This is a genomic window from Microbacterium schleiferi (genome assembly GCF_038150145.1).
In the GTDB taxonomy this organism is placed as follows: domain Bacteria; phylum Actinomycetota; class Actinomycetes; order Actinomycetales; family Microbacteriaceae; genus Microbacterium; species Microbacterium schleiferi_B.
Genome location: NZ_JBBWSA010000003.1, coordinates 113045 through 170417 on the forward strand (window position 1 = coordinate 113045; position 57373 = coordinate 170417).

At 65.9% G+C, this 57373-nt stretch carries 53 protein-coding genes, 1 tRNA gene and 2 pseudogenes (2 of these 56 cut by a window edge); 26 read left to right on the forward strand and 30 right to left on the reverse strand.

Annotation, left to right across the window (positions count from 1 at the left end):
- On the reverse strand, window positions 1–39 hold the beginning of the coding sequence (locus AADH62_RS04055) for a hypothetical protein (protein ID WP_341578376.1). Its footprint begins 573 nt before the window's first position; 39 of the gene's 612 nt are visible here — the first part of the coding sequence; its start codon is at window positions 37–39; its stop codon lies off the left edge, out of view.
- A gap of 17 nt (window positions 40–56) precedes the next feature.
- A complete protein-coding gene (gene add / locus AADH62_RS04060; protein ID WP_341578377.1) occupies window positions 57–1160 on the reverse strand; it encodes an adenosine deaminase in 1104 nt (367 codons plus the stop codon).
- 181 nt (window positions 1161–1341) lie between these two features.
- Here add and AADH62_RS04065 point away from each other — a divergent pair, with 181 nt between their 5' ends.
- Window positions 1342–1827 carry a nucleoside deaminase gene (locus tag AADH62_RS04065; RefSeq protein ID WP_292713141.1) on the forward strand — a complete coding sequence of 162 codons (486 nt, stop codon included), beginning with the start codon at window positions 1342–1344 and terminating at the stop codon, window positions 1825–1827.
- A 12-nt stretch (window positions 1828–1839) separates the two neighbouring features.
- On the opposite strand, the gene AADH62_RS04070 is transcribed toward AADH62_RS04065, so the two are convergent.
- The 8 genes from AADH62_RS04070 to AADH62_RS04105 form a co-directional block, all read right to left on the reverse strand.
- Window positions 1840–2598 carry a GntR family transcriptional regulator gene (locus AADH62_RS04070; RefSeq protein WP_331790820.1) on the reverse strand — a complete coding sequence of 253 codons (759 nt, stop codon included), beginning with the start codon at window positions 2596–2598 and terminating at the stop codon, window positions 1840–1842.
- A 72-nt stretch (window positions 2599–2670) separates the two neighbouring features.
- Window positions 2671–3414 (reverse strand): creatininase family protein, encoded by a 744-nt coding sequence (locus tag AADH62_RS04075; protein WP_341578378.1) that lies wholly within the window; start codon window positions 3412–3414, stop codon window positions 2671–2673.
- Window positions 3415–3498: 84 nt separating this feature from the next.
- Window positions 3499–4875 carry an amidohydrolase gene (locus tag AADH62_RS04080; protein WP_341578379.1) on the reverse strand — a complete coding sequence of 459 codons (1377 nt, stop codon included), beginning with the start codon at window positions 4873–4875 and terminating at the stop codon, window positions 3499–3501.
- On the reverse strand, window positions 4872–6080 hold the full coding sequence (locus AADH62_RS04085; RefSeq protein ID WP_341578380.1) for an amidohydrolase family protein: 1209 nt from the start codon (window positions 6078–6080) through the stop codon (window positions 4872–4874). The genes AADH62_RS04080 and AADH62_RS04085 overlap by 4 nt, the downstream gene beginning before the upstream one ends.
- A gap of 32 nt (window positions 6081–6112) precedes the next feature.
- A complete protein-coding gene (locus AADH62_RS04090; protein ID WP_341578381.1) occupies window positions 6113–6568 on the reverse strand; it encodes a PPC domain-containing DNA-binding protein in 456 nt (151 codons plus the stop codon).
- A 152-nt stretch (window positions 6569–6720) separates the two neighbouring features.
- On the reverse strand, window positions 6721–7671 hold the full coding sequence (locus AADH62_RS04095; protein WP_341578382.1) for an L-lactate dehydrogenase: 951 nt from the start codon (window positions 7669–7671) through the stop codon (window positions 6721–6723).
- 24 nt (window positions 7672–7695) lie between these two features.
- Entirely contained in the window at window positions 7696–9081 is a 1386-nt protein-coding gene (locus tag AADH62_RS04100; RefSeq protein ID WP_341578383.1) for an MFS transporter, read from the reverse strand.
- A 55-nt stretch (window positions 9082–9136) separates the two neighbouring features.
- Entirely contained in the window at window positions 9137–9661 is a 525-nt protein-coding gene (locus AADH62_RS04105; RefSeq protein ID WP_228177457.1) for a ferritin, read from the reverse strand.
- A 148-nt stretch (window positions 9662–9809) separates the two neighbouring features.
- Between AADH62_RS04105 and AADH62_RS04110 the strand changes: the two genes are divergently transcribed.
- Window positions 9810–9900 (forward strand) — tRNA-Ser (locus AADH62_RS04110).
- A gap of 461 nt (window positions 9901–10361) precedes the next feature.
- Here the strand turns inward: AADH62_RS04110 and AADH62_RS04115 are convergent.
- The 7 genes from AADH62_RS04115 to AADH62_RS04145 all read right to left on the reverse strand — a co-directional run bounded on the left by AADH62_RS04115 (window position 10362) and on the right by AADH62_RS04145 (window position 16868).
- Window positions 10362–10601, reverse strand: coding sequence for a hypothetical protein (locus AADH62_RS04115; protein ID WP_341578384.1), 240 nt, complete (start codon window positions 10599–10601; stop codon window positions 10362–10364).
- A gap of 10 nt (window positions 10602–10611) precedes the next feature.
- Complete coding sequence (locus AADH62_RS04120; RefSeq protein WP_341578385.1) at window positions 10612–12354, reverse strand: thiamine pyrophosphate-binding protein; 1743 nt, start codon at window positions 12352–12354, stop codon at window positions 10612–10614.
- 105 nt (window positions 12355–12459) lie between these two features.
- Window positions 12460–13233, reverse strand: a complete 774-nt coding sequence (locus tag AADH62_RS04125) for an IclR family transcriptional regulator (RefSeq protein ID WP_341578386.1) — start codon at window positions 13231–13233, stop codon at window positions 12460–12462.
- Window positions 13234–13284: 51 nt separating this feature from the next.
- Window positions 13285–13941 (reverse strand): MBL fold metallo-hydrolase, encoded by a 657-nt coding sequence (locus tag AADH62_RS04130; protein ID WP_341578387.1) that lies wholly within the window; start codon window positions 13939–13941, stop codon window positions 13285–13287.
- Window positions 13942–13951: 10 nt separating this feature from the next.
- On the reverse strand, window positions 13952–15271 hold the full coding sequence (locus tag AADH62_RS04135; protein WP_341578388.1) for a TRAP transporter large permease subunit: 1320 nt from the start codon (window positions 15269–15271) through the stop codon (window positions 13952–13954).
- Window positions 15268–15780, reverse strand: a complete 513-nt coding sequence (locus AADH62_RS04140) for a TRAP transporter small permease (protein WP_341578389.1) — start codon at window positions 15778–15780, stop codon at window positions 15268–15270. Before AADH62_RS04140 ends, AADH62_RS04135 begins: the two co-directional genes overlap by 4 nt.
- Window positions 15780–16868, reverse strand: coding sequence for a TRAP transporter substrate-binding protein DctP (locus tag AADH62_RS04145; RefSeq protein ID WP_341578390.1), 1089 nt, complete (start codon window positions 16866–16868; stop codon window positions 15780–15782). Before AADH62_RS04145 ends, AADH62_RS04140 begins: the two co-directional genes overlap by 1 nt.
- Window positions 16869–17177: 309 nt before the next feature.
- On the opposite strand from AADH62_RS04145, the gene AADH62_RS04150 reads away from it, so the two are divergent.
- The 10 genes from AADH62_RS04150 (at window position 17178) to AADH62_RS04195 (ending at window position 31138) form a co-directional block, all read left to right on the forward strand.
- A complete protein-coding gene (locus tag AADH62_RS04150) occupies window positions 17178–18059 on the forward strand; it encodes an alpha/beta fold hydrolase (RefSeq protein WP_341578391.1) in 882 nt (293 codons plus the stop codon).
- 19 nt (window positions 18060–18078) lie between these two features.
- Complete coding sequence (locus AADH62_RS04155) at window positions 18079–18885, forward strand: IclR family transcriptional regulator (protein ID WP_341578392.1); 807 nt, start codon at window positions 18079–18081, stop codon at window positions 18883–18885.
- Between the two features lie 106 nt (window positions 18886–18991).
- Window positions 18992–20512, forward strand: a complete 1521-nt coding sequence (locus AADH62_RS04160; protein WP_341578393.1) for an aldehyde dehydrogenase family protein — start codon at window positions 18992–18994, stop codon at window positions 20510–20512.
- 50 nt (window positions 20513–20562) lie between these two features.
- Window positions 20563–21318, forward strand: coding sequence for an SDR family NAD(P)-dependent oxidoreductase (locus tag AADH62_RS04165; protein ID WP_341578394.1), 756 nt, complete (start codon window positions 20563–20565; stop codon window positions 21316–21318).
- Window positions 21315–22016 carry a class II aldolase/adducin family protein gene (locus AADH62_RS04170; protein ID WP_341578395.1) on the forward strand — a complete coding sequence of 234 codons (702 nt, stop codon included), beginning with the start codon at window positions 21315–21317 and terminating at the stop codon, window positions 22014–22016. Before AADH62_RS04165 ends, AADH62_RS04170 begins: the two co-directional genes overlap by 4 nt.
- Entirely contained in the window at window positions 22013–23002 is a 990-nt protein-coding gene (locus tag AADH62_RS04175) for an NAD(P)-dependent oxidoreductase (protein ID WP_341578396.1), read from the forward strand. Before AADH62_RS04170 ends, AADH62_RS04175 begins: the two co-directional genes overlap by 4 nt.
- The gene (locus tag AADH62_RS04180) at window positions 22999–24489 is read left to right on the forward strand and encodes an NAD(P)/FAD-dependent oxidoreductase (RefSeq protein ID WP_341578397.1); all 1491 of its coding nucleotides are present in this window, start codon (window positions 22999–23001) and stop codon (window positions 24487–24489) included. Before AADH62_RS04175 ends, AADH62_RS04180 begins: the two co-directional genes overlap by 4 nt.
- A gap of 116 nt (window positions 24490–24605) precedes the next feature.
- Window positions 24606–26771 carry a hydantoinase/oxoprolinase family protein gene (locus AADH62_RS04185; RefSeq protein ID WP_341578398.1) on the forward strand — a complete coding sequence of 722 codons (2166 nt, stop codon included), beginning with the start codon at window positions 24606–24608 and terminating at the stop codon, window positions 26769–26771.
- Window positions 26768–29080: a hydantoinase B/oxoprolinase family protein gene (locus AADH62_RS04190; protein ID WP_341578399.1), complete on the forward strand. Its 2313-nt coding sequence runs from the start codon at window positions 26768–26770 to the stop codon at window positions 29078–29080. The genes AADH62_RS04185 and AADH62_RS04190 overlap by 4 nt, the downstream gene beginning before the upstream one ends.
- Before the next feature lie 126 nt (window positions 29081–29206).
- Window positions 29207–31138, forward strand: coding sequence for an FAD-dependent monooxygenase (locus AADH62_RS04195; protein ID WP_341578400.1), 1932 nt, complete (start codon window positions 29207–29209; stop codon window positions 31136–31138).
- 154 nt (window positions 31139–31292) lie between these two features.
- Here the strand turns inward: AADH62_RS04195 and AADH62_RS04200 are convergent, their stop codons facing one another.
- Both AADH62_RS04200 and AADH62_RS14565 read right to left on the reverse strand, forming a co-directional pair.
- Window positions 31293–32459 carry an IS481 family transposase gene (locus AADH62_RS04200; RefSeq protein WP_341578401.1) on the reverse strand — a complete coding sequence of 389 codons (1167 nt, stop codon included), beginning with the start codon at window positions 32457–32459 and terminating at the stop codon, window positions 31293–31295.
- A 154-nt stretch (window positions 32460–32613) separates the two neighbouring features.
- Window positions 32614–32772 (reverse strand): hypothetical protein, encoded by a 159-nt coding sequence (locus AADH62_RS14565; RefSeq protein WP_425355642.1) that lies wholly within the window; start codon window positions 32770–32772, stop codon window positions 32614–32616.
- Between the two features lie 433 nt (window positions 32773–33205).
- Here AADH62_RS14565 and AADH62_RS04210 point away from each other — a divergent pair.
- Window positions 33206–34473 (forward strand): annotated as a pseudogene (locus tag AADH62_RS04210) (IS256 family transposase).
- Window positions 34474–34682: 209 nt separating this feature from the next.
- Here AADH62_RS04210 and AADH62_RS04215 read toward each other — a convergent pair.
- Window positions 34683–34952, reverse strand: a complete 270-nt coding sequence (locus tag AADH62_RS04215; RefSeq protein WP_341578566.1) for a transposase — start codon at window positions 34950–34952, stop codon at window positions 34683–34685.
- A gap of 226 nt (window positions 34953–35178) precedes the next feature.
- Here AADH62_RS04215 and AADH62_RS04220 point away from each other — a divergent pair, with 226 nt between their 5' ends.
- Window positions 35179–36417, forward strand: a complete 1239-nt coding sequence (locus AADH62_RS04220) for an IS110 family transposase (protein ID WP_341578567.1) — start codon at window positions 35179–35181, stop codon at window positions 36415–36417.
- A gap of 1 nt (window position 36418) precedes the next feature.
- Here the strand turns inward: AADH62_RS04220 and AADH62_RS04225 are convergent.
- A pseudogene (locus tag AADH62_RS04225) lies at window positions 36419–37462 on the reverse strand (IS256 family transposase); the annotation flags it as partial.
- 272 nt (window positions 37463–37734) lie between these two features.
- On the opposite strand from AADH62_RS04225, the gene AADH62_RS04230 reads away from it, so the two are divergent.
- Window positions 37735–38040 (forward strand): nucleotidyltransferase family protein, encoded by a 306-nt coding sequence (locus AADH62_RS04230; RefSeq protein WP_341578402.1) that lies wholly within the window; start codon window positions 37735–37737, stop codon window positions 38038–38040.
- Window positions 38030–38368, forward strand: a complete 339-nt coding sequence (locus AADH62_RS04235) for a HepT-like ribonuclease domain-containing protein (RefSeq protein WP_341578403.1) — start codon at window positions 38030–38032, stop codon at window positions 38366–38368. Before AADH62_RS04230 ends, AADH62_RS04235 begins: the two co-directional genes overlap by 11 nt.
- A 361-nt stretch (window positions 38369–38729) precedes the next feature.
- Here the strand turns inward: AADH62_RS04235 and AADH62_RS04240 are convergent, their stop codons facing one another.
- The 3 genes from AADH62_RS04240 to AADH62_RS04250 form a co-directional block, all read right to left on the reverse strand.
- Entirely contained in the window at window positions 38730–39047 is a 318-nt protein-coding gene (locus AADH62_RS04240) for a metalloregulator ArsR/SmtB family transcription factor (protein ID WP_341578404.1), read from the reverse strand.
- Window positions 39044–39532 (reverse strand): SRPBCC domain-containing protein, encoded by a 489-nt coding sequence (locus AADH62_RS04245; protein WP_341578405.1) that lies wholly within the window; start codon window positions 39530–39532, stop codon window positions 39044–39046. Before AADH62_RS04245 ends, AADH62_RS04240 begins: the two co-directional genes overlap by 4 nt.
- Window positions 39533–39769: 237 nt before the next feature.
- Complete coding sequence (locus AADH62_RS04250) at window positions 39770–40267, reverse strand: MarR family winged helix-turn-helix transcriptional regulator (protein WP_341578406.1); 498 nt, start codon at window positions 40265–40267, stop codon at window positions 39770–39772.
- A 101-nt stretch (window positions 40268–40368) separates the two neighbouring features.
- Between AADH62_RS04250 and AADH62_RS04255 the strand changes: the two genes are divergently transcribed.
- Window positions 40369–42504: an MMPL family transporter gene (locus AADH62_RS04255; protein ID WP_341578407.1), complete on the forward strand. Its 2136-nt coding sequence runs from the start codon at window positions 40369–40371 to the stop codon at window positions 42502–42504.
- Here the strand turns inward: AADH62_RS04255 and AADH62_RS04260 are convergent.
- From AADH62_RS04260 to AADH62_RS04270, 3 genes are read right to left on the reverse strand one after another with little or no spacing between them, the layout of a single operon-like run.
- Entirely contained in the window at window positions 42491–43141 is a 651-nt protein-coding gene (locus AADH62_RS04260; RefSeq protein ID WP_341578408.1) for a TetR/AcrR family transcriptional regulator, read from the reverse strand. The two genes, AADH62_RS04255 and AADH62_RS04260, sit on opposite strands and share 14 nt — an antisense overlap.
- A 60-nt stretch (window positions 43142–43201) precedes the next feature.
- Window positions 43202–44686, reverse strand: a complete 1485-nt coding sequence (locus tag AADH62_RS04265) for a GH39 family glycosyl hydrolase (RefSeq protein WP_341578409.1) — start codon at window positions 44684–44686, stop codon at window positions 43202–43204.
- Between the two features lie 39 nt (window positions 44687–44725).
- Window positions 44726–45889 carry an FAD-dependent monooxygenase gene (locus tag AADH62_RS04270; RefSeq protein WP_341578410.1) on the reverse strand — a complete coding sequence of 388 codons (1164 nt, stop codon included), beginning with the start codon at window positions 45887–45889 and terminating at the stop codon, window positions 44726–44728.
- Window positions 45890–46118: 229 nt separating this feature from the next.
- Between AADH62_RS04270 and AADH62_RS04275 the strand changes: the two genes are divergently transcribed.
- Window positions 46119–46853 (forward strand): sulfite exporter TauE/SafE family protein, encoded by a 735-nt coding sequence (locus tag AADH62_RS04275; protein WP_341578411.1) that lies wholly within the window; start codon window positions 46119–46121, stop codon window positions 46851–46853.
- 106 nt (window positions 46854–46959) lie between these two features.
- Window positions 46960–48480, forward strand: a complete 1521-nt coding sequence (locus tag AADH62_RS04280) for a CoA-acylating methylmalonate-semialdehyde dehydrogenase (RefSeq protein WP_341578412.1) — start codon at window positions 46960–46962, stop codon at window positions 48478–48480.
- 14 nt (window positions 48481–48494) lie between these two features.
- Here the strand turns inward: AADH62_RS04280 and AADH62_RS04285 are convergent, their stop codons facing one another.
- Window positions 48495–49955: a PucR family transcriptional regulator ligand-binding domain-containing protein gene (locus AADH62_RS04285; protein WP_341578413.1), complete on the reverse strand. Its 1461-nt coding sequence runs from the start codon at window positions 49953–49955 to the stop codon at window positions 48495–48497.
- A gap of 138 nt (window positions 49956–50093) precedes the next feature.
- On the opposite strand from AADH62_RS04285, the gene AADH62_RS04290 reads away from it, so the two are divergent.
- The 5 genes from AADH62_RS04290 to AADH62_RS04310 all read left to right on the forward strand — a co-directional run bounded on the left by AADH62_RS04290 (window position 50094) and on the right by AADH62_RS04310 (window position 54719).
- Window positions 50094–51407 (forward strand): aspartate aminotransferase family protein, encoded by a 1314-nt coding sequence (locus AADH62_RS04290; protein ID WP_341578414.1) that lies wholly within the window; start codon window positions 50094–50096, stop codon window positions 51405–51407.
- Window positions 51408–51417: 10 nt separating this feature from the next.
- Window positions 51418–51795, forward strand: a complete 378-nt coding sequence (locus AADH62_RS04295; protein WP_341578415.1) for a cupin domain-containing protein — start codon at window positions 51418–51420, stop codon at window positions 51793–51795.
- Window positions 51796–51847: 52 nt separating this feature from the next.
- Window positions 51848–53275 carry an FAD-dependent oxidoreductase gene (locus AADH62_RS04300; RefSeq protein ID WP_341578416.1) on the forward strand — a complete coding sequence of 476 codons (1428 nt, stop codon included), beginning with the start codon at window positions 51848–51850 and terminating at the stop codon, window positions 53273–53275.
- 146 nt (window positions 53276–53421) lie between these two features.
- Window positions 53422–54294, forward strand: coding sequence for a sugar phosphate isomerase/epimerase family protein (locus tag AADH62_RS04305; RefSeq protein WP_341578417.1), 873 nt, complete (start codon window positions 53422–53424; stop codon window positions 54292–54294).
- Window positions 54291–54719 carry a hypothetical protein gene (locus AADH62_RS04310; protein WP_341578418.1) on the forward strand — a complete coding sequence of 143 codons (429 nt, stop codon included), beginning with the start codon at window positions 54291–54293 and terminating at the stop codon, window positions 54717–54719. Before AADH62_RS04305 ends, AADH62_RS04310 begins: the two co-directional genes overlap by 4 nt.
- Here AADH62_RS04310 and AADH62_RS04315 read toward each other — a convergent pair whose 3' ends face one another.
- Window positions 54720–55262, reverse strand: a complete 543-nt coding sequence (locus AADH62_RS04315; RefSeq protein WP_300592916.1) for a MarR family winged helix-turn-helix transcriptional regulator — start codon at window positions 55260–55262, stop codon at window positions 54720–54722.
- 432 nt (window positions 55263–55694) lie between these two features.
- On the opposite strand from AADH62_RS04315, the gene AADH62_RS04320 reads away from it, so the two are divergent.
- A complete protein-coding gene (locus tag AADH62_RS04320; RefSeq protein ID WP_341578419.1) occupies window positions 55695–55982 on the forward strand; it encodes a helix-turn-helix domain-containing protein in 288 nt (95 codons plus the stop codon).
- A gap of 59 nt (window positions 55983–56041) precedes the next feature.
- Window positions 56042–57079, forward strand: a complete 1038-nt coding sequence (locus AADH62_RS04325; protein WP_331790807.1) for an endonuclease/exonuclease/phosphatase family protein — start codon at window positions 56042–56044, stop codon at window positions 57077–57079.
- Here the strand turns inward: AADH62_RS04325 and AADH62_RS04330 are convergent.
- Window positions 57069–57373: the end of an ABC transporter permease gene (locus AADH62_RS04330; RefSeq protein WP_331790806.1), read on the reverse strand. It continues 556 nt past the right edge of the window; only the last 305 of its 861 coding nucleotides appear in the window; its start codon lies beyond the right edge, outside the window; it ends in the stop codon at window positions 57069–57071. The genes AADH62_RS04325 and AADH62_RS04330 overlap by 11 nt on opposite strands.

Here is a 57373-nt window from a genome sequence, read left to right on the forward strand (position 1 = left end):
CGCTGTTGACGCGACAAGGGCCGCGGAAGCGATCGTCACCGGGGGGCGAAGTGGGCTCATGATGTCGGCGCCGCCACGTGCGTATCGAGCTCGAGGAAAAGGTCGCGTTTGAGGTCGTCGGATGCGAAAGATGCCTCGATCGAGCGGCGGGCGAAGCCCGCAAGGTCGGCTTCGGTGAAACCGAACTGCGCGGCAGCCACGGCCCAGTCGGCCTCGAGGGTCGTGCCGAGCGGCACCGGGTCGTCTGTGTTCAGCGTGACACGGACACCGGCATCCAGGAGCCGCGGCAGTGGATGCGAGACCCAATCGGGATAGATGCCCAGCGACACGTTCGAGCGCGGGCACACGCCCAGGCTGATCTCGTCGCGCACCAGTCGCTCGATGAGGGCGGGGTCTTCGATCGAGCGCACCCCGTGGTCGATGCGCTCTGCCTGCAGCAGATCGATCGCATCCCAGACCCCCGCCGGGCCGCTCGACTCTCCGGCATGGACGGTGCGGCGAAGGCCCGCAACGGCGGCGCGGGAGAATGCCGCCTGAAACTTCTCGCCGGTGCGACCCGTGACCTTTTCGTCGCCGTCCACGGAGAGTGCCACCACGCGCTCGGGTCGGCGGTAGGTGAGCGCGGCCACGATGTCCTCGGCTTCACGGGCTGTTTGGCTGCGCAGCAGGGAGTACGCGATGCCGGTTTCGCAGAGGCCGTCCTGGGCTGCCTCGTCGAATCCTTCCGACAGGGCGGCGAGCAGATCGAGCTCGCGCCCGCGCCAGGCGTTCCAGTGAGTCGGATTGACGATGACATCCGAGTAGCGGATTCCCGACGCAGTCTGCCGGGCAGCGAACGCGTACGCCACGCGCGCAGCCTGTTCCGGCGTGCGGACGAGGCCGCACTGCCAGTCGAGGAAGCGCAGGAAGCCGGTCAGACCCGCAGACCCGGCGCCCGTGCCGCCGCCCGTGGTCACGCTCGGCGCGGAGAAGTCGTCGTGGGTGGAGATGTCGAAGATCGTCCGGGCCGGCCCGGGGAGCGTGACGCCGCTCTCTTTCGCCAACACGAGCATGTCGTGCAGCGAGAACGTCCCCTCGAGGTGGATGTGCACCTCAGCTTTCGGGAGCGCGCGAATGGCCTGCTCGTCAATGCGGGGGGCGGCAGGAACGGGGGTCGGCATGAGGGTGCGGTGCCTTTCGGGTCGGCTGTCAGAACGCTATCCGCTGGGTGGTACTTGTTGACAAGTTGACCCGTAACCTTTCGACACCTGTAACAGCGTCGTAATCGACGCGCTAAATTACGGCTTGTTACGACGTAGACTCGGGCCGACCTCATCGACTTGTTCACAAGGGAGCTTCTCCGTGTCTGATCTGACCGACCTCGACCTCGCGCATCTTCGGGCATCCATCGATATCGCCGCCCAGACGCGTGAGGCCGGCGCCCACCCCTTCGGAGCACTCGTGGTCGATGCGTCAGGTGCGGTCGTTGCCACGGCGGGAAACAACTCCCTGCCACCGGCCGGTGACCCGACCCAACACGCTGAGCTGCGGGCCGTCGCCGCGGCTGCCCGGGCGCTCGGCATCGAGGGCATGAAGGGATCGACTCTCTACACCAGTGCGGAACCCTGCGTCATGTGCTCGGGGGCCGCCTATTGGGCAGGGATCGACCGGGTCGTCTATGCACTCTCGGAGTATCGACTTCTCGGTCTCACCGGTGACCACCCCGAGAACCCGACGTTCTCGCTGCCGTGCCGTGAGGTGTTCGCCCGAGGACAGCGCGCGATTGAGGTCTCAGGGCCGCACATCGAAGATGAGGCCTCCGTCGTGCACGAGGGCTTCTGGCTCTAGCGGGCGACGAGCTTACAGCGCGCTCCACGGCGGGCGGACGGTGCGCACGAGCGAGTAGGACACGATCCCGGGGTCGTGGTACTCGACGCTGTGCAGGATGCGGCGCGCGCTCGCGCCGATGCCGATGACCTCCAGCGTCATGACCGGGGTGCCCTCGGGCTTCTCGAACAGCTCGGCGAGTTCGCCCGACAGCGTCGCCACCCCGGGCGTCGTGACTTCCCACACGACAGGCTCTCCCCATACCCGCGCCGCGAAGGTGAACACCGACTCGCTCGGGTCGAACTCCGGGGGTAGCTCACCCGGAATCGGCACCGTGTCGTCGGCGATCATCGCGACGGCGCCATCCGCGCGCCACCGCTTGCGAACGGCGAGTCGAGTCGTGTCTGCGGGCCGCTCCATCACGGCACCGATCTCAGCGCCGAGCGACAGCGTGCGGGACTCGAGGACCTCCACCTCGGCGTGATAGCCCAGGCGGTCGAGAAGCTCGGTGTGTTCGAACTGCTCCTCGAGGCGGACGCTCAGCCGCAGCGCGATGGGATCGACCGTGGTCACGGTCCCCTGTCGACGACGCACGATTCCCTGCGCCTCGAGCTGTGCCATGGCGTTGCGCAGTTGCTGGCGGCTGCACTCCAGCCGCGCCGTCAGTTCCAGTTCGCCGGGCAAGGGTGCCCCGAGCGCGGCAGCCTCGCGCACATAACGCAGCAGCCCGTGCTGGACACGCATCGTGTCCGCGTCGCCACCCGGGCGCGGCAGCGGGAGGTAGGTGGTCACGGGGTCTCCTCACACAGGCGCGGTGGCAGTGGGGCTGACCCACACGCTATCGGTCGGCCATGTCATGGGCGCTCACCGAAGCCCAAGACTTCGCAGAGTGCGCTCGATCGCGGCCAGCGACTGCGTGACGACATGCGCGATGATCTGTTCGCCCTTCGCGGCGGTCGCCGCGCGAGGGTCGCCGAACACTCCTGTCTCACCAAGTGGCGCCAACGCCTGGGGCCGCTGTCCGAAGTCGGGCGGCAGTTCTGGATATTCAGCGACGAACCGCTCGGGGTGCACGGTGGCGGGAGAGATGGCGAGCATCATCGACGTCTCGAGCTCGTCGGCGTGGCACAGGCCCGGGGCTGCCCAGGGGCTCTCTTTGACCTGATCGCCGATGTCGACAAGCCCGGGATAGTCGAGCACCAGGACCGGCATCCGTTCGCCTGCCTCCGCCCGCTTCTCGGCGGCGAGCTGGAGGGGCAGGCGGTTGCCGTAGTCCCCGTTCACCACGACCAAGAGGGCAAAGCCTGCCGCATCCAGCGACGCCGCAATATCGCCGCAGATCGCCGCCACAGTGTCGACCGAGAGTGACACGGTGCCGGGGAAGGCGGCGTTTCCCCACGTGTTTCCGTACTCGATGCTCGGGAGGAGCACGGCATCCAGGCCCGAGGCGATTCCGCGGGCGATCGCCTCTGCTTGGCGGGTATCGGTATCCAGAGGCAGATGCGGGCCGTGCTGCTCCAGAGCTCCGAACGGCAAGACGGCGAGGGGAGGACCCGAAGCCAAGACATCGCGCATGTCGGTCCATGTCGACGAGCTGAGTTCGATCACAGAGTCTCCGCGGGGTCGGGGCGAGCGTGTCGCCGCTGAGTCGGATGCGCGTTCCTGGCCCAACGGTAGCGGGCTGCGTGGCCGTCAGTCATCGAACAGTCCCGGCGGCCTCTCGATCGAATCGAAGTATGCGGTGCGTCGCGCGAAGAGGCCCGGGATGCGGCCGCGCGCATCGTCGATGATGCGAGACAGGTCACCCGAACGCAGGTCACCGTCCTCGACGAGTACGTGACCTGCCACCATCGTCAGCGAGACATCCGACCCGCGCACCGCGTGAACGAGGTTGTGGTGGATGTTGGCGTAGGCGCCGGCAGGAAGCAGGGGCGTCATCCGCGGCGTGTGCGAACGCACGGCGATGAGGTCTGCCTGTTTGCCCGGCTCGAGGGAACCGAGCCGATCCGCCTGCCCGATCGCGCGGGCGCCCTCGATCGTGGCCATCCGCAGCACCTGCCAGGAATCCATGGCCGCGGCATCCATCTTTCGTAGCTTGCCCAGCAGGGACGCGACCTTCATCTCCTCGAACATGTCGAGGTTGTTGTTCTCTTTCTCACCATCGGTGCCGAGGGCAACCGCGACGCCGGCCTCGATGAGCTCAGCGATAGGGGCCATGCCGCTGGCAAGCTTCATATTGCTCACGGGGTTGTGCGAGATGCTCACGCCACGATCTGCCATCAGGGTGATCTCGTCGGCATCCAGCCATACCGCGTGGGCGATCATGGTCCGCGGCGTATCGAAGAATCCCAGCTTCTCCAGTGCGTGCATCGGCCGCATGCCCATGCGCTCGTGGAAGATCTGGACGTCCCATTCGGACTCGCTGCAGTGGGTGTAGATCCCGGTGTCGAAGTCCTTTGCCATCGCGATCGCGCGCTGCTGGCCCGCCTCGTCGGCGTAGAACGGATGCTCTAGTCCGACCCACGGCATGATGCGCCCGCCTGCCGCGCCGGTCCACTCCCGGAGGACCCGTTCGTTGTCGTCGAGCGTGTCGAAGTAGTCGTAGTCGGGGTGCTCGCCCACGTAGTTGACGGTGACGAGCCGGTTGCCGAGTTCGGTGGCAACTGCCGCGGCGCGATCCATGTACCGCCACATGTCGACGACAGTCGTCGTGCCCGACAGCAACCCTTCTGCGTAGCAGAGTCGGGCTGCGGCCTCGGCGTCGTCTGGCTCGAGCACGCGGTGCATCGGGTCGATGTGCAGCCGCAGCCACTCCCAGACGGGGAGGTGTTCGGCGGTGCCGCGCAGGAGGCCGGAGTGGTGGTGGCCGTTGATGAGCCCCGGGAGTAGGACATGGTCGGCCAGGTGTCGCTCGGATGCACCGGGGAATCGCGCGCGCAGGGTCGCGATGTCATCGACCGCGACGATCGTGTCGCCGTCGATCGCGACTCCCGCATCCACGAGGACCTCGGTTTCGCGCGTCATCGGCACGACGATGTCGGCCGTGATGAGCTGGATCCCCGCGCTCATGCCACGACCGCCGGCAGGGCGCCCGCCTGTACGCGCCCCCGCGCGACGACCGCGCGAATCCGCGCCGTGTCGAGCTCGGCGATGTCCTCCCACGGGCGCCCCTCCAGCACGATGAAGTCGGCTGCCATACCTTCGCGGATCGTGCCGACGAGCCCCCCCAGGTTGATCGAGTCTGCAGCATCGCTCGTTGCTGCCTGCAGCGCGCGCTCGGCATCCCAGCCGAACAACTCCGCCATGAGACGAACCTCCTCCATCTGGTCGCCGAAGAGGGTGAACACCCCGTTCGCATCGGTGCCGAGGACGAACCGTACCCCCGCACGCCCGGCGTCACGCAGGCGGGTGCCGCGCACCCGCGCCATCTCGGCCGATTTCTCCCGAGCATCGTCGGGGATCCCCTCGGCGCCCGATTCGAGGCGTTCGTGGATCAGGAGCGTCGGGCCGACCGGGATGTTCCGCTCCGCCAGCACGCGCATCTGGTCGGGCGTCATCCCGGTGCCGTGCTCGATGGAATCGACCCCGGCAGCCAGCGCCCGATCGATGCCCTCCGCGGTGTGGCTGTGCGCTGCGACGAGCATGCCGAGGGCATGCGCTTCGTCGACGGTGGCGGCAAGCTCGGCATCCGTATGGTTGCGCCACGTGACTTTGTCGCCCATCGAGAGGATGCCTCCCGACGTGTAGATCTTGATCGACTCTGCCCCTGCTCGGGCCCAGGTGCGCACGAGCTTGCGGCACTCGTCGGGGCTGTCGGCCGTCGCGGGCCGGTACGGGTAGTTGGGCGGCGTGAACAGGTCGCCGTGCCCCGCGGTCATCCCCACGGGGCCTGCGCCGTAGAGGCGGGGGCCCTCGACAATGCCGGCGTCAAGGGCTCGGGAGACGGCGAAGTGGCAGGACTCCGAGGCGAGGTCGCGGAGGGTCGTGACGCCGCCCTGTACCGCGCGCTGCGCGTGAGCGAGGATGTGGAGCGAGCGCTCCTCGGGCGGGGTGATGAGTGCCCACGAGCGATCGGGCTTGCCCGAGATCGCGTTGGTATCCAGGTGCACGTGGGTGTCGACAAGCCCCGGGATCACACTGAGACCCGATACAGGCGTTCCTGCAGCAGTGGGGGTGACCGCTGTGATGGTGCCGGACTCCCAGGTGAGATCGACGCGCCCGAGGGCACGATGGCCGTCCCAGACGTCGACGCCGAAGATCGTGGTGCCTGTCATGGTGTCTTCCTCTGCGATCGTGTGGCGCGGCGTCAGGGGGTCGTGAAGTGGAGGCTGGTCAGCCCGAACGCTTCAGTATCGTGCCGCAGCACGAAAGTCGGTGATATCACCTCGATCACCGTCACCTCGACGGTGTAGTGCACCTCGCCCCGCAGCAGATGCCCGGCATACGCGGTCGACCCCTGTGACTTCACGCCCGCGGCGACGTGGATGTGGGGTCTGGGCGTTCCTCCGACGCTCGTGATGGTGCCCGAGCCGACGCCCTCGAGATAGGCGATGTCGACGGCGTCGGCCAACGGAGGCTCCTCATCGGCGAGCGGCGCATTGGTGCCGATGAGACGCACCGAGCGGAACGCGCCGAACAGGCTCACTGTCGCCTGCGTGACTCCCGCGCTGACACACCAAGCGGTGATCGTCTCGAGGAGTTCCTCGCCGGGATCGAGCACGAGCATCCACTGACGACCCGTCGTGATCTCTGCACTTCTCACCGCGCACCTGCACGCGGGTCCGAGTCGCCCGCCCATCCAGTGATCTCCTCCGCGGAGGTGGAGGTCGGTCCGGGCGGTGTGCGCGAGAGGTGGGGGCGTCGCCGTGCTATCGGGTGCATGGCTCCACCGTAGGTTGTAGCGCGGTGACCGGCTCAGCGCAGGGAGCCGGCGACCTCGCGCAGCGCGTCGGCCGACCGACGCAACAGTGCGAGTTCGTTCGGGGAGAACGGCGTTTGGCGGATCGGGAACGCGCCGCGTGAGTTCACGATAGAGGGCACCGAGAGGGCCACCCCGTCGATGCCGTGGAAATCCCGCAAGACAGTGCTGACGGGAAGCACGGCGTTCTCGTCGCGCAGGATCGCCTCGATGATGCGGGCTGACGAGAGCCCGATCGCGTAGTTTGTCGCGCCCTTGCCCTGGATGACCTTGTAGGCGGAGTCGCGCACGTCCACCGTGATGGCATCGAGCTCATCAACCGTCATCCGCGGGTGGCCCTCGGACTCCCACTCCAGGAGCGGAACAGTACCGATGCTCGCGTGGGACCACAGCGCGAACTCCGTGTCGCCGTGCTCCCCGATGATGTAGGCGTGCACGCTTGAGGTGGCAACCCCCGCGCGCTGTGCGAGTTGCCACCGCAGGCGCGACGTGTCGAGGACGGTTCCTGACGCGAAGAGTCGCTCCGGGGGAAGGCCGGTTTCCTCCTGCGCGAGCACGGTGAGCACGTCGCACGGGTTCGTGACGATGACGTAGACGGCGTCGGGGGCGACCTCCAGGAGCTGGGGGAGCGTCTTTCGCAGGATGCCCGCGTTCACGCCCGCCAGCTCGATGCGGCTCTGCCCGGGGTTCTGCTTGGCGCCTGCGGTGATCACGACGACGTGGGAGCCTTCGGCCACGGAGATGTCGCTGCCACCGCTGATGTCACTCGACCCGGTGAAGAGGGTGCCGTGGGCGAGATCGAGAATCTCGGCATCCACCTTCGCGGTATTGATGTCGTACAGGGCCACGTGGCGGGCCGACCCGCGGATGAGGGCGGCGTAGGCGACGCTGGATCCGACGCTGCCGGCGCCGACGACGGTGACTTTCGAGTTCTCGATCACACTCATGGGGGACAGTCTTCCAGGTCGGTGTTACGCGCCGGTAGCCGGCTCCGCCCGCTCCTCGGCTGGTGCGACGTCGGAGTTCCGGATGCCGAGGAACGACACGATCCCGCCCGCGACCATGAGTCCGGCCGTGACGATCGCGGCGCGGTGGAATCCGTCAAGATCGAGGCTCCCGGCGACGATCGTCGCGAGCGTCGCGATGATGAGAAGCCCGGCGATTCTCGCGACCGCGTTGTTCACCGCCGACGCGATCCCGGAGCGAGCCGGGTCGACGGCCCCGAGGATCGCGGCAGTGAGCGGCGAAACCGTGATCGCGAGTCCCAGACCGAACAGAATGAGCCCCGGCAGCAGTTGGAGCCAGTAGTTGACGGGGTCGGTGACCGTGAGAAGCAGCAGCGATCCGCCGGCCATCACGAGCGGCCCGACGGTCATGAAGACCCGCGGCCCAAAGCGGTCAGACAGGGACCCCATCGAGGCGCTCAGCAGCACCATCATGACGGTGGTCGGCAGGCTCGCAAGCCCCGCGAGGGTCGCCGAGAACCCAGCCTCCTGCTGCAGGTAGACCGTGACGACGAAGCCGTTGAGCGAGAGCGCTGCATACACGAACAGGGTCGCGATGTTCCCGGTCCAGAAGTTGCGGATGCGGAAGAGGTCAAGCGGCAACATCGGTGCCGTCGCCGATCGCTGACGCCACAGGAAGAGCGCGAACAGCAGGATGCCGGCCGCGAACGTCCCCCAGATCACGGGCGATCCCCATCCGAGGTTCGGTTGTTCGATCAGCGCGAAGACCGCCCCGCCGAGTCCGAAGGTGCACAGGGCGGCGCCGATCCAATCGATGCGAGCGTCGGGGCGGCGCTCGTCGCGCTCGCCGAGCCGGTGCAGCAGCCACAGCGTGATGCCGATCGGTACGACATTGATGACGAACGCGAATCGCCACGACAGGTAGTCGACGAAGAGGCCGCCGATGAGGGGCCCGACGATCATGGCGCCGGTGGTCATGGCCGTCCAGATGCCGATCGCCCGGCCGCGCATCGCGCCGTCGAAGCGGGAGGTGATGAGCGCCAGCGAGCTGGGAACGAGGAACGCGCCTGCCGCACCCTGCACGGCACGGGCGATGATCAGGATGACGGGGTCTGGCGCGATCGCGATCACGACGGATGCCGCGGCGAATCCGTAGAGGCCGATGCGCAGCACGAGCAGCCTACCGAAGGCATCCGAGATCGAACCGGCGAGCAGGATGAGCGATCCGAGGGTGATGAGGTAGGCGTCCACCACCCACTGCTGGGTCGTGAGCCCGCCGCCGAGCTCGGTCTCGATCGCGGGGAGGGCGACGTTGATGAGCGTGCCGTCGAGGAACGCGACGAACGACGCCAGGATCGCGATCGTGAGGATGAGTCGCTGCGATCGACTCATGCGAGGTGCCACATCGTCACGCTACGCGCCCTGCGCGACGGTGGGGTCGCTCAGGTCAGAGTGCGCCGCCGGCAGCGGGCGGGGCGTCGGCTTCGGTCGAGTCGCCGTTTGGCATGTCGCGAGCGACGAAGTTCTCAATGTCGAAGAGGTTCGTCGTGCGCTCGGCGATGTTGAGGAGCGTCGTCATCGACGCGACCTCCTCGACCTGCTCCTTCAGGAACCACAGCATCGCCTGCTCGCCCAGTCCGTCGCTCTCGGCACGAGCCGCGGCGAACAGTGCCTCGATCTGCGACGAGACCCGCTTCTCCTGCTCGAGTGCGAGGCGGATCGGCTCGGCGTGGTCGGCGAAGTCGGTGCGAACAGCCGGAACGCCGGGGATGGTCACACCCATGTCGCGGTCGAGGCGGTACTGGATGAGCATCATCGCGTGGTTGCGCTCTTCGACGGACTGGCGGTAAAAGTGGCGCGCGAGCTGCGGCAGGTCGTGGTCGTCGTACCAGACGGCGATGGCGATGTACTGCTGGCTGGCCGCGAACTCGTGGCCGATCTGCTCGGACAGCAGCTGGTCGAACGTGGTCATGACACTCCGATCGGGTCGCGAAACTCTCCCTCCCATCCTGTCAGACCGTGGTCTGGCGAAGACAGCGGTGAGGGCGTGCGGGCGATCATGGCGAAGCGACCCGGTGCCGGATTTCGGCGCGAGTGCGGCGTGTCGTAAACTGGAGGACGGTGACGTGTCCGAGCGGCCGAAGGTGCAACTCTCGAAAAGTTGTGTAGGGTAACCCCCTACCGTGGGTTCAAATCCCACCGTCACCGCCATTTTTCTCCCAGATCAGCGCCTCTTTTGGGGCGCTGTTCTGTGTGTGGGTAAAGATTCGGGTAAACGCGTCCTCCCTGCGGAATTGTCCACTGACCTGGCGTTTGGTGGTCGACGAGTCACCCGTGCCCGCCCTGGGCAATCTCACCCCACCGTAGGTGGGTCCTTGTCTGGCGAGCGTCTCGTCGGCGGCGCCGCCTTCCGGTTGTCCACACCGGACATCCGCGAGGATCTCGACGAGGCCCTTGCCTCTGACGCAGTGCCGCACAGCGCCGAAGAGACACGTGCCCGTTAGGGGCTCAGGCCGAAGTGAGCTGGGCCGTCCAAGGCGAGTACCGCGTGCTACTCAGGCTCGAGCCGCAGAACCAGATGCTTCGCGTGCTCCGTGTAGGTCATCGCGAGTTCGCTTACACACAGCCCGCGATCCGCTGAACTGTACCGAAACCTCAGCCGGGGGTGACGATCAGCCTCCCTCGCCGATGATGATGATGGGGGCTGCGCCGGCGGATTCGCACTCCATCATTGCGTGCTCGAACTCTTCCGGGAGGACCATCGCTTCGCTGGTGAAGTCGGGGAGCTCGGTGAGTTTCACCGCCGCCGACGCTGCTGCCTGGATCGCGGCAAGTCCGCGAGCATCGACTGTGGTGACGGTCTTACCAGTCTTCAGCGCCCCGCTCCCCCCGTCTGCCCGTGTGGTGGACACCGACAGGTGCTCACCTAGTGGGGCTCCGCGGGAGACCTGGCGATTGGGTGAAGACCCGCGAGAACTCGTCAGCATCTTCGCGTGAGTTCATCACCTCGATCAGCGACGGAGCATCGGCTCTTGCGGCGCGCTCCAACGCCGCGCGGAGCTCGGTCGCCGTGTGCACGCGGCGCGCGTCGAGTCCAAAGCTTGCCGCGAAGTCCGCGTGCGCGATGCTGGGTTCGCTGAACTCCCACCCGAACTCGCGCTCGGCGTCGACAAGCGGTGAGTTTGCGACGCGGGCGAGCGCAGCAATGTCGCGCCACCCGCCGTTATTCAGCACCACGAAGACAACAGGAGTGCGCAACTGGGCCGCAGCGTATACGGCGGTGGAGGAGAACATGAATCCGCCGTCTCCCAGGATGGCGACGACACGCCGACCGGGGTTCGCAAGCTGGACGCCGATGGCTGCAGGCCCGCCCCATCCTTGAGCGCTGGCCTTGCTCGAGATGCCGTAGAAGCCACTGGGGTCGGCGACGGCAACCAGTTCCTCAACGAACGGCTCGCCTGACGCGCAGTGATTCACGATGATGGTGTCGGCGGGCATCGCTTCAACGATCTCGGTGACGATCCGTCCGATGGCCAGCTCCGGTGCGTCAAAGCGGATCCGGCGGATGGCCTCAGCGCGCTCCGCTCTCTCGCGGTGCCGCTCCTCGGCGGCGTGGCGACGGGCGCGCCGCACGGTCTCATCGAGCGGATTCTCACGGAAGCGTGCGGCCAGCGCATCGAGCGTGGGGCCGGCCGCGCCGAGCACCGCGACATCGGCGCGCACTTGCCGCGTGAGCGCGCTCGGATCGGCCGACACGACTGCCGTCGTTGTGCCTGCCAAGTCGATCCGCTCGGTCAGTCCCGATTCGGTCATCTCGACGCCCCAGAGAATCGCCGCATCAGACGCGCGGAGGAAGTCGCGGTTCGACCCCAGCTTTCCAATAAATTGCGGATGCGTCGTCGGGAAGCCGAGGTCGGAGACTTTGTCTTCGCTGGCGGCAGCGACGCCCGTCGCCTCCACCAATTCGACGAGCGCGTCGAACCCGCCGTACCGACCGACTTCGGCACCGGCCACGATGATCGGTCGATCCGCCCACCGCAGCATCGACTCGAGCGCGTCGAGGGCGCGCGTTTCCGCGCAAGCGTTGCCGAACAGTTGCAGAGGACGGATGGCGTCAGAGCGGTCCTCCACCTGCTCCTTCCACACGTCCATCGGAATGGCGACGTGCACGGGGCCGAACGGCGGGGTGTTAGCGATTTGGAACGCACGCGCGAGAATCTCGGGAATGCGCGCCGCGTTCGGTACCTCACAACTCCACTTCACAAACTGCCCGCTCATCTCCGTCGCAGCGCGCGGCACTGCAGCGTACTGGTCGCGGCCCGCGAGTTCGCGGCTCGAGGTGGTCGTCGTATAGACGAGCGGCACTTGCTCCGCCCACGCCGTCGTGACAGCCATCATCCCGAGCGCGGTTCCCGACGCATGGTAGACGTTGACGAACGCGGCCGAGCGCTGCGCCCGCGCGAAACCGTTCGCGATGAGGGCGAGGTTGGTCTCGTTCAGCGCCGACACGTAGCGGATTCGGTTGCGGTGGGCGTACAGCGCCTCGGCGAGCGGGAACAGCCCAAGGCCCACGATGTTGAACGCGTGGTCGACCCCGAGTCGTTCGAGCGTTCGTACCAGGTGCTCCGCCCCCGAGACCGTCGTCTTCTGCTGGTCCAGCGCCATGTGCGACTCCTCCTCACACCGACCTCGTCGTCGGGTTTCCCTCGCGGACGCGGCAAGTCAACCTGACGTCGGGGGCCAGGCGAAACACAATTCTGCGCGTCAGAATTACCCTGCCGACAGTGCTGCCTCTAGCTTGTGGCGGGCGTGGAACAGTGGCGCGAGGGCGGCATCGCCGCCTTCGAGGAAAGCGGACAGCCGCTTCGCCGTCATTAGGAGGACGATGGCCGCCGGCGGCCCCGGTTCCGGTAGTACGGGCACGGCGATTGAGGAGATGTCGTGTTGCACCTCTTCGTGGCACACGGCATAGCCCGCTACGCGGGTGCGCTCGAGTGCCCGACGCAGGATGCCGAGGTCAGGTGGATTGCCGTACAGCACCGCGCGACCGTCGGTCGGGTCGTACAGCCGATCGACGAGAGCGGGTGGCTCGGTCGCCAGCAATACCTTCCCTGCCGAGCTGGAGTGTGCCGGGTAGACGTGCCCTGTCCGGTCCCCTAGTGCGTCCGGCCCGCCGAGGATCGTCTGTAGTACACGGGTGTGGATGCCGATACGTACGGCCAGATTGACGGTCTCGCCGCACGTATCGCGCAGTTCCTCCAGCACCGGACGCGCACGGACCGCTAGGTCTTGATTGCGCTGAGACATGACAACCGGTGCGCACAGCGCTGGCCCTGCGACGTAGCGCCGGGCGTTGTCCTGCACCGCGAACCCCTGATAGACGAGCATCGACAGGATCCGATGGGCCGACGACACGGCCACGCCGAGGCTTGCGGCCAGATCGGTGACGCGCATCGAACCAGAGTCGCGCAGCAGATGAATGGCGCGAAGCGCGCTGTCGACGGAGGCGATCGCGTACGGCGGCGGTCGGTAGTCAGTTGGCACGTCTTCGTCCCATCGGCTCGTGTCCGTCGACGCGCGATCGCGCGCTTGTGCTCAGCCGATCCCCACCGGGTAGCCGATCGGAGGATCGAACGCCGCCATGTCGGTGAGACTGAACTTCTGCAGCCAGCTCCAGAACAGCTCGCGCCCCATCGCGCTCAGGTGCACGTCGTGGATGGGGAAGATGTGGCGCGGAGCCACAGCATCCGCGAAGTCGATCGCTTCGCGCAAGCTTCCCCACGGCCCGAGGAGCGGCAGCGCAAGCGCGGTGATGCCGCTAGGGGCGCTCTCATAGCTGTCGCCCGGGTGGAACAGGCGTGCCCCACCCAAGACGCCGAGCACGTATCCCACGTTCAGGCCCTGCGGAATGCGCTCGTGGATCAGTTGGTGCAACGAGCCGACGACCTCGATGTCCACCGCCCCGACGCGATACGCCTGGCCGTCACTGACCGGGATGGCGCGATCCGCGCCGACGGGCAGAGCGTCGAGAACCTCGGCGGGCGCCAGCACGAGCGCGTCGGGGCTACGAGCGACGAGCCGGGCGACTCCGTCCGGATCGAGGTGGTCGGGATGGTCGTGGGTGAGCAGCAGCGCATCGAGCCGGTCGAGCGCGAACACGTGCTCACCCGAGAGCGAGCCGGGATCGATCAGGATGCGCGTGCCCTGTTCCTCGATGAGCAGCGCCGATTGGCCGTACCGGGTGATATCCATGCCTCACTCCTCAGTTGGTCATCAGGGCCGGCAACCACGTCGAGATAGCGGGAACCAGCACGATGATGACGAGCCCCACGAGCAGCACGCCGACGAAAGGCAGGATGCCCTTGAACAGCTCGCCCATGCTCGCGCCGCCCGGAATCGCGTTCTTCAGGATGAGTAGGTTCATGCCGACCGGTGGTGTGATCATGCCGATCTCCACCGCGATCGTCACGATGACGCCGATCCAGATCGGGTCGAACCCGAGCTGCATCAGGACGGGGAAGAACAGCGGCATCGTGATGACGATGAGCGACACGGGGTCGAGCACGGTGCCCAGCAGCAGCAGCACGATGATCATGAAGATCAGCACGGCCCATGGGCTGATCGCGGCCTCTGTGATCATGGAACCCACGCCCCGCGCGATGCCGACTCTCGCGACCAGGAACGATAGCCCGAAGCCGCCGATCACCAGCAGAAGAACCATCGCGGTGGACTCGGCCGCGTCCCGCAGTGATGCGAACAGCTTCTTGAGTGTGATCGAGCGCGTGGCGAGTGCGATGAGCAGTGCACCGATCGCGCCCACCGAGGCGGCTTCGCTCGGCGTGGCGATGCCCGAGTAGATGCTGCCGATCACCGCAATGAACAGCAGCGCGATCGGCCACAACCCGCCTAAGGCGAGGAAACGCTGGCGCCACGTGAAGCGTGCGTCGGAGCGCGGTGCGAGAGCAGGATTCAGCTTGGCGGCCGTCATCACGTACACGACGAGCAGGACCGCCATCAGGATCCCGGGCAGGATGCCAGCGATGAAGAGCGCTCCGATGGAGGTCTCTGTCGTGAGCCCGAAGATGATCATCGCGACGCTCGGCGGGATGAGGATGCCGAGCGTTCCGCCCGCAGCGACCGCGCCGACCGCGAACGACTTCTTGTAGCCGTGTTTCATCATCTCGGGGATGGCGAAGTACCCGACCGCCGCCGCAGTCGCGGGGCTCGAGCCCGACACGGCGGCGAAGACCGTGGCCGCGCCCTGCGAGCTCACCGCGAGCGCGCCGGGAAGCCGCCCGAACCACGCCATCCCGGCGCCGAAGGCCTTCTCGGTGATCCCCGCGCCCGCCGCGACGACGGCCATCATGACGAAAAGGGGTATCACGCTGAACAGCTGGTCTGAGCCTTTCTCCGCAGCGATCTGCGGCATGATGATCAGTCCCTGCGGGCCGACGAACAAGATGATGCCCACGGAGACCGTGGCGATCATGGCCAGCGCAACCGGCATCCCCGTCGCGATCAGGAACAGGAGCAGCCCGAAGATGATGGTCGCGCTTGCACCCCAGGCAACATCGAGATTCATACGAACTCCTCACCGTGGAGAGGATCCTTCGGCCGCTCGCGGCGCCAGTTGTGAACCCAGATCAGAATGTAGGTGGCGAGCATGAGGGTGAAACCCAGAATCTGCAACCACTGCGTCGCCCACAGCGGGATCCTCAGAACGGAGATGTCGGTTTCGCCCGTCCGCAGCACGTTCGAGAAGTGCTCAACGCTGAGCCAGGCGAGGAGCGCAACCACCAGGATCCCCACAGCATCGCCGAACTGGCGCACGATCAAGCCGACCCGCTTCGGCATCATGTCGGTCACGAAGTCGATGCGCACGTGCCCGTCGAGAAGCAGGGTTCCCGACATCGCCAGGAACACGATTGCAAGCAGGATGTACTCCGACACGGGAAGCACGAAGTCGAGCGGCGAACCCAGCACGTAGCGCCACAGGACTCCGCCGAACACGATCACGGCGAGCAGCAGCACTCCCACGGACGCGACGGTGAGCAGACCGAGGTTCGCTCCTCGGATGATCCGGTCGATCATCAGCAGCGGTCCAGGGGCCCGAACGTCGGTGCCTGGTAGGCGTCCTCGCGGAACTTCTCGGATATCTCCGCGAGGCTCTCGCCCCGTTCGCTGACGGTCTCGCCGATCTCATCGCGCACGTCGTCGACGGTCGCGAGTTTGTCGTCGACCGATCCGTCGGAGGGGACGCACAGTGTCGCCCCCGCTTCGACGAGACGCTCGACCTCCGGCTCGACGGTCTCGGATAGCAGCTCGAATCCGTACTCCTGTGCGGCTGCGCCGGCTGCCAGCACCGCCGTCTGGTCCGCTTCGCTCAGGCTGTCCCACGCCTGCTGGTTCATCGTGATGGCGTTGTAGTTGGCGCCGAAGTCGAGGCGGTACACGTAGGGGGCGACCTCGGCGAGCTTCAACGAGCTGTAGAGGTTGTAGACCATCAGTGTGCAGTCGACCGTGCCGTTCTGGAGCGACGTGTACAGTTCCGCTGTGCCGATCGTCGCGGGCGAGCCGCCCCACCCGGCGAGCGTCGCCGACTGCCACGGACCTGCTGCGCGGATCAACTTGCCGCTGAAGTCGGCGTCCGCCCCCGCGGGCTCGGAGCATGCGATGATCCCCGGCATGATTCCCGGGTTCGAGAAGATGAACTTCTGGTTGTGTTCGGCGAAGATTTCATCGAGCACGGGGTCGACCTCGGCGCTGAACTCGGCATATCCCTCGCTGTCGGCGGGGCGGGCGTACGGCACCTCGAGGATCGCGAGGTCGGGGATCGCTCCTGAAGCGAACGACGTCGTGACGTGCCCCAGATCGACCGTGCCCGACTCCACTGAGTTGAGCACCTGGTCGGGTGACACGAGTGATCCCGAGTAACTGGGGTTGATCACGATGCGCCCGTCGGTGCGTTCTGCCACTTCGTCGGCGAATTTCTGGTCGATCCGCGACATGAGGTCAGACTCGCCGGTGTGAACTGTCAGTTCGAACGATTGCGTTGCTTCGCCGCCAGATGAGTTCTCGCCCGAGGTGTTCGCGCTCGAGCATGAGCTTGCGGTGATGATGACGCCCACGCCTGCGGCAAGAGCGACCAGTGAACGGCGATACTGCGTGATTCTCTTCATTGAGATCCCTCTGATTCGGTGACTTCTCGTGACGGTCACGGATCCGTGTCCCGAGATTCGGGCGCACAAGCCAGGTGGCAAGCTCGACCGTCGAGTCAAAGTTCCCTGAGGCGTTCGGGGAGGTCCACCGTTTTCCCGCTGGCAGAAAACGGTGGGTCATGGGTTGCCGCACGTAGGCGCGGGTCTGTCGTCCGTCAGTCTGTCGCGGCGCCGCGAAGCGGTCGTCGTGAGGTTTCCGGAATGCAGAATGCCGACTGCCGCATCTCAAGCCGCCGGTAGCGTGGGTTGGATCGCAGAGAGGCGGTGTCCATGACGCAGGGCGAGCGACCGATTGATCGAGTTGTGGCGGCGCTCCGGGCCGATCCCGTGGATCTAGCTGATGATCTTGCCCGTGTTCGGGCGCGCTTCGAACAACTGGGTGAACGAGACCCGCTGGCCACCGGCGCGGAGTCATACCGGGCACGGATCGGCGGAGTCTCGGTTCTGGACATCCCGGTCTCGCCGTCGGAAGCCCCGGTGGTTTTTGTCCATTCGGGAGGGTTCATCGCGGGGAGTGCTGCCGGCTCGTTCGCTCTCGCCCGCCGCCTGGCCGACACGGTCGGCCGACGTGTCGTCTCGGTCGACTACCGACTTGCGCCGGAATTTCCGTTTCCCGCAGCGCGTGACGATGTGATCGCCGTCCTCGACACTCTCGGAAGAGGGATAGCTCCGGAGCGGATCGCGGTAGTTGGCGCATCGGCCGGTGCGGCGATCGCATTGCACGCTCTGCGGGAGTTACGGGATCAGGGGCGGGGGCTTCCGGGTGCGGTGTCGCTCCTCTCGCCTTTCACCGACCTCACCCTTAGCGGATCGTCTTTCGCCTGGAACCACGTGCGCGACCCCTCACTCACGAGGAGTGGACTCGCAGCTGGCGCCCGCGCGTACGGTGCCTCCGACTCGGAAGGGCTGCGGCCGACCATGACGAACCTGCGTGGTTTTCCTCCCCTTCAGGTTCAGGTGGGTTCGCGCGAGATCCTGCTGTCTGACTCTCTTGACTTGGTGCGGGAGGCCGCGCGTGCAGACATCCCGGTGAGTCTCGAGATTTGGGCCGAGATGGTGCACGTGTTCCCGACTTTCGCGGCGGTGCTCGACGAGGGGGCGACGGCGCTACGCAGAATCGGGACGTTCCTAGAGCGTTGGATACCCGCGTGAGGCGGGCTAGTCTGTGCGCGTGAGTCACGCGGTCGGCAAGCTACAGCCACCGGCGTACGCGCTGGGGTCGGTGGACAAGGCGCTGCGTGTCCTGCATATGCTCAGAGACGGCGGGCCAGTTCGCATCAGCATCGTTGCCCGCGACCTCGACATCGCAGTATCCACAGCGCACCGCATCATGTCCATGCTCGTCTTCCACGGCTTCGCCGTGCAGGACGAGCAGCGCCGATACACCCCCGGTCCGGCGCTCTCGGCGCCGGTACTGAAGACACAGGATGTCGATCGTCTCTGCGCGATCGCCGAGCCGGTTCTCGCACGACTTGCCGCGGATGTGGGTGAGACTGCCAACCTGACGACGAGAGTAGGCCCCCACATCCGGGTGCTCATGGCCGTGGGAACCCGGGGTAGGTCGGAGATGGATCGCAGCGGAGCCGTGCTCCCAGCTCATTCCACCGCGGCGGGACGAGCATCGCTCGCTCTGCTCAGCTCCGACCAAATCGAGCACCTCTACCGCGGTCCGGCCGCCGAGCGCGCGGCGTCGCTACTCGATGACAGAGCCTTCTCGGACTTGAGTCGAGAGCTCGCGCTCACTCGTTCGCGCAGCTATGCCGTATGCCGTGTCGAGGCCGTCGAGCGCCTCAGTGCGGTAGCCGTGCCCGTGTCCGCGCTCTCGACGCGGGCGGTCTCGATCGCGCTCCTCACGACCGATCAGCGTATCGATCCGCTGCTGCGGGACTCCTGGCGGATGGGTCAGTTGTATGCCGCTGCGGACGAGCTCGCGGCACGCCTCGACGACGCGGGCGACACCCTCGCCGCCACCGATTGACGTCACGCCGAGTTCCTTCCTGCAGAAAGTGCTGCAGCAATGCTTCGGCGCCCCCGTAGCGTGCTCGATAACGCCCGGCGATGTCGCCGCACGAAGGGAGCGCTCGATGACGAGTCACACGGTCGCCAACGGGATCCTTGCGCCACAGCCGAGCCCTGTTGACCCATCAGCGGGACACGGAGGGGTCCGGGATCGTCAGTTTGCGTTCCTCGTTAACGGCGAGCTCCGCGGCGCCGTAGGCGGCGCGACCTACCAACGCGTCAGCCCGTTCACACGGGACATCATCGCGACCGCGCCGCACGGCGATGCGCGGGATGCGAATCTGCTCGCGGACGCTGCCGACCAAGCACGACGGGGCTGGGCCCGGACCCCGATGGCGGAGCGCGCCGCGCTTGTCGCGAAGGCCGCAGACCTCGTCGAGGCCCACGCCGAGGAACTCGCCTACCTCGAGTCGATCGACTCGGGCTCATCTCTGGTCAATTCGCGGATGGATGTCGGGCTCACACTGCAGCACATGCGACTTTTCGCAGGCATCGCTTTGGAGGTCAAGGGGGCCACGATCCCGGCGAGCGCCGGGCTTCATTTCACCGTGCGTGAGCCGGTGGGAGTGGTGCTGCGGATCCCTGCCTTCAATCACCCGCTCATGTTCGCCGGGAAAGCGTTTCCCGCGATCGTGGCCGGCTGCCCCGTCATCGTGAAACCACCCGCGGCGGCGCCCCTGTCGACGCTCAGACTCGGCGAGATCCTTCGCGACGTCTTCCCCCCCGGGGTGCTTCAGATTGCGACAGCCTCGAACCGTGGGCTCGCCGACGCGCTCGTGCGACACAAGCACGTGCGCCGGATCGCCTTCATCGGCTCGACATCCACGGGATTGGCGATTCAGCGTGCCGCGTCCGAGTCGGGGTACGTCAAGGAGGTGTCTCTCGAGCTAGGTGGCAAGAATGCGATGGTCGTCTTCGACGACGCGGATGTCGATGCCGCCGCGCGCGGAGCGATTGCCGGCATGAACTTCGCGTGGTCGGGCCAGTCGTGCGGCTCAAACTCCCGTTTGCTCGTGCAGCGCGGCATCCATGATCGACTCATCGAGCGCATTGCTGAGCTTCTCAAGGGCCACCGGATGGGAGATCCTCTCGACCCGAGTACGCAGCAGGGCACCCTCATCAGCGAGGCCCACTTCGAGACGGTGACCAACTACATCCGGATAGCCCAAGATGAGGGCGCGCGGGTGGTTGCAGGCGGCGAGCGTGGTGACGACCCGGCCCTGGGCGAGGGCCTGTTCGTGCCGCCGACAGTCCTGACCGATGTGCCGCTGAACGGTCGGATCGCGAGGGAGGAGATCTTCGGCCCGGTGCTGGCCGCGATCCCCTTCGACGATGCCGACGAGGCGCTCAGAATCGCGAACGACTCGGAGTACGGACTGACCGCGAGCATTTGGACGCAGGACATCACTCGGGCTCTCCGCTTCGCTCGCGACATCGAGGCGGGCTTCGTGTGGATCAACGACTCCGCCAAGCACTTTCCCAATGTGCCCTACGGCGGCGTGAAGTCTTCCGGCTTTGGTCGTGAGGAAAGCATGGAAGAACTGCTCAGCTACACGGAGCAGAAGTCGATCAACGTCGCCTACTGACGGGCCCAACGAGATCACGAATCAGAACCACAAGCAGAGGACTGCACAGCATGGGATACACCGGACTGGACCGCAAGGTCATCGTCGTGACAGGAGCCGCACAAGGGATCGGTGCAGCCTATGCGCGCCGACTCGTGGCAGAGGGCGCTACCGTCGTTGCCGCCGATCGCAACGGCGACGGTGTCCGTCGCCTTGCCGAAGAGTTGGGCGAACTTGCGATCCCCTCCGAACTGGACGTCGCACGCGCCGACTCCGTCAAGGAGCTGGCCGCGTTCCTGACTGACAGATTCGGCCGCGTCGACGGATTGCTCAACAATGCCGCCATCTTCTCCACGATCCGGATGGCGCCGTTCTGGGAGATCACGGAGGAGGAGTGGGACTCGATCCTGAGGGTGAATGTCACCGGCGTGTGGCTGCTCACCTCCGCACTGGTCGACCTGCTTCGAGCCTCCGGGAGTGCGAGCATCGTGAACATCGGGTCCGACTCCGTTGTCCTGGGTCGACAGAATTACCTGCACTATGTCGCCAGCAAAGGCGCGGTCACCGGCATGACGTACGCGATGTCCAAAGAGCTGGGAGGGTTCGGTATCCGGGTGAATACTCTCTCCCCGGGGCCTGTGTATACCGAGATCGCGCGGGATACTGTCACAGAGGCGCAGAAGCAGGCAATGCTCGCGTCACAGGCGATCAAGCGCACCGCGGGCCCCGAGGACATGACATCGGTCGCGGCATTCCTTCTCTCTGACGACAGTGCCTATGTCACCGGGCAGACCATCAGCGTCAACGGAGGGTTGTGGCACCGATGAGCACGCAGATGCAGAACGAAGTCTCCATCGCCTCGCGCATCCTGGGGGCAGCCGGCTTGGATGACTACATCTGGGGACACGCCTCCATGCGCGACCCTGACGGCCGAGGAGCGTGGCTCAAGCGAGCGGGAATCGGTCTATCGGAGGTCGCTCCTGATGACGTCCACCTCGTCTCACCCGACGGTCGAGTCATCGAGGGAAGTGGCGAACCGCACATTGAGTACCCGATCCACACGGAGCTGCTCGCTGCGCGTGACGACATCGGGGCCGTGGTCCACATCCACCCTCCCTATGCCATTGCGTTGGCCGCGTCCGGTGTGCCCCTTCGTGCCTTTGGGCACGCCGGTTCCCTGTTCACCCCGCCCGATCTCCCACGCTTCGACCTGACGTCGGACCTCATACGCTCAGCCGAACTGGGCGCCTCCCTGGCCGAAGCGCTGGGTGACCGGAACGCTGCGTTCCTTGTCAACCATGGGATCGTGACCGTCGGAGTCGATCTGCCCACGGCGGTCTTCACGGCGATGCTCCTCGAGGAAGCATGCCGACAGCAAGCTCTCACCGCTACCTTCGGCGGTCGCCCGACATGGACGCCGGACGCCGAGGCCGCGGAGAAACGAGACCGCATCTACTCGCCACTCGCGGTGCACAACGTCTGGGGCTACCTGGGTCGCAAGCTCGCATCGGAGGTCGACGCATGACCGCGACAAAGCATGTACTCATCACCGGTGCAGGCATGGTCGGTGCCTACACCGCCAGGCTTCTGCTGGACTCCGGCGTGGCTGTGACCATCCTCGACCGGAGCGTTCCGAGCGCTTACCTCGCATCGGTCCTCGGAGACCGTGAGTACGAGACCGTCGAGGTTGACCTCACTGACGTGTCCGGGGTGGATGCCGCGCTCGAGCGAATGCCGCAGATCGACGGAATCGTCCACACGGCAGCCCTCATCGCCGCTCGGGCCCAGCGCGACCTGCTCGAGACCGTTGATGTCAACATCACCGCGACTCTGCGCCTCGCGCGCTGGGCCTCGGAGCACGGAGTCCGACGGTTTGTGGCGATCAGCAGCTGGAGTGTCTTCGCGGAAGCGCAGCCGTCTCCCATTGTGCGCGACTCTGCAATCGAGACCCAGTTCACCTCCTACTACGTGGCAGCGAAACTAGCGATGGAGCACCTGTTGAGCGCGCTCGCGCACTCCTCCGGGCTCGAGGTCGCTGCGATCCGCCCCACCGTGATCTACGGCTATGGCCCGAACATGGGCGGCGGCGTGGGCAGCGCGATCATCGAGGCACAGGTGCTTAACGGCATCGCAGGTCGCCCCATCGTGCTTCCCAGCAACATCATCTCCCGCACCGAATTGGTCTACGTCGAGGACGTCGCCGCGTTCACCGCAGCAGCGCTCGACGTACCGTTCGAGAACGCTCCGTTCGAGTGGTTCGTCGTCGGATCGCAGCAGACGACGACCCTCGAAGAGCTTGCACACACGCTGCGGGAGCAGTTCCCCTTCGTGTCGGTGACGATTCAGGACGGCGCCGCATCGTCGGTCATCCCCCCGCGTCAGGACCAACCGACCGACGTCACCGCTTCCATTGCCCGACTGGGAGTGCGCCCACCTCTGACGCGCACCGAAGGATTCGCGGAGTTCGTACGCGTCCTGCGATCTGTCGAGCGAGGGGACGTGCAGCCATGATCGAGGTCGAACGGATCGAGACGGTCATCGTTGGTGCAGGCTTCAGCGGTATCTCCGCGGCGCGGGAACTGCTCGTGAGTGGCAGGCAGGATTTCCTGCTTCTCGAACAGGCGAACGCGGTGGGCGGAGTCTGGCGCGACAACGTCTACCCGAACGCGGCGTGCGACGTCCAAGCGCACCTATACAGCCTCTCCTTCGCGCAGAACCCGGACTGGTCGAATAATTTCGCTCATCAGCGGGAGATTTGGGATTACCAGAATCGCGTGGTTGACGAGCTCGGCATCCGTCACCTGATCCGCTTCGGCACCCGTCTGGACTCAGCCGTCTGGAACGCGTCCTGCTCTGAGTGGAACCTGGTTCTCACGGGCGGCCGGCGCATCGACACCCGGTTCCTCATCCTCGCGACGGGGACGCTCAATCAGCCGCTCGTGCCCGATCTGCCGGGTTCGGACCGCTACAGGGGAGTGATCGTGCATACCGCCGAGTGGGACACCACCCTCTCGATGCGGGGCAAGCGCGTGGCGGTGATCGGCGCCGGTGCCAGCGCGATCCAGGTCGTCCCGGCGGCAGTCGACGAGGCGGATGCTGTCTTCGTTTCCGTGCGCACGGCGCCCTATGTGATGCCGAAGCCCGAAGAACGGTACACCGCGTCGGAGAAGCAGTTCTTCCGCGATCATCCGGAAGAACTCCTGCGCCGCCGCCGCGAGCTCTACGACTACTGGAACTACTCCACACATGCACAGGCCGTCATGGACGAGGAGTTCCTCTCCACCGCCGAGGCGACCTGGCGAACCCACATGGAAGCGGCGGTGAGTGACCCAACCCTGCGCTCGATCCTCACACCCGATTACCGCTTCGGCTGCCGCAGACCGGTCGTGTCAAACGACTTCTACCCCGCGCTCGCTGACCCCAAGACCACCGTCAGCGCGAGCGGCGTCGTCGGGTTTACCGAGTCCGGCATTCGCACGGCCGATGGTGAGGAGTGGGACGCCGACATCGTGGTGCTCGCGACAGGCTTCCGCGCGACGGAGATGTTCGAGAATCTCGAGCTCGTTGGCGCCGACGGCCGCTCGCTCGTCGAGACGTGGCGCGACGGCCCCCGGGCCTTTCAAGGAACCCTTGTCGGCGGGTTCCCCAACCTCTTCCTGATCACCGGACCGAACACGCAGGCGTCCGGCTCGATCATTGGCGTGATCGAGGCCCAGACGGCGTACGTCGCTCGACTCCTCAACCTCACCGACCAGACACATGCGGCATCCATCACCGTGAGTGACGCTGCCCAGCTCGAATTCGATGACGCGCTGAATCGAATGATGTCACGCAGCGTCTGGGAGGTGGGCGGGTGCGAGAGCTGGTACAAGATCGGCGGCACAGGACGAGTCGCCGTGAAATGGCCCGGCAACCTTGCCGAGTTCGAGCGGATGTTGGCCGAGATCCGCATCGAGGACTATCTGTTCGACGGCGAGACAGCCCTCGCGCAGGCTTAGCGGCAGCCCGATTTCCGGGGAGAAGAAAACAGGTCCCCCCATGGCAATCGGCTGATTGGCTGGGCCCACCACAGCGTCCGTTGCCTGAGCGGCGGCGAAGTTCAAAGGAGAACCAAGTGAGTTACATCATCGGCGTGGATGTCGGCGGGACGTTCACCGACGGCATCCTGGCGGACGGCGAGGGAAGACTCTACGGAGCGAAGGCGCCCTCCACGCCCCCGGACTACACCGGCGGCTTCTTCGACGTACTCGAGGAGCTTGCGGCCAACGCGGGGTTGTCGTTGCGCGAGATGCTCGAGAACACGCACCACATCGCGCACGGCACGACCTCGTCGCTGAATGCCCTCGTCATGGGAACGGTCCCGGATATTGGCTTCATCACGACCCGCGGCCACCGGGACTCGATCTACATCATGAACGTCGAGGGTCGATACCTCGGCAGCGCACCCGAGCAGCTCCAGAGCACCATCACCCAGACCAAGCAGCACGCGCTCATCCCCCGCTCCCTCGTCCACGAGGTCACTGAGCGCGTGGATCGCGACGGGACAGTGCTCGTCGAGCTGAACGAGGAGGACGTTCGCCAAGCCGCCACCGCGCTGAAGGCCGCGGGGGTACCAGCGATCGCGGTGAGCCTCCTGTGGTCGTTCCGAAACGACGCCCACGAGCGCCGCGTCCGAGAGATCATCCACGAGATCGCCCCCGACATGTTCGTCGCGATCTCCAGCGAGGTGAGTCCGCGCATTCGTGAGTTCTCCCGCTCCGCCACCACGATCATGAGTGCCCAGATCGCGCCGGGCCTGCGCGCGTATCTCGGCAACGTCGAGGACCGCTTGCGCGAGAACGGCTTGGCGGGCCAGTTGCTGATCATGCAGAGCAACGGCGGCGCGACCGTCGCGAAGGATGCCCCCAACCGGGCGATCAGCACGATTGGCTCCGTTCTCACAGGCGGTGTTGTCGGCGCGGTGGAACTGGGAGCTCAACTCGGCCACCGAAACATCGTTGCTACTGACGTCGGCGGAACGACCTTCCTTGCGGGACTGGTCGTCGACGGTGAGCCGGTGCGCTCCACCACAACGGTGCTCAACCACCACCCACTCAACGTGCCGCGCGTCGAAGTTGAGGCGATCGGCTCCGGTGGCGGTGCCATCGCCTGGCTAGACGCAGGAGGCAACCTCCTGGTCGGGCCGCGCAGCGCTCAGGCCGTGCCTGGACCGGCCTGCTATAACCAGGGCGGTGTGGAGCCGACGAACACCGACGCGAACCTCGTGCTCGGCATCCTCTCGGAGAAGGGTCTTCTCGGGGGACGGAAGGGGCTGAACATCGAGATGGCGCGCGAAGCGATCCGCACCCGCATCGCCGAGCCTCTCGGTTTGAGCGTGGAGGACGCAGCAGCTGCCATATACGCGGTGCAGAACAACCAGACCGCAGACCTTCTGCGCAAGACGGTGGTCGAAGCCGGCTACGACCCGCGTGATTTCGTCGTGTACGCCTTTGGCGGCGCGGGTCCAGCCCACAGCGCCGCGTACGCGTCGATCCTCGGTGTGAGTCAGGTCGTCGTTCCTCTCGGTCCGCTCGCATCAGCATTCTCGGCCTATGGGCTTGCCACCTCGGACGTCGTGCTCACGGGCGAGTACTCTGACCCGGCGATGCTGCCCGTCGATGCCGCCAAGGTCGAGAACAACTTCATGCGACTCGAAGCGGATCTGTTGGAGGCGCTTGAGGGACAGGGTCTGCGGTTCGCTGACGTGCACCTCATCCGCGAGCTCGACATGCGCTACGCGATGCAGCTCGCGGAGCTGCCCACTCCGATCGGTAAGCCAGTCACCTCTCACGAGCTGCTCCATGCGATGGACGCGTTCGAGCGCAAGTATGCGGAGTTGTACGGCGAGGGGTCGGGATTCGCAGCTGCTGGCATCCAGGGGATCACCTATCGGGTGCGGGCCGTCGGCGCTCTCAACGCACAACTGGACGTTCCTGAGATCGAGAGGGGCGACGGCGCCGATTCGTCGTCGGCCCGGATCGGATCACGTCCGGTCCGCCTCGGCACCGAGGGCTACCGCGACACAGCGATCTACGACTACACCAAGCTGCGCCGGGGTCACGTGATCCCGGGCCCCGCTGTCGTTGAGGTCCCCACCACCACCGTTGTCGTGCCCGACGACATGACCGGAGTCGTGGATGACTTCGGCAATCTCGTGATCTCCACGACGGTGAGCGGGTCGGATGACCGTGCCAATGACTTCGTCGCAGAGTCCGTTTCGGCTAAGGAAGTGCTTGCATGAACGCGTTGATTCCCGGTTCCGAGAAGTTCGCGAGCCGCCCCGTCAGCCCCGAGGAAGTCGTGGCCGCGCTGCCGGCCGGGTTCCCGATCCACACCGTGACGCAGGAGCAGATCGATGCCCTCGATCCGCTCACCTACGAGGTCATCCGCCACCGCATCTGGTCGGTGACTGAGGAGATGGGGGAGTCTCTTAAGCGGATGTCGGGCTCGCCGATCGTGACTGACGCGAACGACTTCGACTTCGCCGTCAGTGATGAGGTCGGACAGGAGGTGCTGGTCGGTCTCTACAACACCACCCTCGTGGGTGCGGTGGACCTCGCGATCTATTGGACGCTGCAGAACCGGTCGCACAATCCCGGCATCGCCGAGGGGGACATGTTCCTCAACAACGACCCCTGGGTTGGTGGCGGGTTGCATCAGAACGACGCGATCGTGTTCCAGCCGATCTTCTACGAAGGCAAGCTCTTCGCGTGGACGAGCGGTATCTGTCACGAACCTGATCTCGGCGGAGTGGGTCTGGGCTCATTCTCCCCGGCAGCCCAGGACGTCTTCTCTGAGTCTGTGCCGATGCCGCCGGTCAAAGTGGTGCGTGACGGCGTCCTTCAGCAGGACATCGCTGACATGTGGGTTCGCCGCTCCCGAGTTCCCCAGCTCGTGGAGCTCGACTTGCACGCTCAGGTCGGAGCCAACAACGTCGGGCGTGCGCGCATTCTCGAGATCATCGATCGCTACGGCGCTGACACGGTCAAGGCGGTGATGAAGCGCATGATGAACGATGCCGAAGGTCGCCTGCGGCAGAAGCTGAGCGCGCTTCCCGACGGGAGCTGGCGAGCGAGCGGATACCAGGATCAATCGCACGAGGGTGATCGCGGCCTGCACAAGATCACAGTCGAGATGACGAAGTCGGGCGACAGGCTGAGCTTCGACTTCACTGGCACCGACCCGCAGGCTGGCGTGATCAACTGCACCTACGCGGGCCTCCGCGGCGGGATCATGGTTGCGCTCCTGCCGATCCTCGCCCACGACATCCCGTGGTCGGCGGGGGGCTTGATGCGCGTGTTCGACGTCGTTAGCGAGGAGGGCACACTCAACAACGCGATGTTCCCAGCTGCCGTCAGTCGTGGCCCGATCGGTCCCGCCTGGCAGACGGGCACACTCGTTGCCGAATGCCTCTCTCAGATGCTCGATCAGACCGTCGACATCGGCACCAGCGTGCAGGCGGCCTGCTGCGGCACGTGGGACACGGCGGTCATCGCCGGGCTCGATCAGCGCGGTGAGCACCCGGCCCCCTTCCTCAACATCTTGATGGAACCGATGGCGGGAGGCTACGGCGCACGGCCGGACACCGACGGGATGGATACAGGCGGCCTCTTCTGCATCCCGCAGGGTCGCGTGCCCGACACGGAGATGTCAGAGTTCCTCTACCCGATGCTGTTCCTCTGGCGTCGTGAGGAGGCCGACTCTGGCGGTCCTGGCCGCCACCGCGGCGGGTTGAGCGCCTCGATCGCCTTCACGCCCTACGGCACCGAAGTGCCGATCGGTCTCGTACTCGCCTCCGCGGGGAAGGCCGTTTCGCAGAACACTGGTCTGGCCGGCGGGTACCCGGGCAACACCGGACTCGACCTTCTCGCGCGCGGCGCCGACGCGCTCGGCACGCTGAGGTCGGGCCGCATACCGTCGACGCTCGAGGAGGTCGGGGGGGAGCTCGAGATCGGGCAGAACTATGCCACCACGGCGATCTTCCCGGGCGATGTGATGTTCATGCATTGGCAGGGTGGCGGCGGGTACGGCGATCCACTTCTCAGAGAGTTCGACGCGGTCCAGCGCGATCTGGACGCGGAGAAGATCACCGCTGAGGGGGCCGAGGCTGCCTACGGGGTCGTCGTCGTGGGCGGCAAAGTCGACGAGGCGGCGTCCTTGGTGCGGCGTGAGCAGGCGCGGTCGGCCCGGGCTGCGTTGGCGCCCGGTTCATCCAGCAACGGTCACAGGGTGGACATCGGATCCGGACGGAGGATCAACGACAGTTTGATCCACGCCGCGGTGGATGGTTCGGATGTCGTCGCCTGTGCGCACTGTGGTGAAACTCTGGCCCGGGTCGGAGTCGATGACCGACTTGGCCTTGTCCGCATCGATGCTGAGCCAGCGGCGGCCGGCCCCCAGATCACCGCCGTCGCCACGGACTACGTCGATGAGGAAGTCGTCTTCCGCCGGTACTGCTGCCCGAACTGCTGGACTGCATCCTGGTCAGGTCTGGTTCCCGTCGGTCATCCGGACTACGCGCTCGAACTCGGCATGCTCGAGGTTGGATGACACACACCACGGTGTCGCCGCCCCTCGGCCAGTGCGCGCAGTGCGACGTGGCCGAGGGCGGTGGTGCCTGTTCAGGAGGGAGGCTGGCTGGCCCCCTTCGTGAGAGAGGATTTGAGGAGACCGCACGTGCAGTTCTATAGGGATGGCTACCGCCCAGGCGACCCGGACATCATGCCCGCGGCGGGGCACGCGCTGACGCGAACGCCGGGCATTCCCGACCAGGTAGATGTCCTCATTGTGGGTACAGGGCCTGCCGGCACCGTCCTGGCGGCACAGCTCGCCGCGTTCCCCGACATCGACACGCGAATCGTCGAACGACGGAACGGCCCCCTCGAGGTAGGGCAGGCTGACGGTGTCGCGTGCAGAACTGTCGAGATGTTCCAATCATTCGGTCTTGCCGATGCGCTGCTGCGCGAGGCGTATTGGGTGAACGAAGTACGGTTCTGGGGTCCGTCCGATTCCGATCGCACACGCATCGTGCGCACGGGGTGGGTAGAGGACACGCCTGCCGGCGTGAGCGAGTTCCCCCACGTCATAGTCAACCAGGCAAGGATGCAGCAGTACCTGCTGGACCATGCGGCTCGCTCATCGAGCCGCATCGAGCCCGACTACGGGATCGAGTTCGTGGGCCTGTCCCGGCAAGGCGGTGAGTATCCCGTCGAGGTGACCCTTCGCGTGGCAGATGGAGCGGAGTCAACGGTCAGGGCGAAGTATGTGGTTGGGTGCGATGGAGCACGGAGCGCGGTGCGGCGATCGATCGGGCGGAAGCTCCACGGCGACGCCGCCAACCATGCGTGGGGTGTGATCGATGTGTTGGCGACGACGGACTTCCCGGATTGGCGGACGAAGAACATCGTCCAGTCCGATCGCAAGGGCAGCCTGCTCATGATTCCCCGTGAGGGGGGGAACATGGTGCGACTGTACGTCGATCTCGGGCAGGTGGATGCCGCCGCGGACGTCCGCTCCACGAGCGTTGACCGACTGATCGCGATCGCCAACGACATCCTCCACCCGTACTTCGTCGACGTGAAGGCAGTTGCGTGGTCATCGGTGTACGAAGTCGGGCAGCGCGTCACCGACCGATTCGACGATGGGTCGGACGAGGAGCCCGAACGCGCTCCTCGCGTCTTCATCGCGGGTGACGCGTGCCATACGCACTCAGCCAAGGCCGGCCAGGGAATGAATGTGTCGATGCAGGACGCGTTCAACCTCGGCTGGAAGCTCGCCGCGGTGCTGCAAGGCAGATCGGACGTCAGTCTCCTGCAGACGTATTCGGCCGAGCGCCAGTCCGTCGCGCAGGACCTCATCGACTTCGATCGCTTCTGGTCGGCGTTCATCGCGGAGCCCATCGCCGACCCCGCCCATCCGGAGCGGGGAGGGGTCACGGCTGAGCAGATGCGCGCCGAGTTTGCCCGTCAGGGTCGCTACACGGCCGGTCTTGCGACGAAGTACCGCCCCTCGGCGCTCATCGCCAGCAGTGGGCATCAGCACCTTGCTTCCGGATTCGAGATTGGTACTCGGTTCCACTCCGCCCCTGTTGTGCGGGTCGCGGACGGAAGACAGGTAGAGCTTGGTCATGCGCATCGCGCGGACGGGAGGTGGCGCCTATACGCCTTCGGTGATGTGACAGGAGAGGGGCTCATAGAGCTGGCGCGGTGGCTGGGCGAGTCGTCGGAGTCGCCCGTTCTGCGGTTCACGCCCCCTGGCGCTGCGCTGGATGACACGCTCGACGTTCACGCCGTCTTTCAGGGCGACCACCATGGGGTGGAACTGGAGCACCTACCGGAGATCCTCCTTCCGCACTCGGGGCCGCTGGGCCTGCAGGACTGGGAGAAGACATGGTCAGCGGGTGGGGCCCGCGACATCTTCCGAGAACGTGGAATCAGCAGAGAAGGGGCGGTCGTTATCGTTCGACCGGATCAGTACGTCGCGAATGTGCTGCCGCTGCACGCGCGGACCCAGATCTTCGACTTCTTTGCCGGCATCCTGATGGAACAGGTCGGAGACCACGTGGGTAACGGGGTGGGTAAACCCGTCGACACTCACCGTGGCGCGTAGTCGCACCTAGACATGTCGCGAACCGCGAAACGACCGCGAGAAGGCTACGAAGTCGGCGCCCGAAACCCGATCCGGCAATAGTTCAAATCCCACCGTCACCGCCAGTGTGATGTCTCAGGACATCGTGGACGGATGAACCCCCGGTTTTGGGGGTTCATCCGTTTTTGCGTTGGTAGCCGTGGGTGGGGTTCAGGGTGAAGTCGGCGATGATTTCGCCGGTGTCGCGGGTGCTGATGATGGCGTCGTTGTTGTGGATGAGGGCGATGATCTCGGTGCGTGCGTGTGCTCTGCCGATGCCGAGGTGGAGCATTCGTCCGGAGTGGCGAAGGCTGATTTTGCCGGCGCGGTCGATGGTGTCGTAGCGGACTCTCCAGACGTTCGGGTCGTCGGGTCGGCTCGGGTTCGCTTTCGGGATCAGGTGGTAGGCGAACGTGGGTGTTCGACGGCGCAGGGCGCGGTGCGGGCGTACGTTGTTGTAGTAGTCCCGGAACGCGTCCAGCACGGTCTGGAGGTCGGTGAGGGTCGCGGCGGGGTGGGCTTTGAGGTGCTTTTTCAGGGTCTGCCAGAACCGCTCGATCTTGCCTTGAGTGGTGGGTTTGAAGGGTTTCCCGTTCTTCTGGGTGATGCCCAGATCGGCGAGCAGGGTCTCGAATGCGTTGCCGGTGCCGTCGCCTCTTCCTCTGCCTCCGCGGGCGAGGCGGGTGGTGTAAACCATGCCGTTGTCGGTGAGTGTCGCGGTCGGGTAGCCGTGCTGTGACGCTGCCTGGGTGAAGGTGTCGGTGACGGTGCGGCCGGTCACCCGGTGATGTGCGGTCAGGTGCAGGAGGTAGCGGGAGTGATCATCGAGCCAGCCGATCACCTCGACCTCGGCTCCGTTGGTCAAGAAGACGTGGGTGAAGTCGGACTGCCAGAGCTCGTTGGGGCGGTCCGCGGCGAAGCGGCGCCATGATGACCGTGGGCGTTTCTGCGGTTGCGGGGCGACTTTGCCGGCAGCTGTCAGGAGCCGCCAGACGGTCGCCCGTGAGGTCGTGACGCCCTCGCGGGCGAGCATTTCCGTGATCGTGTCCGCGCCGGCATCCAGCCCGCCGGCGATTAGTTCGTCCCGCAGGGCCACGATCTGGCCGCGAACGATGTCTGGGGTGCGGTTCGGACTGGAGCGGGGGCGTCTGGACTGCGGTTCGAACGCTGCCTCGCCCTCGGCGAGCCACCGATGGTGCAGCTTGTGCACGAGTGACTTGGAGACCCCGTAGCGCGCAGCGACCTGCCGGTAGGAGAGCCCCTGGACGGTGACGGCTTTGATCAGCACCTCGTACTTGGCCACCGTCCACGATGTCCCGAGACATCCCGACTCTGCGTCTGAAAGCGTTCACGATGTCTCGAGACATGCGTCCACGATGTCCTGAAACCACACACCACCGTCACCGCCAGTTTCGAGCCCCGATTCCCGCGTAATTGCGCGGGAATCGGGGCCTTTCTCATTCCGACCTGGCCTCTCGTGGCCACAGTTTGGACACGCCTGAACGATCGCGAGCGAGATCGAGGGCGCTTGCAACGGCATCCAGGTCGTCATCGAACAGATCCGCGTACGTGTCGAGCGTCATGCTCGCTGAAGCGTGGCCGAGCATCCGTTGCACGGCTTTCACGTTCGCCCGAGCTGATCGCGAGGGATGCAGCCGTATGGCGCAGGTCGTGCGGCGTGACGGGTGGAATGTCAGAGTCTGTGGCCATCGCGCGCCTCACGGCAGCTGTGAACCAGCCATACCGAGAGTTCGGAAGGCGCATGTGAGAGAGCCCCTCGCCAAACGGGAGACTGCTGGGCGACTTTCGTTCGCACTCCCGGCCGATGCCGCGAGCCGTGAAAGCGGGGTACGGCAGTTGGCGGCTCGACGTTCCGCCAGCGATGGCTCTCGCTCAAGGTTTGTGGCGTCCTTGAGCGTCATGCCGGGCGGCATGGGTGAGTCCCATAGCGTGGTGTCAATTCCTGCGGGGTTCTTGTCGTCGTAGACGTCGAAGGGCCACCGTGGGAAGCCCATTGTTTCCGGCAAGAAGCAAAGCAGAGATCCCACGATGACCCAGTACCAGTCTGCCCTTTCGACCCTGATCGGCGAAGTCCTCGCCGACCCGGACCTGGCTCACTCCGACGTGTTTCGTCGGATGCTGCAAGCCGGCCTCCAGGACCTCGTCGACGCGGAGGCAACCGCGAAGATCGGCGCGGCCCGTTACGAGCGCTCCCCGGAGCGGACCACCCGCCGTAACGGGACCCGCCAGAAAGTCCTCGTGACCCCGGCCGGTGAGGTCGACCTCGCTCTCCCGAAGCTGCGGGAGGGCTCGTTCTTCCCGAGCCTGTTGCATCCGCGGCGGCGGGTCGATAAGGCCCTCTACGCGGTGATCTGCCAGGCCTGGATCGACGGGGTATCCACCCGCAAGGTTGACCAGCTGATCCGGGCCCTGGGCAACGACACCGGCATCTCCCGGTCGACGGTCTCTCGGATCTGCGCAGAGATCGACGAGACCGTGCAGGAGTTCTTGCACCGACGGCTCGATCACACCTGGTTCCCATACCTATTCCTCGACGCGACCTACCTCGACGTCCGCCACCACGGCCGGGTCGTGTCTCAAGCCCTCGTCGTGGCGACCGGTGTCGCCGGTGAGGGCCGCCGGGAGATCCTCGGGATGGCTCTCGGGGATGCGGAAACAACGGACTTTTGGACCGAGTTCCTCCGCGGCCTCCGCGACCGAGGCTTGAAGGTCGCCACCGACACCGACCCGCTCGGGGTAACCCTCGTCACCTCCGACGCGCACGCCGGCCTGAAGGCCGCGGTGAAGGCGATCCTGCCCGCTGCGGGATGGCAGAGATGCCGGGTCCATTTCGCACGCAACGTGACCCAGAAGCTCGGCTCGGCCCGGTCGAAGCCGGTAAACGCGCTGATCTCCACGATCTTCGCGCAGTCCACAACCGAGTCCGTGACCGCGCATACAAGGCGGTCACCGATAGCCTCCGCGGTTCGTTCCCTGAGATCGCAGCAATGCTCGAGGGCGCCGAAGCCGACCTGACCGCCTTCGCGCCGCTGCCCCGCGAGCACTGGCAGAAAGTCTGGTCCAACAACCCGATCGAGCGTCTGAACAGGGAAATCAAACGCCGAGCCGACGTCGTCCAGATCTTCCCCGACCGCGAGAGCGTCACCCGACTCATCGGCGCCGTGCTCCAAGAACAGCATGAGGAATGGGGCTACGGCGAACGCCGCTACTTCTCCGACATCTCGATGCGCAAACTCGTCCACACCCTCCATGACCACACCGAACCCCCACGCCCCGAGCTCTACCTCACTGCCTGACCCTCACCCAGGCTAAGAGCAACCGGAGTGACACCACGACACGGGACTTGACCGCCCTTGGAAGTGTCGAATAGCGGATCACGCCGCGAATCGCCCGTTCGATAGCAGCGAAGACGGGAACGCCTGCGCCGACGCAGGGGTACCTGATCCGACACCTGCTGGAATCGTGGGTCTGTCCGATGAACGGTGTGTGGGTCCGGCGGTTCTCATTAGTGGGTGGTTCTCTCGAACCGTCCGGCGAAGGTGATCGCGAACGCGTTCAGCGCTGGCTTCCACCTCATCATCCAGCGTGCCCGGCCTCCGCCGGTGGGGTCAAGCGACCGGGTCACGAGATAGAGGCACTTCAGTGCCGCGGCCTCGTTCGGGAAGTGCCCGCGCGCCCGAACGGCTCTGCGATACCTCGCGTTGATCGACTCGATCGCGTTGGTACCGGATATGAAAGTCGTGGGTGCCTTACGTGTTCGTCTGGCTGGCTGGATCTTCGATCTGGTTCTACGGTGAGACCGTCCGGAACAGGGGCTCCTAGGGAAATCGGTATGGGCAGGCCGTTCTGTTCGATGGGCTGAGAGCCCGCGTTAGTAGATGGCCGCCCTTGCGACTTGTCCGGCTGCGCCGTGAGCGCGAATCCGTAAGTGTCGGTTCGCCCAACCCTTTCCCGCTCGAGAACTGAACGAGAGGAACGGGATGATGCCGAGATTCATCGGTATGGACGTCCATCGTGACTTCGCGCAGATCGCGATCGTCGAGGACGGTCTGGTGATCGACGCGGGTCGGGTTGACTGCAGGCCGGAAGCGCTGCGGAAGTGGGCGGCCCAGCTCACGATCGACGACCAGGTCGCTCTGGAGGCCACCGGCAACAGCGACGCGATCGCGACGTTGCTGTCGCGGCACGCCGGCCGGGTCGTTGTATCAAACCCGCTGAAGACGAGGGCGATCGCGGAGGCGAAGATCAAGACCGACAAGGTCGACGCGAGGATCCTCGCTCACCTGCTCGCTGCAGACTTCCTGCCGCCGGTCTGGTTGCCCGACAATCGCACTGCGATGCTGCGGCGGATGACGACGGCGAGAGCTCATCTGGTGCGGCAACGCACGAGGATCAAGAACCGGGTGCAAGCGGTGCTCCATCGCAACCTGATGCCGCGACCGCCGGTAACGGATCTATTCGGGAAGACCGGTCGGGCATGGCTGGAACTGCTCCCGCTCCCCGAAGACGAACGCGCGTCGGTGACATCGCTGCTCCGCCAGTTGGACTTCCTGGGAGGAGAGCTCGCCGATACGGACCGGGCGATCGCGCAGCAAGCACTTAGTGATCAGGCGATACGACGGCTGATGACGACTCCCGGGGTTGATGTCATCGTGGCCGTGTCGATCATCGCTGCGGTCGGCGACTTCTCCCGGTTCGAGTCGCCCGACAAGCTCGTCGCCTACCTCGGGTTGCATCCGAAAGTGCGACAGTCCGGCAACTCCCCGGCGATCCACTCACACATCACCAAGACCGGGCGCGCGTCGACCCGCGGCATGCTCGTCGAGGCTGCCTGGATCGCGGCGAAAGCGCCCGGCCCGCTGCGCGCGTTCTACCATCGCATCAAGCAGCGGCGAGGGTTCCAGATCGCTGTGGTCGCGACCGCACGGAAGATGCTCGTTTTTGCCTGGCACCTGGTCACCAAGGACGAGGACTATGCGTTCGCCCGGCCGAGCTTGGTCGCGTTCAAGCGTCGTAAGCTCGAGCTGACTGCAGGAGCGCCGAAGGCTCACGCGCGTCGCGGCGTGGGCTACGACTACAACGACAAGCAGCTCCGCCGTTTCGAACGCGACCTGGTTGAGAAGAGCGAACAGGCCTACGAACGGCTCGTCGCAAGCTGGCAACCATCCCGGCCGGCTGGCGCCGACCGGATCGACTTCCACCCCACCGTTCAGGCAGAGGAAGAACCCGCGAAGGCTTGACTATTTCATCCGTCGTGCAGATCACCCTGCGGATCTCGACGTCGTACTCCAGGAACGGCACGAACTCCGCCCAGGAAGAACGCCATAGCTGCACGATCGCCGGATACCGTTCTCCCCACTCGGCAGCGAACTCTTCGAACCGGTCCTTCGCTGCCTGCTCGGACGGGGCCGTATAGACCGGCTTGAGTGCTTTCACGATGCCGTCCCGATGCTGCCGTCCGGCGTAACGGAAGCTGTTGCGGATCAGATGCACGATGCACTGCTGGACGACCGTCTGCTCCCAGGTCGTGTTGATCGCCTCGGGGAGACCCTTCAGCCCGTCGCAGACGGCGATGAGCACGTCCTCGACGCCCCGGTTCTTCAGCTCGGTGAACACCTGCAGCCAGAACCGTGCTCCCTCGCCTCCGTCGCCGGCCCAGATCCCGAGGATGTCGTGCTCACCGTTCACGGTGACGCCCATAACGACATAGAACGGAGTGTTCCGGACCTGCCCGTCCCGCACCTTCACCACGATCGCGTCGACGAAGATCACCGGATACAGCGGGTCCAGGGGTCGGGACGCCCATTCGGCGAGCTCGCCGCTGACCTTCTCCGTGATCCGGCTGATCGTGTCCTTGGAGACCTTCGCGCCATAGACCTCATCGAAATGCGCCGCGATCTCACCCGTCGTGAGCCCGCGCGCAGTCAGCGACAGCACGATCTGATCGGTGCCATCCAGCCGTCGCTTCCGCTTCGGGACGATCACCGGCTCGAACGACCCGTCCCGGTCCCTGGGAACCTCGATCTCCACGGGTCCGATCTCGGTGAGCACCGTCTTCGTCCGCGTCCCGTTGCGCATGTTCTCGCCGATCGGGGTCCCGCCATGATCGTGGCCGAGGTGTTCGGTCAGCTCAGCGTTCAACGCCGTCTCGAGGACGTTCTTCGTGAGCTGATTCAGCAGCCCTCCCGGGCCGACCAGGCTCACGCCCTGCTCCTTCGCCTGCGCCAGCAACCGCTCGGCAAGGTCCTTCTGATCGATAATCTCTCCCGTCACGGGATCGATCATCGCCTCTTCCAACAGCTCGGTCGTGTCAGCCACGGCCATCTCCTTTCGGATCAGGCCGGACCCCACCCACCGTTAATCAGACAGTCTCCTCGGAGCGCTCGACCTGACCATCAGCTGAGGACAAGGAGCGCGCCTCAGCGCTGCGGCTCGTTTCTTGGGGCAGATCGAATCCACCGCCGGGTTCACCGGAAGCGGCCTGCAAACGATCGTTTCTGAGAGGAGGCCATGCGATGTCCTCTGTCGACATCGGGGACGCTCGGTAGACTCCTCCTATGGCTCTCCGGCTGCTCATCGACCGCGATGCGGTCGCGGCGGTGTGCCGGGCGCGTGGTGTGCGTCGGATGCGGGTGTTCGGATCTGCAGTCGATGACAGCTTCAATGCCGCGCGCAGTGATGTCGATCTTCTGGTCGAGTTCCTGCCGGAGCTTGCGGATCCGTTCGATGCGTACTTCGGGTTGAAGGAAGACCTCGAGGTGCTGTTTGGCCGTCGCGTTGATCTTGTGATGGCGGATGCCGTCCGCAATCCGTATTTCGAGGCGGCTGCGAACGCGAGCGCCGAAGAGCTGTATGCGGCCTGAGTCTGCCGCGTTCCTCTGGGATGTGCGCATCGCCGCGGACAGGATCGGCACTTTCATTGCCGGACTCACGAAGGACGACTACCTGGTCGATGAGTTGCGGCGTTCCGCGGTGGAGCGTCAGCTCGAGATCATCGGCGAGGCGCTGAACAACCTCCGCCGGGTGGATAGCGACACGGCCGCCCTGATCCCTGAGGTCGGCCGCATCATCGGATTGCGCAACGTCCTCGCCCACGGCTACGCGGTCGTCGATGACAGTGTGGTGTGGACAGCTGCGTCCCGCCGCGTACCCGAGCTCCGAGAGATCATCGATCGGGTGCTGGCGACGTAGATCCTGGGGCACCGTAGCCGCGGCAACGGAGTGGCGCGGCAACGGTGGGGGGTGGGCGGAACAGCCGGCCGCGGCGGGTAAAGGCGTGGGTAAACGTGGCGACACTGGGGACACTACGAGGTGGGTCTCCGAAACCTGCGGGCCAGCGGGACGACGGCGAAAGGGCCTCGAAGTCGGCCCCCGACATCCGATCCGGCAATAGTTCAAATCCCACCGTCACCGCCATGCGCAAGGCCCCGAGATCCGCGGAATAACGCGGGAATCGGGGCCTTTGTCATTCACCGATCCGCGGGACGGTCGGGTCACTTCTGCCTCGCGTCCAGCACCGATCACCACGTCGCGCACGCTCCGCCGTGTCGCGTCACAACTCCTCGGCGATTCGCTTGATCTCGGCGAGGCGCCGGTCCCAGGCGATGCCGATCTCCTCGAGGCGGCGCGCCGCGGCCGTGAGTTCGCTCCCGAGGGCGCGGTAGCGAACCTCACGACCAGCGGGCACCGGTTCCACGAGGCCCGCGTCCTTCAGTATCGCGAGGTGCTTCGCGATCGCCTGTCGCGTCACGGGCAGAGTCGTCGCGAGCACGGATGCCGATGCCTCCCCGTTTCCTAGCGCAGCGAGGATCGACCACCGCGTGTCGTGGCCGAGAGCCGCGAAGACGGGCACGAGTGTCGCGGCGGTCACGACTGCGCCTCGAGGATGCTGATCCCGTCCTCGAGGAGGGTGACGAGCTTGTCCAGCTCCTGGGTCCACCCCTGGCGGTGTGCGGCGACGTTGTCGGCTGGCGAGTGCGTGCGCTCGAATCCGCTCTCGACGACCTCCAGCTCCGCGCCCTCTTCCGTCTCGCTCAGCGTGAAAGTGAACGTCGTCGCGGTGGCCTCGTCGAAGGCGCTTGGCACGGAGCCGAGCGCGTCGTCGTTGTTCCACTGGTAGGTGATTGACCGCGGCTCGTCGGTGGAGAGGACACGCAAAGGTACGGCGCCGTAATCGGGAAAGGCGATGGTGCCAGTTCCGCGTGCGTCAAGAGCGGTCGGGGCGAACCATCGGGAGATGTGCTCAGGGTCGGTGATGGCGATCCACACCGCCCTGCGAGGCGCCGCGATGCGGATGCGCCGACGCACGGTGAGGGCTTCGACGTCGGCGACGGCCTCGGGGTTCTGGGTGGTCATGCGTTCTCCTTCGCTAGGTGTTCGAGGCGAATACTCGCCAGTACGAGACGGCCTCTCCTCTCGGTGAGCATTCCTGGCCATTTCTGCATCTATATGGTTGCAGATTAAACCTGCGTATTGCAACCGAATAGTTGCAGTAAAACTCATGAAGAGGGCGGATGCTCTCGAGGCGTGTTATCCCGGCTCGGTGAAGGACTGAGTGGTGGGCTGATCTGTGCACGCGGCGCGAGACGGGGATCATTCCCGCTGCGCGTGATCCCGGTAGACGGCAGCAGCGCGTTCGAGATACGCCGTGATTGCTGCCTGCTCTTCGTCCGAGAAATCCGCGAGCACCGCTTCCAGCTCAGCGAGGACGGGAATCATCAGCTCGAATGCGCGCGCTCGTGACGTCTCGCTCGGCACGACTAGGATGCTGCGCCGATCGCTCGGGTGAGGTTCGCGCGTGACGTGGCCGAGGTCGACCAGGCGGTCGATGGCCGTGGTGGTCGCCGTGGTGGAGATGCCGAGGAGGCGGGAAAGCCCGGTCGGTGCGATCGGGCCACTGGTCAGCAGATGCTGCATCGCCGCGAGGTCTGTCGCGTTGACCGTGAGGTCCTCTTGGAGTGATTCGCGGAAGAGGTCGGTCGCGTCAGTGAGGTCGCGAAGCAGTTCGGTGGCGCGGTGCACCTGAGGCGCAGGTCGCGACGGTTCCGGGTTCCCTCCTTCGCCCTCGGCATCGCCCCCCGCTGGATTCATGTACCCAGCGTACTCTCATTTACTGTAATCTCTCGTGTAACTAGCTTAGCTAGCTAATATCGAGCGCGACAGCGCAGTCGACATCGGACAAGGGGACGACCATGGATGCCTTCCTTCGCTTCATCACTGCCGCGCGAACGTCCTGGATCGTGCTGGTCCTCGCCGTCCTCGCGGTTGGTGGGGTCTTCGCCCTGGCTGGCGGTGAGGAGTCCGACACCGCGCCGTCAGTCGGGCTGCCCGACTCGGCAGAGTCGGTTCGCGCCCAGGCCCTTCTCGCGGAGCTCCCCAGCGCCGACTCGACCTCGGCGATCCTGGTGTTCGCCTCGGACAGTGGAGAACTCTCGGACGAGGACCTGGCCGAGATCAACGCGAAAGCCTTCGACGAGCTGGCTGAGTTCACTCCCGACGGATTCGTGCCGCCGGCCCAGGTCTCTGACGACGGGGCGGTAGCCTTCCTCGTCGTGCTGCTCGAGCCCGAGGCTGATGTCGCGGCACAGACGGAGCGCGCACAGGAGCTGCGGGACGCGGCATCCGCTGGCCTGAGTGAGGATGTGCGGGTCTACCTGACCGGCGCCGAAGGCTTCGAGGTCGACATCGCCGCCGTCTTCGCTGGCGCAGATTTCACGCTGCTTCTGACCACCGTCATCGTCGTGGCAGTGCTGCTTCTGGTCACCTATCGCAGCCCCTGGCTCTGGCTCGTGCCGCTGACAGTCATCGGTGTCGCAGACGCCACTGCCGGCATCATCGCCCGGCAGGTCGCGGCAGCGGTCGGGATCACACTGGATGCCTCGATCACCGGCATCCTGTCGGTGTTGGTTTTCGGCGCCGGAACGAACTATGCGCTGCTGCTGATCGCCCGCTACCGCGATGAACTGCGACTGCATGAGGACCGCCGCGAGGCCATGCGTCGGGCCCTGCGCGGGGCTGGGCCAGCGATCATCGCCAGCGGCACGACAGTTGCACTTGCCCTCGCGTCGCTGCTGCTGGGTGAACTGGCGGGCAACCGCGCTCTCGGATTCGCGTGCGCGGTGGGCATCGTCGTGGCGATGGCGTTCGCGCTCATCGTGCTTCCCGCAGCTCTCGTGCTGTTCGGCCGCGGCCTCTTCTGGCCCTACATCCCTCGCTTCGGGTCTCCGGATGCGATCTCCCGCAGCCCGTGGGGGAAGCTCGGCCGCGCGGTCTCGAAGCGACCGGTCGTCGTCGCGCTCTCCGGTGTCGCCGTGCTGGGCGTGCTCGCCAGCGGCCTGCTTTTCGTGCAGACCGGGCTATCGCAGAACGACCGGTTCCTGCAGAAGCCCGAAGCCGTTCAGGGGCAAGAGATCCTGGCCGATGCCTTCTCGGCCGGTGCGACCTCGCCGGCCTTCGTCGTGGCGCCGCTCGAGGAGGCAGACGAGACCGTCGCAGCGCTCGAATCCACCGACGGCGTTGACTCCGCCGCCGTTAGCGAGGAGTCAGGAGATCTCGTGCGGATCGACGTCGTGCTCGGTGCGAGCGCCGAAACGGAGGAAGCCTTCGCCACTATCGAGCGCATTCGCAGTGAGCTCGACGGGGTTGGCTCGGGCGAGGCGCTCGTGGGCGGCCTTGACTCTCAGGCTCTTGATGTCGCCGACGCCCAGGCTCGTGATCAGGCGCTGCTGATCCCGCTGATCCTCGTCCTCGTGCTGATCGTGCTCATGATCCTGCTGCGGGCGCTGCTGGCCTCGGTGCTGCTGCTGGTCGCTGTCGTCATCAGCTACTTCTCGGCTGTCGGTGCGAGCTGGTGGCTCTTCCAGACGCCGCTGTTCGGGTTCCCCGCGATTGATAACAACGTGCTGCTGTTCAGCTTCCTGTTCTTGGTGGCTCTCGGTGTGGACTACAGCATTTTCCTCGTCACGCGGGCAAAGGAAGAGGCAGAGCACCTCGGCATCACCCAGGGGATGATTCGCGCGCTCGCAGCAACGGGCGCGGTGATCACCAGTGCCGGCATCCTGCTCGCCGCGGTATTCGCGGTGCTCGGCGTGCTGCCGCTGATCACGCTCACGCAGATCGGCGTCATCGTGTGCATCGGCGTGCTCATCGACACATTGCTTGTTCGGACCGTGATCGTGCCGGCGATGGCCTTCATTGCGAAAGACCGGTTCTGGTGGCCGCGCAAGCCGACCCTCACCGACGCGCAGGCCCGGGAGCAGGGTGCGGATGCCTTGGCTCCCGCTGACTCCGCGCCCGAGACGAAGGGCGTGGCCGTCAGCTCGATGTGAGGATCAGGTGGACGGTGTCGGCGAGACGTCCGAGGACGTCGTTCCAGTCGTAGTTGTCCTCGGGACTGACCGTTGCCGCGACACCGAGGCCGAGATAGTGGATGCTCAAGCTGTAGAAGACTTCGAAAGCCCAGTCCGCGCGCGCTGCGGCTAACTCGACATGGTGCTCCTCGGCGGCGGTCAACATGGCGCGAACGAAGACTGCCTGGCCCGCGTCGCCGGACTGCCGGCCGCGGTCGCGGATGGCGGGGTCCTCAACGCCGAGGAGGAAGAACGGCGACAGCAGTTCGCGGTTCTGTCGCAGCAGCTCGGCGTACGCGGTGACGACCGATGTCACGGCCTGCTCGAACGTTGCTGCTCCCAGCCCGGCAGCGCTGACACGATCCCTGGTCTCGGCATCGAGGCGATCGAACTCTTCGTTCTGCACCACTCGCAGCAGGTCGGCCTTGCTCGACACTCGGCCATAGATGGTGCCAACCGACAGGCCAGCAGCCGCGCTCACTTCGGCGATCGAGAACTGGCCGTTGCCGCGCTCCTGCAGAAGCTGCAGCACCGCGGAGCGTACTTTCGCGAAGGAGTCTCGGCTGCGTCGCTGCTTGGGCTCGGCCACCCCGTTGACGGTCGATCGTGTCGCCATCCTCGCTCCGTTTCGCGCGTCGTCTTCCCTCGTCGGGAGTGTAACCAGCCGGCGGCGGGTCTACCGCGCCTCCACCTCGACGAGGAACACCGACTGCGGCGCGAGGTCGAGGTCCACCTCGATCTCGCCCGTCTCGGAGACCACCGCGTCGTAAGGCCCGTCGACAGCTCCTGACACCGACGTGCGTGTGACGCTGACGGAGCGTTCTGCCCACGGGAGGTTCGTGACCTGGATGCGGGCCGAGGTCACTCCCGCCGACGCCAGTTCACCACGTTGCGGGGGGAGTGTGAGGCCGAGCTCGATGCGATGCTCCCCGATCGGGATGCGGAACGTGAACCGGTCCTCCGCCCGCGGTGCCAGCGCCGAGCCGGGGGCGACATAGTTGGCGATAAGCGCACGCACGACATCTCCGTCGCGGCTTGCTGCACAAGCCAGCCCGGATTCGTCTCCGCCGGTGACGCCAAGCCGCCTGCCCGACAGCGCGCGCCCGGCCATCGCGAGCGCGCGAGAGCGTTCGTCGGGGCTGCCATCGGCAGCTCCTACCCCGGCGGGATCGACGAAGCCGTAGTGAGGGTCGAGCCCGCTGTCAGCGCGGAAGAAGAACGCGTGGTCGATGACCGTGTCCTGCAGGTAGATCGCCGTGGCTGCCTGGAACGCTCCCTTCTCGGCCGCGGGCGCGGTGCTACTGGGAACGGCGAGGTAGTTCCAGTAGCTGAGGGTCAGGTCGGTGTCGGTGAAGCCATGACGGTCGAGAAGCGCGCGCAGCTGATTCGACACGTATCGGAAGTCCAGTGGGTCGCGGCTTCCGTCGGTGAACCAGAGGAACGAGAAGAAGTCGAGCGGCAGATCGTTCGTGCGCACGAACTCGAGGAAGCCCTCGCGGTAGGGTGCGTCGCCGTCGAGAGGGAACGCGGTAGCCGGGCCCCCGACGGTCAGCGACGGATCGACGCGGTGCACCGCCTCGCAGAACGCCCGGTACATCTCGTAGAACTCTTCGGGTTCTCCCGCGAAGTGCAGCGGCCCGAAGTCGGGCTGGTCGCCGAATTCATAGATGCGGATGGGAGTGGCGGGGCCCCCGGCCCACCCTTGCGAGTAATGACGCACGATGTGCTCGACGACCTGTCCGTATACCTCGAGGTCTTCTGCAGGCAGCTTGTTCGAGGGGATCGAGCTTGCGACAGTGAACATCACTTGCGCCCCGATGGAGTGCACCGCCTCCACCCACTGGTCGGTGGCTGCGAAGTTGTAGCTCGCAGGGTCGTTGACATCGGCATCCCAGTCGGGAAAGAGGCTCGTCGGGTTGTTGCGGGTGTCAAGGCGCGACAGCCAGTCGAAGGAACGCACCACCGTCACTCCCCCCTCACGCCACAGGGGCGTCATGTCGGGGAACTGGGGGTAGGCGTCGACAGGTCCGGGGATGCCTCCCACCCCGTTGAGCGCACGGAAGGCGCTCTCGTCGGCGGCGTCGATGATGAACGTTCGGTGTAAAGAATCAGCGGTGGGTGTGGCGGTGGCAGCAGGGGACGATTCGTCAGGATGCGACACGCGGGTCTCCTCGGTTGTGACGGGGTGGATGCGGGGCGCTCAGTACGGCATCCGCAGCAGGCGGTTGGCGTACTCGTTCGCGATGGGCTCGTCGTGGCGGAGATAATCGACGCGAGCGCGGTAGGTCTCCGGCGTCACCGAGTCGAACTCCTCGAGCATCGACTCAATCGAGCGATCGTGGACGGCTCGCACGCGCGGCAGGCGACGTTTCATGACGTTCATCTGCGCGTCGACGAGGGGCTGATCTTTCGCGAGTTCCTGGGCGAGGACGACTCCGTCTTCGATGCTCATCGCTGCGCCGGATCCGAGGTAGGGCGTCATCGCGTGCGCGGCGTCACCCATGATCAGGACGCGGCCTCGGAACCACGGATACGGAACCCATACTGTCGAGTAGGGCGTGTACGCGACGTTCTCGGAATGACGAACGTCCTCGAGCGCGTCTGCGAGGAACTCGGATCCGCGGGTGAGCGCGACGGCGCGATCGTGCATGATCTCGGCCATCTTGTTCGAGTCGTAGCGGGGGCGCCCCTCCTCGGCCACGGTGAGCACCATGTACATCGCGTCCTCTGACAGGGGAGTGAGCATGATCTTGCCGCCATACCCCTGGCAGATGATCGGCTGCAAGAGCTTGCGCCGGTTCGGAAGGGCAGCGCGCCACGCGACACCGCCCACCGGCCGCGGAGCGTACTTCTCGCCGAAGTGATCCTGTCGAATCTGCGAGTTGATGCCGTCGAAGCCGAGGACGAGGTCGTAATCGCCGCGGTCACCGCTACTGAAGGTGACGGAGACGGTGTTCTCGTCCTGCTCCAGATTCGTCACGGTCGTGCTCATCCGGATAGTGCAGCCGTTGTCGAGGGCATGCTGGGCAGCCATCTCGAGGAAGGCAACTCGTGCCATCGTCACGCACCCCGGGAGGCCTTCGTCCTGCGTGCCGTAGCTCATGTTGCTCAGGAAGTTGCCCTCGGCGTCGTAGTTGTCGATCCCCGGAGCAGGGTGCCCGAGCTTCAGAAAGTCATCCAGCAGGCCGATCTCTCGCAGCGCCCGCAATCCGTTGATCCGCAGCCCGAAGCCGACCCCGGCGACGCTGTTGTCGGGCTTGACGTCGATGACGTCGACGTGAGCGCCGATTCGTGCAAGGGCCGAGGCCGTGGTCAGGCCGCCAATGCCGGCGCCGACAATCAGGATCTTCATCGGTTCTGCCATGGCGTTTCCTCTCTGAGCGGCCGTCGGTTGCGCGCGTATACGCAGCGCGAATATTCGAATCCGAGCTATGGTTCGGATTCGAAATGTACCGACTCCCGTGGCGACGCGCAAGAGGGGCCCTTCGGCGTGCAGTGAGGAGTTCCCGGCATGCACCTGCGCCCGCCACGGATGCGACGTGCAGGGCGCGAGCCTCCGGTAGCGTGCCGATCGTGACCGTTGAAGACCTGCCGTGCCCGAACTGAGCGCGCTCGCGTGGGTCGCGCTTGCGGCCGGCGCGGTCATTATCGGACTGTCGAAGGCCGCGCTGCCGGGAGCGGGGACCATCGCTGTGGTTCTCTTCGCGTCAGCACTCCCGGCCAAGCAGTCCACCGGGACGATCCTGCTACTACTCATCGTGGGTGACGCTCTGGCGCTGCTCGCTTACCGGCGTCACGCCGACGTTCGGGCTCTCTTGCGGCTCATCCCGACGGTGATCGCTGGGATCTTGGTGGGCACGCTCTTCCTCGCCTTTGCGTCGGATCAGTGGGTGAGGCGCACGATCGGCGTCATCCTGCTTGTCGTCATCGCTGTCACCCTCTGGCGGCGATCCCGCACGGATGCCGACGCGGCACCAGGCGTGGTGGCAGCTGGCTTTTACGGGGTGATGGGCGGATTCACGACGATGGTCGCCAACGCCGCCGGACCCGTGATGTCGATGTACTTCCTGGCCGCTCGGCTTCCGGTGCACGTCTTTCTCGGGACCGCAGCCTGGTTCTTCGCTGCGGTGAATGTCGCGAAGGTTCCTTTCTCGATCGGCCTCGGGCTCATCACGCCACACGGTCTGCTGATCGATCTGATCCTCGTGCCCGCGGTGGTCATCGGTGCCCTGGTTGGGCGACGGATAGCGGCTGTGATCAGTCAACGCCTCTTCGAGCAGATCGTGATCGTCCTGACTGTCGTGGGAGCCGTATACCTGTTGATCTGAGCCGCGTCACCGACCGACGGTCGAGCGTGCCGGTGTGGCATCCGCGCCGGTCTGCCGTGACAGATTGTCGATCGGTTTGTCCTGGCAGGTGACCTAACCTGACGGCATGGCTGAACTCGACTTCCCGACCATCCCGCACTGGATCGACGGCGCACCGACGGCGTCGACATCCGGCCGCACAGCCCCCGTCTTCAACCCCGCTACCGGCGTGGTGGCAGCTAACGTCGGGCTCGCTGACCAGGCCGAAACTGACGCCGCCATTGCCTCGGCGCGACGCGGCTTCGAGGAGTGGTCGTCGTGGTCGATCGCCAAGCGACAGGGCGTGCTCTTCGCCTTCCGTGAGCTGCTCAACGCGCGCAAGCCGGAGCTCGCGGCGATCATCACCGCCGAACACGGCAAGGTGCTCTCCGACGCGATGGGTGAAATCCTGCGCGGCCAGGAGGTCGTGGAGCTCGCCACCGGTTTTCCGCACCTGATCAAGGGCGCGTACTCCGAGAACGCCTCGAGCGGAATCGACGTCTACTCCCTCAAGCAGCCCCTCGGTGTCGTGGGTGTCATCAGCCCCTTCAACTTCCCCGCGATGGTGCCGCTGTGGTTCGCCCCCATCGCCATCGCCGCTGGCAACGCCGTCGTTCTCAAGCCCAGCGAAAAGGACCCGTCGGCCGCGCTCTGGCTCGCGGGGTTGTGGAAGGAAGCGGGCCTTCCCGACGGCGCCTTCACCGTCCTGCAGGGCGACAAGCTGGCCGTGGACGGGCTGCTGAACTCGCCCACCGTCGAGTCCATCAGCTTCGTCGGTTCCACGCCGATCGCGCAGTACATCTACGAGACCGCCGCCCGTAACGGCAAGCGGGTTCAGGCGCTCGGTGGGGCCAAGAACCACATGCTCGTGCTGCCGGATGCCGATCTTGACCTCGTTGCCGACCAGGCAGTCAATGCCGGCTACGGCGCAGCGGGTGAGCGGTGTATGGCGATCAGTGTGGTGCTGGCCGTGGAGCCTGTCGCGGATGAGCTCATCGCAAAGATCACGGGCCGCATCGCGCGGCTCACCGTCGGCAACGGCGCCCAGGCTGGCGACGCGGAACCCGACATGGGCCCGCTCATCACCGACCAGCACCGCCAGAAGGTGGCTGGGTATGTCGACATCGCCGAGGCTGACGGCGCGACAATCGTCGTCGACGGCCGCTCGCTGGTCGTCGACGGACACGAGGACGGATTCTTCTTCGGACCGACGCTCATCGATGGCCTTCCGACCACCAGCCGTGCCTACACCGAGGAGATTTTCGGTCCTGTGCTGTCGGTTGTGAGGGTCGGAAGCTTCGAAGAGGGAGTCGCGCTGATCAACTCAGGCGAGTTCGGCAACGGAACTGCCATTTTCACGAACGACGGGGGTGCAGCCCGACGATTCCAGAACGAGGTGCAGGTCGGCATGATCGGCATCAACGTGCCGATCCCGGTTCCCGTCGCGTACCACTCGTTCGGTGGATGGAAGAAGTCATTGTTCGGCGACGCCAAGGCCTACGGCGTTCACGGGTTCGACTTCTTCACGCGCGAGAAGGCGATCACCGCGCGCTGGCTCGACCCCGCCACGCACGGCGGAATCAACCTCGGCTTCCCGCAGAACATCTGAGGACGCGTCGGCGCTCATCGTTCGGCGGAGGAGAGTTCCATCGCCGCCCATAGCTGAGCGCGACCATCGAAGGTCGACAGATCCAGGCCGAGGAGTTCGCCCAGTTCATCGATGCGGGCGCGCAGAGTGTGTCGGTGGATGTCGAGGCTGCGGGCAGCTGGGTCCCATGCGGTGTTGGCGGCGAACCACGCGGTAGCGGCGGTCAGCAGACGTTCACGGTGCGCCGGAGCTAGCTGATCGAGCGGCGCGAGCATGCGGCTGGCGACGAGCGGACCGCCGTTGTTTCGCAGCATGCCGATCACACCGTTGTCGGCAATTTCGGAGAACTCGATGACCCCGGGCTCGCTCGACTGTCGGGCGGCATGGGCTGCCTCGGCCAGCGCGCGGCCGAGTTCTTCCCATCGATGGAGCTCGGCGAAGCCTGCGGCGGTGTCATGTTTCTGCAGCAGATCGGCTATCCCCGCGAGCCCGTCGCGAGCGACCAGGATCAGCAGGTCCTCCTCACGTTCGGCGAAGAAGAGGATGCCCGGTTCCGCCGTTGCGGAAAGCTCAAGCTCGTCGAGAAGTGACTGACTGCCGGTGAACCCGACGACCTGACCGGCCAGCAGCGGCGGTGTCGGCATCCGTCCCCACAGCGCCGTCGCTGAGCGGGAAGCTTCTTCTGAGCGGCCGGCCAGCAGCAGTTCGATGACCCCGGTCCGCACCCGCAGGCGCGCGTCCGATACTGCTCGCTGCTGCTCAAGCGCAATGCTCGCCAGGGCGATGACCGACTCGACGAGATCGCTGTGCGCGGAATCAAGCGGGGTGTCGGCGCCCACGGCGAGGACGCCCCCGAGTCGCCCGCTCTGACCGATCGTCTGCAGCGTCGCAGCATGGGGCTCGGCGACGCGGATGCTCGCCGGTGTCGACTTGCGCAGCAGCATCCGCGCCTGCTCCGCGACCGCGGACTCGACGTCTTCCGGGACCTCCGCGATTCCGGGGAGGCTGAGCGGCCGTCCGGCCGCATCGAAAAGCGCGACCCACGTGCCGAGCCGGGAGGAGAGGGTTCGCAGAATCGCACGCAGGCCGTCTTGGCGCACAGCTGCCCGCGCCAGTGCGCGCTGCGATTCCAGTGTCCACGACAGTCTCGCGCTCCGGTCGGCGGCCTCGGCATCCGCGACGTGTCGGATGATGCCGATGAACGGCGTCGTGCCGGGCACCTCGATGAGGGGGATCTCGTGGCGTCGGCAGGCGTCGATGAGCTGGGTGGGGACCGCCGGATGGATGATGTCGGTGGCGAACCCCAATCCCGCCAACCCGCGCTGCTGGAGCCGGCGGCAGTAGTCCTCGGGAGAGGTCGGAGTCGGTCCGGCGAACTGCCCGCCGTCGGTCAGCAGGAGCTGCCCGGGTTCGAGCCATGGCGTGGGATCGGGGAGGTCGGAGTTGTGAACCCACGAGATGGTCCGGTCGAGGTGAGCAGCATCAAGCTCGCCCACGGCGCGCAGACCGAACGCCCGAACAGCAAGAAGGGAGCGCAGTGTCGTCGGAATTGTCGTGCCAATCTGTCGATCGAAGAGTTCGCAGTACGACAATTGTGAACGACGCGAGCCGGTTTCGCGGAGCACACTAGGCGTATGGCTCTCACTCCCGATGACACGAACGCGAGCATCAGCGAACGCGACAGATCGAGCGTCTTCCACTCCTGGTCCGCGCAACGATCCCTCGCTCCTCTGCCGCTTGCCGGTGGGAGCGGCAGCGAGGTCTGGGATGTCGACGGTCGCCGCTACCTCGACTTCTCGAGCCAGCTCGTCAACGTGAACATCGGCCACCAGCATCCGCGGGTCGTCGCGGCCATCCAGGAGCAGGCGGCGCAGCTCTCCACAGTCGCGCCGGCTCACGCGAACGCCACTCGTGCGCGCGCCGCTGAGTTGATCCTCGAGCGTGCCCCCGAGGGCTTCACGAAGGTGTTCTTCACCAACGGCGGCGCGGACGCGAACGAGAACGCGATCCGGATGGCGAGGCTCTTCACGGGGCGTGACAAGGTCATCTCCACCTACCGCTCGTACCACGGCAACACCGGCGCTGCGATCGTTGCCACCGGCGACTGGCGCCGTATTCCGAACGAGTTCTCGCGCGGGCACGTGCACATCTTCGGGCCCTACCTCTACCGCACGGAGTTCTGGGCCACCACTCCTGACCAGGAGAGCGAGCGAGCGCTCCGCCACCTCGAGCGAACCATCCAGGCAGAGGGCCCCGACTCCATCGCAGCGATTCTGCTCGAGACGATCCCCGGAACCGCCGGCGTGCTCGTTCCGCCGCCCGGTTACCTCCCCGGAGTCCGCGAGATCGCCGACCGCTACGGCATCGTCTTGATCCTCGATGAGGTGATGGCGGGGTTTGCGCGCGCCGGCGAGTGGTTCGCGTTCGACGCTTTCGATGTCACGCCCGACCTGATCACCTTCGCGAAGGGCGTGAACTCCGGGTACGTGCCGCTGGGAGGCGTGGTCATCTCGGATGCGATCGCGCGTACGTTCGATGACCGGGTGTTCCCCGGCGGCCTCACGTATTCCGGTCATCCGCTTGCCGCTGCGTCAGCGGTCGCGACGATCGAGGCGATGGCGGACGAGAAGATCGTGGAGCACGCGGCCCGCATAGGAACGGATGTGTTGGGCCCGCGCCTGCGCGAGATCGCCGAGCGTCATGCGGTGGTGGGCGAGGTGCGCGGTCGCGGTGTCTTCTGGGCCGTCGAGCTCGTCGCCGACCGCGAGACGCGCGAGCCCCTCGGCGCCGACCGGATGGCAGCCCTCAAGAAGGATCTTCTCGACCAGGGCCTGCTCGGCTTCTTCGCCGAGAACCGGCTCCATGTCGTGCCGCCGGCCGTTGTCACCGAGTCGGAGCTGGACCGCGGCCTCACAATCATCGACGCGGCGCTGGGCCGCCTCGGCTGAGGAGACAGCGATGACACGGCTCGCGCCCTTCCAACCGCTCGACGTCGCGGCTGTGGATGTGGCGGGGGTTTCGGTTCCCGAGGATCTTCGACTCGAGGGAGAACCCAGCACGGGCTTCATCGATGTTGCTGTGGTCGGCGACACCACGGTCGGAATCTGGGAGATGACTGCCGGTTCGATGCGCGACATCGAGGCTGATGAGGTGTTCGTCGTCGTCTCGGGTGAGGCGACTGTCGAACTCGTTGGGCAGGACGGACAGGTCACGCGAACGATCGAGCTGCGAGCTGGCTCCCTGTGCCGGCTCGAGACGGGGATGCTGACGCGGTGGCACGTGCCTGTGGGGCTTCGAAAGGTTTACATCCTGCGGGATATCGAGCCGGAACCATGATCCGCCGCGCGGCCGCGGCTGGGTCTTCGACCACCACCGAAAGAGGATGCCGATGAGCGCTCCCACGGCGTATGGCCACGAGATCCGCACTGACCTCGGCGCCATTCGTGGTGCCTTGGCCGAGGCATCCACGACCCCGTTCTGGCTCGACAACCCCGATCGTCCCGATCCACGCGGCGCGGTCTCGGGGCGGGTGTCCACCGATCTGCTCGTCGTGGGTGGGGGATTCGCCGGGCTCTGGACAGCACTGATCGCCAAGGAGCGCGACCCGAAGCGGCGTGTCGTCCTCGTCGAGGGAAACCGCATCGGCTGGGCTGCGAGCGGCCGAAACGGTGGCTTCTGCGAAGCAAGCCTCACCCACGGACCGGAGAATGGGGAGCTGCACTTCGCTGACGAGATGCCGGTGCTGAACCGGCTCGCCGACGAGAACTTCGCCGAGATCCGCGCGGCGATCGAGCGGTATGGCATCGACGCAGAGTGGGAGGAGACCGGCGTCCTGACGGTGGCCACCGAGCCTCATCAGATCCGCTGGCTTCGAGAGGCCGCGGAGCACTCCGCGAACGAGACCTTCCTCGAGGGCGAGAGCCTTCGCGAGCGGGGGAACTCCCCCCTCTACCGTGCCGGGATGTTCGGAACCGACGGCGTCGCCTACGTGAATCCCGCCAAGCTCGCGTGGGGGCTCGCTGCGGCCGCCGAGCGTCTTGGCGTCGAGATCTCCGAGCACACGCGGGTGACCCGCCTGCGCACCGACGGCGATGTCATGGTCGCGCAGACTGCGCACGGTGAGATCCGCGCGAGCCGGGTGGCTCTTGCCACGAACGTCTTCGCATCCCTGCTGCCCGAACTGCGCCTGTTCACGGTACCGATCTACGACTACGTGCTCATGACCGAGCCGCTGAGCACCGACCAGCTCGCCGCCATCGGCTGGACCGAGCGTCACGGAATCACCGACTCGTCGCGTGAGTTCCACTACTACCGAAAGTCGGCCGACAACAGGATTCTGTTCGGCGGCTATGACGCGGTCTATCACCGTGGCAGGCGCGTAAAGGCGGCGCAGGATCAGCGCTCTGAGACCTTCGAGCGACTCGCTGACCACTTCTACAGCACGTTCCCGCAGCTGTCCGGCATCCGGTTCTCGCACAAATGGGGTGGCGCGATCGACATGTCCACCCAGCTCGTCGCGTTCCACGGGTCGGCTCGCGGCGGACGCGTCGCCTATAGCGCGGGATATACCGGGCTCGGTGTCGGAGCAACGCGGTTCGGAGCTGATGTCATGCTCGACCTGCTCGAGGGTCGCGAAACCGACCGCACGAGGCTGAAGATGTCGCGCCGGCTCCCGATCCCGATTCCGCCGGAGCCCTTGGCCTACCCCCTCATCCAAATGATGCGCAGAGCCGTAGCAAAGTCGGACCGCAACGGCGGGAAAGACGGGATTCTGCTGAAGCTCGCAGGACTGTTCGGCGTGGGATTCGATTCGTAGTCGGGTAGCAGGAGGGCCCGCGAGTAGTGCGGCGCACCCGCTCGCATCGACGGCACGAGTCCGCGGATGCCGCGACCGTTCGTATGTAAACTCTGGAAGGTCGCCCCCTTCGACCCGGGGCGGCGACGGGCGAGGAGGCCTTGATCGTGAATGTGCTGAGCTGCCACATCAACACCCTGGTCGCAGACCTGGAGCACCCCGAGCGGGATGCCGCGCTCGGGGTGATCGCGGACGCGGGATTCGACACCGTCGGGCTCCCGCCGGGGGTTTCGCGGGAGCAGGCGCGCGCGCTGCGGGAGGCGCTGCGGCCGCGCGGGTTGCAGGCCATCGTCTTCGTCGTCCAGCGTCCTGGGGCAGATGTCTCGAGCGCCGATGCCGACGAGCGACGCGCGGGTCGCGCACTGCTCGATTCCGCGCTCCAGGCAGCCGACGTGCTCGGCGCGAATCACATCACGGGTGTGCCCTACGCAGCGTACGGACTGTCATCGGTCTGGAGCTCCGACGCGCGAGCGTGGGCAGCCGAGGCCGTCGGCGAGTTCGCGGCCCGCTCGGCTGCCGGGGGTATCGAGGTCAGCGTCGAGGTGCTCAACCGCTACGAGTGCTCAGCGCTCAACACCGTCACCCAGGCTCTCGCGTTCCGTGACCTGTGTGCCCCGGCGAAGCCGAGTCTGCACCTGGACGGATTTCACGTCATGATCGAGGAGGCCTCGCCGCACGACGCGGTCATCCGCGCGGGCGACGGTCTCGGCATCCTCGAGTTCGGGCAGGCAGGTCGCGGAGCTCTGGATGCCGGGAGCCTCGATGTGGCAGCGCTCGTGCGTTCCGCCGTCGCGGCGGGATTCGACGGACCGATTGCGTTCGAAGCCTTCTCCCGCTCATGGTTCCCCCCCGCCGTGGCGGATCGGCTCCGGACCTGGACGGATCTGGACGTCAGCCGCACCGACCTGGTTCGCGAGAGTGCACACTTTCTGCGCCGCGCCGTCGGCGAAGGACGAGCCGAGAGAGGGGGCCTGCGATGACCGAGTCTGTCGTGATCCGCTGGCAGCTCAGGGATTCGCTCGTGGGCTATATGCTCCGGGATCCTGGTTTCGAGGTCGTCGCGACCGGGGGTGCGTCCTTCGACCCGGCGGTCGGAGTCACGCTTCCCGCGCAGCGACAGTCCTCGGGCGAGTTGCGGGCCAGCGGCTCCGTGGTGTTGCGCGCCCACGACGGTGCGCTGACGGTTCCGCTCGTGGGCGTGCGAATCCACGAGCAGACGCTGTGGATCGCAGCGCCGGGAGGCGGGGAAGAAGCACCCGAGCAGGCGTTCGTCACGCTGTCCGGGCAGCAGGAGGCCGGCGTGTTCCAGACGCAGCTGGCCGCCGAGTCCGATGCGCTGTTCCTGTACAACTATGTCCCCGGTGCCGACTTCGGCAGGCTCGAGGTGCGCGTCGTCGCCGAGTGATCAGCGCTCCGGAGGCGGGGCTGAGAGGATGCGGCGCTCGTATTCCTGCAGCGACGATTCGGCGTCCAGCATGCGGACCAGGAGTGCATTGAGCTGGCGCACCTCGTCGACGCTCAGCGATTCGTGCAGAATCGCCTGGCGCTCGAGCGCGACGGGCATGAAGTCATCGTGCACGATCGCGCCCTCGGGGGTCAGGTAGAGAAAGCGCGAGCCCCGCGGGCCGTTGAGCTGCTCGATCATTCCGCGATCGAGCAGAGCGTTCACGCTCTTGGATGCGACGGACTTGTTGATTCCGAGAATGCCGCACAACTCGGCAGCTGTCGCCCCCGGGTGGTTGCCCAACGCGCTGATGAGGCGCCATTCGTTGGTCCCCACGCCGTGCAGGTGGTGGAAGACCCGGGAACCGCCCCAGACGAGGAGGTTGCTGAGTAATCCGAGCAGAGCGGGGGTGTAGGTGTCGCGGTCGATCGTGGCCGGCAAAGGGTCCACGATCAACCCCTTCGCCGCCGCCCGCGCTGTGATCTCGGCGGATCGGTCTGTCATCAGCAGTGATCCTCTCGGCCCCGGTTCGTGGGGGCAAGTCTATGCGGATCGCCGCAAAAACTGAGCGTTTGCAGTTAAACCGGTTCGTATATAACCTATCGTCACGATCACCGGCATTTCGCAGATGCCGACGGGAACAACGGAGTCTCATGACCGCGACACTGACCCGCGACGACGTCATCGTCGACGTGGACCCCTTCTCGAGCGACGCTGCGGCCAGGGCGAAGGCAAACCAGGTGGCTGCGACACCGGCCGACCGCGCCCGTCGCGATCGGCGACCCGCGATGGCCATGACGAGGGCTCCGATGAGGACGAGCGCGGTAGCTGCGAGGAGGAACGGGTTCACGCGAGGCAGATTACAGGCAATAAATTACCGGAAGCAAATTACCTGTGTTGTGTCGCGCGTTTTGTAGGTCAGGTATCATTCGTGAGGTGGGCACTTGGACGTTCCTCACCAATCACGCGCACGTGCTGATCACGGTGGCGCGGGACCCGGGCATCCGCCTGCGCGACATCGCGTCAGCCGTCGGCATCACCGAACGCACGGCTCAGCAGATCGTCAGCGATCTGGTCGAGGGCGGTTATCTGCGCAGGGAGAAAGACGGGCGGCGCAACACCTATCAGTGCGTGAGTGACCTTCCCCTTCGGCATCCGGTGGAAAGCGATCACGCCGTCGGTGAGCTGTTGGCCGCCCTCGGGGCCGACCGTTCGCGCGGATGACGTGCTCGCGCCGCAGCCGTTCGCAGGATTTCTGGACCCGCCGATGATCTACTTGCCCGGTGGCTGTCGACGAACCCGCTGAGTCCCCCGACCCGGTGTCGCCCACGACCCGGCACGGGCGGCGCCGCCTCTTGTCGCGACGGTCGCTCGTGTGGATCGTGATCGCGGTTGTTCTCGCGGTTCCGGCGGTGGTGCTGCCACACCTGGATGCGCTGGCCGGGGGCATCATTCCCATCGCACAGTCGCTTCTGCCCGTGGGAGCACTCGGCCTTCTCGTGATCGCGGTCGTCGCGGCGGTTTCACGCACGTGGATCGGGGCCACTGTCCTCGTGGCTGGCGCCGTGCTCTCGGTGCTTCCGGTGCTCAACCCGGTTGCCGCGGGCGCGGGTGACTGCACGGCGTCAACGCCACTGACAGCGCTCTCCTTCAACGCCAAGTTCGCTGGCGCAGATCCGCGTCAGCTCGCCGACCTGATCCGGGACGAGGGAGCCGACGTGGTCATCCTCGTCGAGACCGATGAGCACCTGATCGGCCAGATCCTGGTAGGGCAGGGTCTTGCTGAGACCCTGCCCTACCGGACGAAGCAGGTGAGCACCAATGCCTACAAGGGAAGCGTGATCCTCTCGGCCCATCCGCTGAGCGCCGAGGAAGGCATCCCCGGGAGTGTTTTCGAGCAGGTGAGCGCCGTCGCCGCCCTTCCGGACGGGTCGGCAGTTCGGGTTGCCGCGGTGCACCCGCCGCCACCGGTCGGCCAGCCCGGAGACTGGTACGAGGCGGTGACCGCAATCGATGAGTGGATCCAGGCCACGAGCGATCCGCGTCTGGTCATCGCGGGCGATTTCAACTCGTCGTTCTCGCACCCCGTTTTCCGGCGAGTGACCGCCGGCCTTGCGACAGCTGCTCAGGCGGCGGGCCCGATCCCGTGGCCGACCTGGCCGCAGGAGAAGCCGGTGCCGGCGTTCACGGCCATCGATCACGTCCTCGCGCGCGGCGCGGCTCCCACGGGGTGGGACAGTGCCTACATCGAGGGAAGCGACCACCGGGCGGTCATCGCGAACTGGGCCCTTTGTGACTCTGCCCGAGGCGTCAGCGGCTGAGCGAAGCGAAGCGCCGGATCGACAGTGGAACGAATACGACGAGCATCACGATGGTGATCAGCAGCACGTAGATCACCGGATGCTGCAACGGCCAGGCGTCAGTTGTTGCACTGCCGCTGGGGGCGTTGCCGAACAACTCCCGGGCCGCCTGCACGAGGGCCGAGACCGGGTTCCATTCGGCGATTACCCGAAGCGGGCCGGGGAGGTTCTCGCTCGGCACGAACGCGTTGGAGATGAAGGTCAGGGGGAACAGGATCAGGAACGAGGCGTTGTTGATGACCTCGGGGCTTCGCA

Coding starts and splice junctions, on each gene's coding strand:
- add (WP_341578377.1), bottom strand. CDS start 1,160: ATGCCGACCCCCGTTCCTGCCGCCCCCCGCATTGACGAGCAGGCCATT.
- AADH62_RS04080 (WP_341578379.1), bottom strand. CDS start 4,875: ATGAGCGCGGGGATCCAGCTCATCACGGCCGACATCGTCGTGCCGATG.
- AADH62_RS04085 (WP_341578380.1), bottom strand. CDS start 6,080: ATGACAGGCACCACGATCTTCGGCGTCGACGTCTGGGACGGCCATCGT.
- AADH62_RS04095 (WP_341578382.1), bottom strand. CDS start 7,671: ATGAGTGTGATCGAGAACTCGAAAGTCACCGTCGTCGGCGCCGGCAGC.
- AADH62_RS04100 (WP_341578383.1), bottom strand. CDS start 9,081: ATGAGTCGATCGCAGCGACTCATCCTCACGATCGCGATCCTGGCGTCG.
- AADH62_RS04105 (WP_228177457.1), bottom strand. CDS start 9,661: ATGACCACGTTCGACCAGCTGCTGTCCGAGCAGATCGGCCACGAGTTC.
- AADH62_RS04120 (WP_341578385.1), bottom strand. CDS start 12,354: ATGGCGCTGGACCAGCAGAAGACGACGGTCTCGGGGGCGGAGCACCTG.
- AADH62_RS04130 (WP_341578387.1), bottom strand. CDS start 13,941: ATGGATATCACCCGGTACGGCCAATCGGCGCTGCTCATCGAGGAACAG.
- AADH62_RS04135 (WP_341578388.1), bottom strand. CDS start 15,271: ATGAATCTCGATGTTGCCTGGGGTGCAAGCGCGACCATCATCTTCGGG.
- AADH62_RS04140 (WP_341578389.1), bottom strand. CDS start 15,780: ATGATCGACCGGATCATCCGAGGAGCGAACCTCGGTCTGCTCACCGTC.
- AADH62_RS04145 (WP_341578390.1), bottom strand. CDS start 16,868: ATGAAGAGAATCACGCAGTATCGCCGTTCACTGGTCGCTCTTGCCGCA.
- AADH62_RS04150 (WP_341578391.1), top strand. CDS start 17,178: ATGACGCAGGGCGAGCGACCGATTGATCGAGTTGTGGCGGCGCTCCGG.
- AADH62_RS04160 (WP_341578393.1), top strand. CDS start 18,992: ATGACGAGTCACACGGTCGCCAACGGGATCCTTGCGCCACAGCCGAGC.
- AADH62_RS04165 (WP_341578394.1), top strand. CDS start 20,563: ATGGGATACACCGGACTGGACCGCAAGGTCATCGTCGTGACAGGAGCC.
- AADH62_RS04170 (WP_341578395.1), top strand. CDS start 21,315: ATGAGCACGCAGATGCAGAACGAAGTCTCCATCGCCTCGCGCATCCTG.
- AADH62_RS04175 (WP_341578396.1), top strand. CDS start 22,013: ATGACCGCGACAAAGCATGTACTCATCACCGGTGCAGGCATGGTCGGT.
- AADH62_RS04180 (WP_341578397.1), top strand. CDS start 22,999: ATGATCGAGGTCGAACGGATCGAGACGGTCATCGTTGGTGCAGGCTTC.
- AADH62_RS04190 (WP_341578399.1), top strand. CDS start 26,768: ATGAACGCGTTGATTCCCGGTTCCGAGAAGTTCGCGAGCCGCCCCGTC.
- AADH62_RS04220 (WP_341578567.1), top strand. CDS start 35,179: ATGGACGTCCATCGTGACTTCGCGCAGATCGCGATCGTCGAGGACGGT.
- AADH62_RS04230 (WP_341578402.1), top strand. CDS start 37,735: ATGGCTCTCCGGCTGCTCATCGACCGCGATGCGGTCGCGGCGGTGTGC.
- AADH62_RS04235 (WP_341578403.1), top strand. CDS start 38,030: ATGCGGCCTGAGTCTGCCGCGTTCCTCTGGGATGTGCGCATCGCCGCG.
- AADH62_RS04245 (WP_341578405.1), bottom strand. CDS start 39,532: ATGACCACCCAGAACCCCGAGGCCGTCGCCGACGTCGAAGCCCTCACC.
- AADH62_RS04250 (WP_341578406.1), bottom strand. CDS start 40,267: ATGAATCCAGCGGGGGGCGATGCCGAGGGCGAAGGAGGGAACCCGGAA.
- AADH62_RS04255 (WP_341578407.1), top strand. CDS start 40,369: ATGGATGCCTTCCTTCGCTTCATCACTGCCGCGCGAACGTCCTGGATC.
- AADH62_RS04260 (WP_341578408.1), bottom strand. CDS start 43,141: ATGGCGACACGATCGACCGTCAACGGGGTGGCCGAGCCCAAGCAGCGA.
- AADH62_RS04270 (WP_341578410.1), bottom strand. CDS start 45,889: ATGGCAGAACCGATGAAGATCCTGATTGTCGGCGCCGGCATTGGCGGC.
- AADH62_RS04280 (WP_341578412.1), top strand. CDS start 46,960: ATGGCTGAACTCGACTTCCCGACCATCCCGCACTGGATCGACGGCGCA.
- AADH62_RS04290 (WP_341578414.1), top strand. CDS start 50,094: ATGGCTCTCACTCCCGATGACACGAACGCGAGCATCAGCGAACGCGAC.
- AADH62_RS04295 (WP_341578415.1), top strand. CDS start 51,418: ATGACACGGCTCGCGCCCTTCCAACCGCTCGACGTCGCGGCTGTGGAT.
- AADH62_RS04300 (WP_341578416.1), top strand. CDS start 51,848: ATGAGCGCTCCCACGGCGTATGGCCACGAGATCCGCACTGACCTCGGC.
- AADH62_RS04310 (WP_341578418.1), top strand. CDS start 54,291: ATGACCGAGTCTGTCGTGATCCGCTGGCAGCTCAGGGATTCGCTCGTG.
- AADH62_RS04315 (WP_300592916.1), bottom strand. CDS start 55,262: ATGACAGACCGATCCGCCGAGATCACAGCGCGGGCGGCGGCGAAGGGG.